This is a genomic window from Mycobacterium sp. NGS69 (assembly GCF_059812165.1).
The window spans coordinates 171,755-228,764 of record NZ_JCALCD010000008.1 but is presented as its reverse complement, the minus strand read 5'-3'; the positions used below and the strand labels follow the sequence as shown (position 1 = coordinate 228,764).

Sequence of the window (57,010 nt, the reverse complement as noted above, 5' to 3'; positions counted from 1 at the left end):
TAGTCGAAAGTAGGCGTTGTTCGGGAAGGGGTAAGCGGTGCGGATGGATGATTCCGTAGCGTTGGTCACCGGGGCCGCTTCCGGCCTGGGGCTTGCAGCCGCCGCAGCGTTGCGAGACAGTGGCGCGACAGTCGTCATCGCCGATCTGCCGTCTTCGGCCGGTCGAGCGGTTGCGGCCGACCTCGGCGATGACGTTCTGTTCGCGCCAACGGATGTATGCGACGAATCCACTGTCGAAGCGGCACTCGACCTTGCGCAGTCGGCCGGCGACTTGCGGATAGTCGTGAATTGCGCCGGGGTCGGTATCTCTCGTCGCGTGCTCGGCAGAGAAGGCGCACACCCGACGGCGGATTTCGCCAGGGTGATCGGCGTCAACTTGATCGGCACGTTCAATGTCATCCGGTCTGCGGTCGCCCGGATGACGACCACCCCGCTCGACGCCGAAGAGCGGGGTGTCATCGTGAATACCGCATCGATCGCCGCCTACGACGGGCAGATTGGCCAGGTCGCCTATTCTGCCTCGAAGGGAGGCGTCGCGGCGATGACGCTGCCGTTGGCCCGTGATCTGGCGAGTCATGCCATTCGCGTGATGGCTATCGCGCCGGGACTCTTCGAAACGCCATTACTCGGCGTCCTGCCCGACGAGGCACTCGGCGCGATGACCCGGGTAATACCCCATCCCAAACGTTTCGGAAGGCCGAGCGAATTCGGCCAGCTCGTCGTGCATATCACGCAGAACCCGATGCTCAACGGTGAAGTGGTGCGGCTCGACGCGGGCCTGCGAATGCCAGCCCGCTAGCGGTGACGAACCCGCGGGCCGCGCCCGGTTCGCCAACCCGTCGCCTGGACGCCGACCGTGGCGAAACATGGCTACCCTCGTTCGGTTGCAGGCCGGGCCGTCGGACCAACAGCCAAGGCGTCGAAGGCAATTGAGTCAGACGCATTTCGGAAGTCCAAGATGACGCTCCGCCACGATGTTGCGGTTGATCTCGGTAGTGCCCCCGCGGATCGTGCAAAGTGGTGCATGGCGGCCCTCGTACTCGATCCAACCATCCGCGGCTGCGCCAGCCTCGCCAAACCGAAGCAGACCCGCCGCTCCGGCGCGCTGTTGGAACCAATGGGCAGCCTTTTGATATGCCGTGGTCGCAAAGAGCTTGGTCATCGCACCTTCGACTACGGGCAACTCACCGCTCGCCGCCAGCCACGCCGACCGCTGTGTCAGCAGCTTCGCGACTTCATTGTCCATAGCGGTCTGGGCCATCTGCTGTCGTATGGCGGGGTCGCGCACCGCACCGGTGTCTTCGGCCCACTGCCGAAAATGCCGCAACAGCGCAACACCGCCGTTCGTCTCGCCGACGACACCGCGCTCGAACGACAACCCGACGCCCATCGCCGCCCAACCCTCGTTAACGCCTCCAAGGACCCATTCATCGCCCACGCGGACATCGTCGAAGAACGTCGCGTTGGTGCGCTCGGATCCGATCGTCCACACCGGTTCCACGGAAATGCCGGGAGTGTTCATGGGAAGCACGAACATGGTGAGACCGCGGTGCTTCGACACGGTCGGGTCCGTGCGCGTCAGAAGCAGGATCCAATCGGCTTCGTGGGCCATCGTCGTCCACATCTTGGATCCGTTGATCACCCACTGGCCGCCATCGCGTACTGCGCGCGTGGACACCGAGGCTACGTCACTTCCGCTGCCGGGCTCGCTGTAGCCAAGGCAGGCATAGGATTTCGCGGAAAGCAACGAGGAGAGGATGCGTTCTCGTTGGAAGTCGGACCCTAGCCGGTTGACCATCGCGGCAACAATCAGCATCACAGAAAGCGCGTCGTAGGGCACCGACGCCTTCTCCAGCTCGTTGACAAGGATCCAGAGTTCCATCGGATCACCCTTGCCCAGCCCCGGCACGGTACGTTCGAGCAGCCCTCGCCGTGCGAGCTCCTGATACAAGGCTGGGCAGGCGAACGTGCCGGTGCGGTGGTGTTCACCCCGGCGATCTGGTGTGTAAGTGAGGGCGATGACGTCCTTGATCTCCTGACGGAATGCCGCCGCCTCAGTGGAGAGATTGAAGTCCATTGGCGCTACCTCTCGCTCGACCTGTCGTCGATAGAAACTGCCCCGAACAACCGGTCCGCCAAGCGCCGGTACTGAGCAGCGGGGTCGCCGAGAACGAGCGGCCAGCCGCGCGCCCTCCGGTAGTACAAACCGATGTCGTACTCCTCGGCAAACCCGTACCCGCCGTGGTAGTGCAGCACACGGTCGGTGACCTGGGCCGCTACTTCGGTCGCGAACAGGTAGGCCATCAAAGCAAGCGATGTCGGATCGTTGACCTCGTTGTCGTCGACGTTGGTGATCCCCGGTGCGGTGGGATCCGAAGTGTCCATGGCCCACGCCGCCTTGAACGTGAGCAGCCGGGCGCCATCGATAAGCCCCGGCAAATCGGCCAATCCATGTTGCACCGCCTGGAACGTGCCGATCGGCCGGCCGAACTGCTCGCGCGACTTGACGTACTCGGCTCCGGTGTCGAGGCTCTTCGCGGCGATGCCGACGAGCGACGCGGCGGTGAGTATCTGCCACTCCGACAGCGCGCCTGACCACACTGACTTGTCGCCTAGGGTCGTTGCGGTGTCGTGGTCGAAGGTCCGGAAGGCCACGGGCATGCATGCGTGGTTTGCCGGCGCCACTCCGGGGGGCTCTGTGGACACGGCTACCGTGGCCTCGCCGCACGGGCCGACAACGGTGCGGGCGACCGCTCCGGCGGGAATGAGGCCCCAGTCGAGGCCGCGGGTTGGAAACTGCAGCGCGATCGTCGCAACCTCGTCTCCGGCGAGCAGCTCGGCGGACGGCTCCGGCAGGGCGCGCAAGGCGACGGTGTGTTCGATGATGGGAACGGGTGCCAGCGAACGCCCTACGCATTCGCCCACGACCACGAGGTCGGCGAGGGCGGCTCCGCCGCCCCCCTTCTCCGCCGCGACCCCCATGGCCGGGGCGTCCAGAGCGCACAGCTTCGACCACAGCTCCGAGTCGAAGCCGAGCGGCTCCGCTCGTCTGACGACCATCGATTCCGAAGTCTTTGCGAAGAACTCGGAAAACAGCTCTTCGACTGCCCGCTGATCGTCGCTGAGGTTGACCTTCAACGCGCCGAACCGCTCGCGGCGACAGCGGTGGTCGAGCTCCTCAGCGATCGCGTGCGGGGCAGAGCAGTGATCGTCGAGCGGTCGAAGGAGGAGGATCCTTCGATGACCATGGCCCGACGGAGTTGGAGTATCGGGAGAGAAGCCAAGGCTGACATTGCGCGTGCCCCGTTCGGAGCATCCTTCCACGAGGGTGAGGCCAACTCGAGTTCGGCCTCACCCACCTGCACGGAAGTGATCTGCGAACGCATCTGGCAACGAGTCACCTCGTCGACACCGGGGCTGTTCACGATAGGTGGGATGTAGCGAGAACAAAAGGCGTACCCGATGCTGCCCGCCTGCGCGATCTTGTCCAGCGCGACGTCGTCGACTGGCTTCGCGTTGCGTATTGTGCCGCGCGCCAACACCGTTCCGTACTCCGACATTTCCCACGATAGGTCGCCGGACTCGTCTCGTATCGGGCTGAAGTCTGCGCCCAGCTTGGCGAAGCCCGTGAACTCGCGGCCGACGGTGACCGGCCGAATCTGGTCGACCCACATCACGGGCCAGAAGTTCCCTCTGGTCGTCCCCTCCTCGCCGTTGTGGGTCACGCTGATACCGACGCACAGCTCTTCGTAGCCGTGACCTGCGAGGTAGTCCACCTGGTCGAATGAGCGCCTGCTGATGACGACCGTCGGCTGCTCCGGGAGGTCGAGCTCCGCCGGTACCAGTGGACGCACCGCGACCGGATCGGTGACGAAGGTGATGTCTAGCGCTCGGAGATATCCCCACTGTGATACCTGCGGAAGCTCCGTCGGCCCGAACACGATGGGCATCTCATAACGCTCGCCCGGGTGACACGTGAACCCCTGATCGGCTGACGACATCTCGAGTATTCCTTCCCTAGGTGGATCAAAATCTACCGAAAGTTCGATAATGCGACAAGAGGCGGTGGGAGTCCATTTCACCCTAGAATCTGTCGACAACTAGAATCTGCCAGTGCGGCGCTGGAAGCATCCCGCCGGTAACACCACCCCGCGATCAAGGAGAGTCATGGACGTCGACCTGGTTGCTCCGAATGACGTCGGTGCCCTGACCGCCGCGAAGAAAGCGGAAGCAGCCGGATATCGCGGAGTGTGGATGCCCGAGATGAAGCACGATCCGTTTCCGCTGCTGGCGATGTGCGCGCAGGACACAAGCACGGTTGCTCTGGGCACCAATATCGCCGTCGCGTTCGCTCGCAACCCTATGACCACAGCGCTGCTCGCGAACGACTTGCAGCTCTACTCCCGAGGTCGATTCATGCTGGGGCTGGGCTCGCAAGTGAAGGCTCATATCAGCCGCCGGTTCTGCATGCCCTGGTCAGCTCCGGCCGACCGGATGCGCGACTACGTCCTGGCCATCCGGGCGATCTGGGGGAGCTGGCGAACCGGCGAGCGACTTGACCATGAGGGGAAGTTCTACCGACATACGCTCATGACCTCGTTCTTCGATCCGGGGCCCAACCCACACGGCAATCCGCCGGTGCTTCTGGCAGGCGTTGGCCCCAAAATGTCGCGTGTTGCGGGGGAGGTCGCCGATGGCTTTCTCCTGCACAGCTTTACAACCGAGCGGTACCTCAGGTCCGTGACGTTGCCTGCGCTTATCGAGGGCCGGGCAGCCACGGGTCGAGACGATCTGGATGGTTTTCAGATCAGTGGAGCGGTGTTCGTCGTAACGGGTGAAACCGCGGCCGCTCGGGCTGCCGCCGATGCGGCGATGCGCAGCCGCATTGCTTTCTACGCGTCCACCCCCGCGTACCTTCCCGTCCTGCAGACCCACGGCTGGGAAGTGATCGGTGATGAGCTGCGGGCCATGATCAAGGCTGATCGCTGGAGCCAATTAGGCGAGGTTATCGATGACGAGATGCTCGACGCCTTCGCCGTTGTCGCCGATCCGCCGGATGTGGCGCGGGCGTTGACGGACAGATTCGGTTCCGTTTTGAGCCGGGTTGCCCTCGCTGCGCCATATGACACCTCGGAAGGGCTCTGGCAGCCGATTGTCGAGGAGTTGCGCGACTGGCGGCGTTCATGACTTGAAGCCCCTGACAGGGCTACAGGGAATTCTTTGAGCCCGCGTGTGCTTCAGGAACCTCAGTCATCGGCTCGCCGGCCGTTTCCTGCGGCCTCGTCCCTGGCATTGCTCAGCCGTCCCGATCAGTTCGTCTCCGAGCTGAGTGGTCTCTGCGAGCGTGGTCCGGGCGCGCAGACCGAGGTAGCCGTAGGCGATCTCGACGGCCCGCTCCCTGGCCGCTTCTCGTGACGGAAGTGCAGTGATCACGGGGGAGAGGTACCAGTCGATGTGCCGGGTGCCCATGAGTGCATTCGTGGCCGATTGCCAATGCTGGTCGCCGCCGTCGCAGGCAGTGCCGTCACATCCTCGCCGTATTCGCCTCGTCAGCGTGCAGTGTCGAACAGCTTGAGCCGCGAGCGCACCCGGCGCTCGAGGAAGTCGTCGAGCACGTTCTCGAAGACCGCGTTGTCGTCACCGGCCACCATGTGGTGCGCACCGGCAACCGACGCGAACTCGGCGTGCGGCACCAACTCTAGGAAGCGCACTGCGTCGCCGACGCTGAGCACATCGGACTCGCCGCCGCGCACCAGCAGAGTCGGCAGCCGCAGGTCCCGCGCCGCCGCACCCAGCCGGGCTGGGTCAATGAGCTGATCGCGCTGCACGGCCTGATCGTTCGGCGACGCCATAAACGCAGGGTCCCAATGCCAGTACCACCGGCCGTCCCGAAAGCGCAGGTTCTTTTTCAGGCCGTCGAGGTTGCGCGGCCGCGGTCGGTGAGGAACGTAGGCCGCGACGGCATCGGCGGCCTCCTCCAGCGTGCCGAAGCCGGCCTCGGCGTGCGACACCATGAATTCGCGGATCCGGCTCGTCCCCGCTGGTTGCAGGAACGGCGACACATCCACCAGGACCAAGCCGAGCGCGAGATCGGGCCGGACCCCGATCGCCGCCAACGAGGAATTGCCGCCTAGCGAGGCACCCACATAGACCGGTGGGCGGCCGAGGAAGTCGCCCACCCGGGTCACATCGTTGGCGAACCGGTCCAGCCCGTAGTAGCCGTCCGGGGACCAGCTGCTGTCGCCATGCCCACGCAGGTCGACCGTGATGGCATACCAGTTCTTGGCGCCAAGATCGGCAGCGGTCGAACCCCAGGAATGCCTGGTCTGGCCACCACCGTGCAGCAACACCACTGGCGGATCCGACGGATCACCATAGGCATCCCCGACCATGGTGACGTCACCCGCCGGAATCTTCAGCGCCGCGTGTGGTGGCCGGCGGCCGGTGTTGGTCATGTCGCTCCTCAACTAGTCGCTGGGTGTGAAGCCACCGCGTAAACCGTGCCAGGTTCTCGCAATACGCTCACACTGGGCACTCATCGTCATACGAGCTCACTCGCCTGGCCCCGAGCACGCCGACTCCGCCCTGGCTAGAGATGGCCGGTGCGACGGTCACCTGGCTGTTGCGGACTGGCTCTGCAGGTGGCTCCTGTTCCTAATCATGTTGCACTCCTGATGTTTTCGCCCAGGTCTCGGACATCTCGCGCCGCAGCACCTTGCCGGTCTCGGTGGCCGCAGATGATCGACGATTTCGATGCGATCCGGGATGGGCGACCCGGCCCGAGACTGCCATCTCGAGCAGCAGCGCAGTGCTCAGCTCCTAACCCTTCGCTAATCCGGCATATAGTTATATCCGTATCAAGGGCCACGAGTCCACTTCCGCTAAGGAGGCACGGAAACAGGCGTCGAGTCGCTCGGCATGGCCCATGGGGAGCAGCTCGTCCTGGCAATACGTGGACCCCTGGGTGCAGCCGCTCTGTTATCCGCAGTTGTCGACGAAATCTTGGGCGCTCTGGCCAAATTGAGCACTGGGATCTCCTCGATGACCGCGTGCTGCTGTCCAATAGTCAACATGACCAGGTGGTAGGGCACCGAGAACTGTCGATTGTCGAGTGCCGGATGGGTTCGAATGGAGTACATCCGGGCCGGCCGCTCCTCCGGGCTCAGCGGGACTGTCCGTTGACAGCGGCCACGGGTTCACCCCAAGGGTCGCGGCAGATGACTGTCAGATGGTGATTCACCGATCGGTATATCCCTGGAATTGAGCAGCTTCTACTGCGCAAGTGCAGGCCTTTTTGGCTGCTAATATGACAGTCCTATGTCATCAATCGCAGAAGAACGGTCCATGACGAAGGAAATCAGCGCAGGTGAGGCTCGACCGCCGGACGGCGACTGGCTGGGCACACCGTACCTGCGGTTCGAGCGCGAGGGTGCGCTAGCGATAGTCACACTGGATCGTCCGCACGCGCGCAACGCCATGACAGCGGCGATGTACTTCGGTATTCGCTACGCAGTCTCGCGAGTGGCTGCAGACGACAACTTGGCCGGTCTGCTGATCACGGGCACCGGCGACGTGTTCGCCCCCGGCGGCGATCTCGGGCACCGCGCCGAGGACAACTGGATGGAATTGGCTTTTGCCCTGGGAATGGACGTCACGCCTTTCGAGGCCTTGCGTCAGTCGCCCAAGCCGGTGGTATCCGCGGTCAACGGCCTGGCGCAGGGCGGCGGATTGCAGATTGCGATGTGCAGTGACATGGCGGTGGTGAGCGAGCGTGCGACTTTTCGCGTACCGGAGTTGTACCGCGGCATTGCTGATACCTACTACAGTCAGATGCTCGCACGGATCATTGGACCGGTTCGCACGCGGGACCTGATGTTCACCGGCCGGGTACTGTCGGCCGAGGAGGCGCTCGAATGGGGGATGATTTCCCGCGTCGTTCCTCACGCCGACTTGCTGACCACCGCGCGCGAGATACTCGCTCAATGCTGCCGAACCGCACCGCAGGCGCGCGCAGTGGTCAAGGGCAATCTCGACAACTACATGGGGCTGTACGACCGGATCAACATGTACCAAAGCGTCCTGGGGCCCGAGGCGCGAGAGGGCTTCACGGCGTTCAAGGAGAAACGGTCGCCGGAATGGGTCCATCCCGCGCTTCGCGTCGAAGGGCGGCTGTGACGACGATGGCGACGCACCACGGCGCCGCATCCCGCCTCAGGTGTTGGCCTCGGCCGTCACGCACCGGATCGAAATCACGCGGTGTATTCGATGGGCCTGAGTATGGCAGTTAACTGGCATCAGTCAATACGCTGCGATGCGATGGGCGTGATGGCATCGCGAGTGCAGGCGGTTGAGGAGTCCGCGATGAACGCGGCAGTTGCGTTAATCGCCAAGGACACCCACGACGTCTTCTCCCTCACCAAGCTGAATTGTCGGAATGCACCTACGTCGAGCGGTCTGGTCTGACGCGCTTCAGTGGGCGTTGACACTGTGACATGGGGCTGCCATAGTGCGTGAGGTGTCCACCTCGGAGCTGCCAAGGGGGAATCTCTTCCTCGTGATGACCAATCCCGTTGAAGGCCAAGACGACGCCTTCAACGAGTGGTACGACACTCGCCATGTGCCCGAGGTGCTCGCGCTGCCCGGAGTGGTAGCCGCACAGCGTTACGTCCTCTCGGAGGTGAAGGTGCGCGAGGAAGACTTGCCGGCTCCTTTGCCGCCGCCTGCGCACCGATATCTTGTGATATACGAGTTGGATCGCGAGCCCGACCAGGTCATGGCCGAGTGGCTCAAGGCCACCGCGGCCGGAACGCTGACGCTGGGAGAAACGCTGGACCTCAATACGGTGTCGGTGACGGGCTGGACTCCGCGCGGTGAGCGCAGGGAGGCTGACAGCTGATGCCGGATCTGGCGTCGACATCATAGGCGCAGCGCGTTTGCAGCCGATTCGATCCCGACCGCACCATCCCGCATGAGGACATCGACCAGATGCTGACCGCCGCGGCTCACGCGCCCAGCGCCGAGAACGCGCAACCGCGGACGTTCGACTAGCCGCGATGAGCGAATCCGCGGTTTCTCACCGGATGGATGACTGAGTTCGGTGCAGCGATTGCTCCGATAGTGGTCCCTTTTTACGACTACCTCGGTGACGGGTCCGCGCCGCGTGTCCGCAGGCGTCGCCGGAGGTCTGTTCTTAGTTTCGATCACAATTTAGATTTTGCTTTCCAAGCGTGCCGAACTCGTTATACATTTCACAGTAAGGTTTCATTGTTGAACTCGTCACGAGGAGGCGTGCGCATGGCGACGTTGGAAAGAGGGCCGCTGGCGAGTGCTGGCACTGACAAGCTGAAGCAGACGCCGCGGGTGCGGACCACGGTTCCGATCGTCGCTTGGGCGACGGTCGGTGCGGCGTTCATCGCCCTGGCGATCTACGTCGCGTCGAGTTGGATCCTCGGTGGTCGAGCAACGCCGACGCCGATCGGCGCCAACAACCCGACCCTGGGCAGGGATCTGGCCTGGAACATCGGCGCCCAGGTGCTGACGATCATTGCCGTCATCGGAACTCTGATCTACGTCGGCAGGCGATGCATACGGGAGCGGCGGGTCACCTTCGACGCCATCCTCGTAGTCGCCTACCTGCTGCTGATCCAATGGGATCCGATTCTGAACTACGTCACGCCGCAGTTCTCGTACTCGTCGCTGATGATGAACTTCGGGTCGTGGACGACCGACATGCCCGGCTGGGTGTCACCTCATGGCAACCTCATGCCCGAGCCGACCATCCTGATCGGCATCGGGTTCATCTGGAGCGCGTCGCTATGCATGATCGGTTGCGGTTTCCTGCGCAAGGTCGTCATGAGGCGCTGGCCACAGACGGGCAAGCTGGGCATCATTCTGTGGTCCTTGGGTTTTATGATGCTCGCCGACTTGGTCATCGAGACCGTGCTGTGCTACGGGCACATCATCTCCTATCCGAACACCGTGAGCTGGCTGACCCTCTTCGAAGGCACGTCGCACCAGTTCCCCCTCTATGAGGCGCTGGTGTGGGGGGGACTTGGCTGGGCGCCGCTGATGGTGCTCCGCTTCTATCTAGACGACCGTGGCCATTCCGTCGTCGAGCGCGGGGTCGACCGCGTCAATGTGTCCAACAAAGCGAAGGTCGGCCTGCAGGTCTTGGCGGTCGCCGCAGTCACCAACATCTGCTACCTGAGCTACAACATCGTGATGATCGGGATCGGCCTGCAGATCGACAACGACAGCCACGCGGTCTATCCGTCGCATCTGATCAATGGAATCTGCGGGCATGAAACATCCTATCCGTGCCCCGATCCCTCTGGGGGACGGCCCATTTCGACTGGCGGGCAACCCGGCTCGCCTAGTGATATCCCCGGTGACGGGCGCACTTGGGTCGATGTTTACCTCGGGCGCTGAGGAAACCTACGAAGCGGCCGAACGACGATTCAACTGCCCTACTTAACCTGAGCAAGGACGTATGACGATTCACTCCTCCCAACGTGGTCCCGTGATCAACAATCACAACCTCACACTCGGCGTCGTCGACGACTACCATCCCGTCGGGGATGAACTGGACATCCTGCTGGGAGCCTGGCGAGCGCGTCTGCCGGTGCTGCTGAAGGGTCCGACGGGCTGCGGTAAGACGAAGTTGGTGGAAAGTGCGGCACGTCGACTCGGACTGGACCTCGTCACGGTGTCGTGCCATGAGGACATGCTCGCCGCAGATCTGGTGGGGCGTTATCTGCTCGAGGGCGCGGATACCGTCTGGCAGGACGGACCGCTCACCACGGCGGTTCGTGGTGGTGCCATCTGTTATCTCGACGAGATCGTCGAAGCCCGCGTCGACGCAACGGTGGTGATTCACTCCCTTGCAGACCATCGGCGACAGTTGTTCATTGATCGACTCAATGAAACACTCGATGCCCCTGAATCATTCATGCTGATCGTGTCCTACAACCCTGGATATCAGACGTTGCTCAAGGACCTCAAGCCCTCAACGCGTCAACGCTTTGTGGCCGTGGAACTCGACTTCGCACCACCGGAACTCGAACACCAAATAGTGAAGGAGCAGTCGGGCGCCTCGGACGAGGCCGTCGCCACACTAGTGCGACTAGGTCAAGCAGTGCGACATCTGAACGAGCCGAGCATGTCGGAGATGGTGTCGACTCGGGCCTTGATCGCGGCGGCACGGCTGCACGCCAACGGACTTTCGCTCAATCGCGCGGCACGCAGCGCGATCGCGGCCATGCTGACCGACGACGCGACGGTCACGAGGTCGATCGCTGAACTGATCGATGCCTACATCGACTGATCAACCGACCGTCGCCGGCTTGCAAATGCTGGCCCGTGCGGTATCGGGACGCCTGGTGTGTGTCAAGGCCACGACCGGGCAAGACGAAGGCGTCCATATGTCGGGAAACACGATCGCAGTCGACGGCGGGCGACTCACCACGCTGACCCGGGCTCAAGTAGTCGTACAAGCCGCGATGTACGGTGCCGGATCATTTGATCCGCGGGTCCTGCGTCACCTCATCGGGCGGTCTGGCGCGTGCACGCGGTACTCCGCCATGGAAGGTCTGCGTGCGCTCTCGCTGACCTCGGATCGATTGCCGCCCTTTGTAGCAGCATTAGCGGCTGGGCTGACGGACATCCCCAGGACCAGTTCAGCCGAAGAGTCGATGCGGATAGCATTGGCGCGAACCCAGATTCCTCCTGCACCCGAATTCTTCGGTCAGCTCAGACCCGCGCGTGCGGTATTGGCGGCGACAGCGCGCACAGGCCGGGAGCACGACGGCGACGTGAAGATACGCAATGACTCAAACGCCGATGAGGCGGACGATCCCGACACCAACAGCGACGAGGCCAAGTCCCTTGATCTGCTGAGTAATCCGCTGACGCCGAACCACCCGATGGCCAAGCTGATCCAGAGTCTGTTCAAGCACTCTGGTGGCAAATCTGCAGATGCGGCATCCCAAGCCGGCGGCGGAAAGCCGGTGGCCAAACCGAGCAGGCGGCCCAGCGGGGGACGCCGAGTCAACATCGGCCGCCGCATCGCCTCGGCCGCTCACAGATTCATCGGCGGCAATTACAGCGGCGACGCCCGCTATCCGGAGTGGGACGAGAGTTCGAAGCAGTATCGCAAGGAATGGGTAACCGTGCACGAACTTGAGCCATGGAATCCAGATGGTTTCCGTGACCACACGGCACTCGCTCGCATCGACGTAATGCAGGCACCGACGGCCTTAACGCGCAGCCTCGCTCGTAGCGTGCTGGAAATTGCGCCACACGGGCGCAGCGAATTTGGTGAACAACTGCACACCGACGGCGTGGTCGACCTGGCATACTGGCGCCGAAACAGATCCGGCTCTGCGCCGCTGCCGTTCATCGGGAAGAAGCGACAACGACCGTGCGTCGCGGCGTTGGTACTTTTGGACGTCAGCAGTTCGACGCTGGACACGACGACGCGTGTGGACGGGGATACCGGATCGGTGTTCGACCAACACCTCAAGCTGTCCTATCGCATCACAACCGCGCTTGATGCGCTCGGGGTGCCTGTTGGCTTGTACGCGTTCCGTAGTTGGGGTCGCGAAGCCGTCCACGTAATGCCGATCAAGGGTCTACGAGAACGTTTGTCGGCCTTGACTATCGAGCGAATCGGCCACCTGAGTCCGGCGGGCTTCACGCGAATCGGCGGTGCCGTTCGTCATTGCATCGCCATCTTGGAACGTCAAACCGAGGGAATGAAGCGGGTGGTCATCCTCGTCTCGGACGGGCATCCCTACGATGACGGTTACGACGGCGCCCAGGCCTCGGGCGACACCCGCCACGCCATGAGCGAGGCTCGCTTGCGGGGCGTGGGCTTCGTATGTGTCGGGGTTACGGCGCCGAACAGCAATGAGTCTCACGCTCAACGCGACGTGCTTGATTCGGCCTCGGCTCTGCACATCGCTGACATCAGCGGGATCGAACGCCAGCTCGGAAAGCTCATAGGCCAAGCGCTGGCCGATACGCGTCGCCGTGGCGACCATAGTTCGTTCACCGTGCCGGCGTGACGTTTCTTCGGCTGAGCAGTGCACGGCCCTGAGCCCGACTGACGGTAAGCCGGACACTGCGATTGGGTGGATGTTCACAAGTGAGCTGCCTTGTCACACTTTCGACTGTGAGTTAGATTCTACAAGACACCCAGAGTGATGTACGGCACACTTCGACGGCAGATGAGGGACCATGACGACCGCAGACGCAATCCCCCAGATCGACACGGACGGCCTCCCCATGGACGTCGCACGCGACCAGGCGTGGAATGATACCCAGGTGGCCCCGCTGATCGCCATTGCCGATGGATATGCGGTGACCACCCGCCGCGGCGCTGAAGAAGTGCTGAAACACCCCGACCCGTTCTCGTCGGCGAAGGCGTTCGACATCCTGCAAAGCCCGGTGCCGCTCGTGCCGATCGCCTATGACCCGCCGACGCAGACGCGCTACCGTCATATCCTGCAGCCGTTCTTCAGTCCACGCGTCATCAAGCCGATGGAGGCCGAGCTGCGAAGTCAGTTCATCGCGCTCATCGAACCCATCGCGCGGCGCGGCCACTGCGATTTCGTCAGCGAGGTCGCCCAGGTCTTCCCAATCCAGGCATTCCTCACGTTCTTCGGATTGCCGCTCGAGATGCGCGACCAGTTTTGGGAATGGAAGAACGCAGTAATCGGCCTCACTGGCGCAGGTTTCGCCGCCGAGGGCGACGCGGCTCAAGAGGGCATCAGGAAGGCCCTCGAGATGTACACGTACTTCACTGAACTGATTCCCCAGCGCCGTGGTGCGGGCGGTGATGACGTCTTGAGTCAAATATTGGCCAAACAACCACCCGACGACCTTACCGACGCCGAAGCCGTCGGACTCTGCTTTTTATTCGTGCTCGCCGGGCTGGACACCGTGACCGACACGTTGGGGTGTGCGATGCAACGACTTGCGGAGAATGCCGACAAGCGGCAGGAGATCATCGACGACCCCGCTCTGATTCCCGCAGCGGTTGAAGAGCTACTTCGTCTGGACCCCCCAGCCCCGTTCATCCCGAGGGTGACCTCCGCCGATGCTCACATCGAGTCGGCGCGGCTCTCCGCCGAAACACGCGTGTCGACGTATCTCGGTGCCGTTAACCGGGATCCAGCCGTATTCGAAAACCCGAACGATATCGACTTCCACCGGCCGGAGAACCCGCACATCAGCTTCGGGATGGGACCGCACCGCTGTCTAGGTTCACATCTCGCCAGACTGGAATTGGGCATCGCGTATGAGGAATGGCACAAGCAGATTCCGCACTACCGGATCAAGCCCGGCACGACACCCAAAGTGCACTGGCCTCACGGCACCATCGGGCTCGAATCGCTTCATTTGGAGTTCGACAAGGCGGAGGGATGAAGCTCAACCTCGACAGCGCCGCCTGCACCGGCCACGGACTCTGCTACTCCTTGGCTCCGCATCTCTTCGAGGATGACGACCAAGGCTACGGACATGTCGTCGGCGACGGAGGCGTCCCTGACACTCAGCTCGCCGAGGCGCGTTCGGCGGTGGCGAACTGCCCGGAACGGGCCATCAGCTTCGTAGACGATTGATCGGCGGTCGAGTTGCTTGGTTCGATTACTGCGCGCCCTTCTGGCGGCCGAGATTTCTGGTGTTTGCCTCTGTGTTGACCGACCCGGTGAAAAGGGCTGATGGTCGTGTCGGTGCCGTCAGCTGCTGACGCCGCGAGGCCTTCGCCCGCTCAACGTGGTGGCGGCGTTCTGAGGCTCGGCCTGCAGATCCCCAATTTTTCCTACGGCACGCCTATTTCCGAGCTTTATCCAGCCGTCGTAGCCCAGGCGCAGGAGGCCGAAGCCGCTGGCTTCGACGCGGTGCTGCTGATGGATCACTTCTACCAACTTCCGCATCTGGGTGCGCTCGACGACCCGATGCTGGAGGCGTACACCGCGCTCGGGGGGCTGGCCACGACGACGCGGCGCGTGCGGTTGGGCACGCTCGTCACCGGGAACACCTACCGGAACCCCGCGCTGCTCGCGAAGGCGGTGACCACCCTTGACGTGATGAGTGGCGGCCGGGGAGTCTTGGGCATCGGCGCCGGCTGGTTCGAGCTTGAGCATAGGCAGCTTGGTTTCGAATTCGGTACCTTCGCCGACCGGTTCGAACGCCTCGAGGAAGCGTTGCAGATCATCACACCGATGCTCCGTGGAGAACGCCCCACCTTCAACGGCCGCTGGTATCAGGCTGAATCAGTGTTAAACAACCCTCGCGTTCGGGACGACATGCCTCTTCTGATCGGCGGCAGCGGTGAGCGAAAGACATTCGCATTGGCTGCGCGCTACGCCGACCACCTCAATGTCATTGCCCCGTTCAATCGGCTGCCGGGCAAGGTCGAAGCCGTCATGCGACGGTGCCATGAACAGGATCGCGATCCGACCACCCTTGAGACGAGTGCTCTGATACAGCTGGTCGTTACAGACGCCGCTGGCGCTTCCGACGCATTTGCGCTGAATTCTCGCGTCGCCGTGGGAACTCTCAACGACATCGCGGAGCAGGTTAAGCGATACGTGATCGACGCCGGCATTTCCGGAGTGGTCGTTAACCTTCCGTCACACGGCTATACCCCGGGACTGATCAGAAATGTGGGGGAAACACTTGCGCGTGTAGTCGGAATATGAGTAGCGCAAAAGTATCGCCGCTCGCTCGAGCAGCAACATGCGCATAGCCAGCGGCGGCAACAAGCTCATCGCAATCGCTCAGCTGCTTGGACTTCTCGCCGGCGCACCGAGGGTCGCGTTCGACGAGCTCGTGCCTCCATCCCGGGGGGCACCGTTTAGCGGCGGATGTCCATGCCTGCGTCGACTTTGAGGAGGCTGCCGGTGAACGTTCGTCCGAGGTCAGACAGTAGGAACAGGATGGCGTTGCTGACGTCTTTGGGCTCGATCAACGGGAAATCCGGTAACGCCGTTTGCATCGCCGTGGCCATGTGTGGCGTCTGCTCGATGACCTTGAACAGTGCCGGATTTTCCAGGACCATCGCCGTCGCGCAGTTTGTAGGCGCCACAGCATTTACCCGGATACGGTGCGCGGCAAGCAAATTAGCGTACGCTCGGACGAGTCCAATGATGGCAACCTTCGCCATCAGATAGGCGTCGGAGCCTCCACCGCCGTCGGTCATGTCCAATAGCGCAGCCATTGAGCTGGTGGCGATCAAGTGTCCGCCTTCGCCCCGGTCCTTCAGGTGGGGGATCGCCACCTGGAATGCGTTCCACACACCGATTTGCATGACGTCGATACCCAGCCGCAATGACTCCGAGGCGTCGTTCTCGTCGGGGTTGGTGAGGATGATCCCGGCATTGGCCAACACCGTGTCGATATGCCCGAACTGCCGCACACCTGCGTCAAAGGCGGCCTGCAGGGCGGCCTTATCGCGTACATCGGCCGACTGGAAGTGCATTCCTTGGCCCGTCTTCTCGACGAGCCGAGCTGTCTCTTCAAGGTCCTCCCACGTGCCTAACTTGTACGGCACCGCGTCGACGTCATGGCAGATATCGACCCCGACGATGTTGGCGCCTTCTTCTGCGAGAGTCACTGCATGCGAACGGCCCTGACCGCGCGCCGCGCCGGTAATGAAGACAACCCGCCCGTCGAGCAAACCCATGATCGGCGTTCCTTCCTGCTGGATGCGCATCGAGGCGCATGCCTCCCTCTGATGCACCAGCGCCGAAGCCTTACGACGCATGAGAAGCCTACCCCGAATATAAAGAAATGTTTATCTGTTTCTTCCCCGACGCCTATGAACCGGCACATCAGCACACGACGTCCTCGCTCTCGGACGAGTAGCAGGGAGTGCCTTGATGGCTGACAGCGACAAGATTTCTCAGTTCGATGGGACGCCGTTATCACTGAGGTGCGCACCAGGACACGGTGAGCACACCGCTGATGAACTGCCCCGAACTCGGCTACGACGAAGACGAGATCATCGATCTCAAGATCAAGCCGGTCGGCCTTTGAATTCCTGCTGGCGTCGTGCCGAAATTGCCTGCCATCGGCGATTCAATCACCTTGCCGTTCAGTTGCCTGATAGTCAGGGGAACATCGAGACCCGCCTTCTATTCGCCTACAGGGCCCGAGACGCCCGCTCCGAGTGAAGAAACCGTTGGGCGGCATCGGGGTTGCGGTCGGTCATGGCCCGCGCGCTTGGCGTGCCAACCGCACGTTACGCATCCAGTAGCGGGGTACGTCCAGCGGCCGCTTGCGGATGAAGAAGCTGTCCGATGATCCGCTCTTTGAGAACCAGAGTGGCCGAAATGCATGGCCCGCGATGGCTGTTTTGCTCTCTGAGAAGTTCAAGACTCGCAGTCGGGATGAGTGGATGAGTTTGTTCGAAGACCCGACACGACCGGATGTGTGCGTGCCTGCGCGAGCGGGTGGTTCGCCCCGATCCGCCACCACGGCGGTTTCGCCTAGCGTTGGAGTTTTCCGAAATCGAAACCCCAACGTCGCTCGATGCCGACACGAACGCTTCTGTCGACGAAGATCGGCTTGCCGTGCACTGTTACACCGCGAATCTCGTAATAGCTCGGATGCTCATCGGCGACACAGCACAGCTGTTGACTTGCAACGGCACCTAAGGCGACGGGATCAGTTGGATCCAACCGCAGCAGCAGTGCTCCGTTGCGGAACTCACAATGACTTAGGGTGGCCATCGGCCAGCCATCAGCGTCGACGGTGCCGACTGCCATCACTTTGCAGCGCGACAGCAAGTCGTCGATCTCCTTCGCGCCCATGCGGATATCACGCTTCGGCATCGGCGGCGGCCACCCTCCGCGGCGGTCGAGACCGGTCGACTTCGATTCGGAAAACTAACCGCTTACCGCTGTCCAATCGCTCGCGAACGGTGTCGATTATGCCATCGGGTGCGGCAATCGGGCCCGCGCCTGGGGTTGGGGGAATGAACCCGGCTGCATCGACAGGGCGACTGCGGCCCCACAAGGCAACGCCCGAGGCGGAATCGTCGTACTCGACGATGACAACGCAGACGCGATCGTCTTCGGCCAGGTAGCGCGCCTTCGCGGCCTTGCGGTAGGTCGTGAACTCGATGGCTCCGTCACGTGGAATGCCGGTCATGGGGTATCCGACCACCGTGTCATCGGGTCGCTTCAGGAAAAGAAACATCGACACTGGCCGGCCATTCACCCACCCGTCCGTGTCACCGAGAGTCATTTGGTCTCCTCAACGTTCTCCTCGTTGATCGGGAGCGCCGAATTACGGTGCGTTGCGATGCAGTCCGCTTTCGCGTGCGCTCGAGTCGTGATCCGCGGATATGAGCGGATTCGAAGGTATTCCGGGACTGGGAACGCAAATTCGCTGACGATGCGATCCTGTGCCACGAGTGTCGCTCACCGCATGCGCCGCTTTGTCCCTGACGTGACCGGTTCACAGCTTGCCGGTTCGAACCACTGTGCAGTTGCGTCGTCATCCTGCAGTGTTGCGATCGTTCGGGCGCTGGGCATCGGTTCGGGTGCCAGTGGTGTGCCGGCGCTGGACACCGTTGCTGCGCTGCGTGGCTCGTTCGCAGGCAGTGAAACGCGTGGGCGGTCGCCACACGACGCTATCCAGCAGGCGCTGTCTCGCCACACCATAGTCACGGGGGACGCCACCGGCCACCCCGCGTGGTTCAACTAGGCGACGATGCAATCGTGTGCCCCAGAGCTCGAATCGACAGTCGGATATGAATCCATTACAGGCGCAGCTTTCACGAATCGGTTATTGTGTGGATGTCAATCTTCAGGAGCGGCCGACCGACTGCTGCCAGGTCCAGCGCAGCTTCGATATAACTATTTGTTTATCTGATTATAGTAGAAGGCCCTTCCCGATCTCCGCAAGCACGGTGGATCGCGACGCTCATGCGCCACGCCAGCGCGCCGTGTATTCCCGGCTTCGCTTCGCGGCAATCGGGCAAGGAGCCGCACCGCATTGGGCACCTGAGGCGGCCAGTCGTTCCCGGCAGACGCTGCGCAGCAGCTCAGGTGAGGCGCTTTGAGCCTGTCGGCGGCCACGGCGATGGCGTGTACGCGTTTTGCTGAGTTCGCTGGCGCCGTGCTCGCCGACTGGGGCCCCGACGTCATCAAGATGCACACCCCGAGACCGTTCCGTTGTGCTGGAGCATGCGATACCTGTTTGACGCGCTGGACGGCATCGACGAGCTTTCCGACCAATTTAACGGGATCACAACCGATTTCGACTATCTGGATCTGTTGATGCCTCAGTTGCTCGCCGATTTACCAAAGACCATCGGTTCGATGAAGTCGATTCGTAACTTCATGCTGTCCACCCACACCTCCATGGCAGGCATTCAGCGCCGCATACAAGAGGGCGCCGCAGGCTCGACGATGATGGGGAACTATGTCGACGAGGCCAAAAACGACGACAGCTTCTATCTGCCGCCGGAAGTGTTCCAAAACCACGACTTCATACGCGGCCTGGAAATGTTCGTATCGCCCGACGGTCAGGCGGTCCGGTTCATCATCACCCAATCGGGGTACCCTTGACGGCCTCGGCGACGGCCTGCTTGATGCCGTGGACGTGCTCGATTCCCTCCACTGAGGCGGGGTCGCGCTGGTTGGAGTCCGTGAAGGCGTCGCTGGCCGGCACCGTCTCGATTTACAGCGACATGACACCGGCAGCACGTCCGACGACATCGAAGCCCTCATCGAGCGCGCGGAACGCAATGACAACAAGTTGATCACAAGCGACCTGGTGCTTCGCGTGGCCCTGGATGCGAGCCGCAACCGGCAGCCGGCCGCAGCTCTGGGGGAACTGATGATCCCAAAATCGTTGATCTGGTTGCGATTTCGCTACGAAGCGATGCGCGAAGATACCTCGTGCTGATCTGGCCGGTGAGCGTTGCGAATCGCGATCGGCTACTTGAGGATGCTAGGCAGCGCCGCGAATTCCTGGCGGATAAGGTCCTCGACGGCCTGTCCGCGCGTCTCCAGCCACCGGTTGATGGCCCGGGAGAGCAGCAGCATGCCCACCGACGCGAGTAGCTCGCATTCTTCGTCCGGCGCCGGAAGGCCACGACGCTGGGCGACGATTTTCGCGACCACGTCAACGTTGGCGGCGTGATTCTGTTGTTCGCGGCCCATCAGAACAGCCGATGATGCTATGGCGTCGTAGTACTGGCTGATTCGCCTCCGGATGCGTTTCAGTGCTGGGGCCAGGAGCGCGAACGAGTGCTCCATTGCTTCGAAGTCGGAGATCGAGTCTGGTTGGGCGAGATAGACACCGCCGAACGCGCGGATGAAGTCAAACTCTCCCGAGAAAAGCACCGATTCCTTGGTAGGGAAGTAGCGAAAGAAGGTCCGGGGGGATACACCTGCGGCCTCAGCGATCTCATCGGTACTCGTGGCGTCATATCCATACGCACCGAAGAGCTGCAATGCCGCGTCAAGCAGTGCGCTGCGCACGCGCTCCGCGTGCTCATCGCGCGGCGAGCGATCCCCACGGGGCAACTGTCATCCTCCTGCCATCAATATCAACTCAATGAAACTACAGCCACAGCGCTAACACAAAGCGGCCGCCACGGTAATATCCGTGAGGGCCCGCAGCGATATTGCGGCGCGCAGTCAGCAGACCCGAAGACTCGATGCGCTCTATGACACGCTGGAGCGACAGCAGGCAGAGCGGCTGCGCACATTGCGGGCCAGCAGCATCGACCGTTCGACGGTCGATACCGTCACACGCGCCGCGGCCACACTGCTGGGCACCGTGTCATCGGACCTGTCACCCGATGCTCACTTTGTCGATCTCGGTGGAGATTCGCTGTCCGCGTTGACATTTGCCAACCTGCTGCAAGCGATCTTCTCCATCACCGTTCCCGTCGGTGTGATTACCAGCCCGGCTACCGACTTGCAGGCGATCGCCAATTACATTGATTTAGAGCAGGCCGCGGGAGGTCAACAGCTAACTCCAACTCCGGCAGCGGTTCACGGTGTAGCAGCGACGGAAATTCGAGCAGACCAGCTCGCGCTCGATAAGTTCATCGACGAGGCCACCTTGCTGGCTGCCTCACGACTACCCAGATCGTCGTCGCATCCCCGGGCGGTTCTGATCACCGGCGCAACCGGGTTTCTCGGCCGCTATCTCATGCTTGACTGGTTGGAAAGGATGAGCTTCATCGGCGGCCAGGTAATCTGCCTGGCCCGGGCCAATAACGACGCTGAGGCGCGAATTCGACTCGACCGGATTCTCGCGGACGGCGATTCGGCGTTGGGTGCCAAGTTTCGAAGACTGGCCGCACGCCATCTCTATACCGTTGCCGCCGACAAGGCGGAGCCGAATCTAGGCCTGGACAACGATACGTGGCGCAGGCTGGCGGATACGGTCGATCTGATCGTCGACGCCGGTGCGCTTCGTCAATCATCTGCGGACACTGCACACCAACTATGCCAACGGTTACACTTACACAAACAGTAAATGGGCCGCGGAGATCCTGCTGCGCGAAGCGCATGAGCAGTGCGACTTGCCGGCATCGATCTTCCGTTGCGGGATGATTTTGGCCGAGCCGCGATATGCCGGTCAGCTCAACCTGCCCGACATGTTCACGCGGCTGATCTTGTCTGTCCTGTGCACCGGGATAGCGCCAAAGTCATTCTACGAGAACGATATCAATGGTAATCGACAACGCGCTCACTACGATGGACTGCCTGTCGATTTCGTCGCTGAGGCTATTTCGTCCTTGGGCTATAACGTGGCATTGAACCCCGAACCTACCTTTGAGACCTACCATGTCACCAACCCGCACGACGACGGCATCGGCCTCGACCAGTACATCGACTGGCTGATCGCCGCGGGTCACCGGATCACGTTGATCGACAGCTATTTAGACTGGTTGGCGCGCTTTGAAACCGCGCTGCGAGCACTGCCTGAGCAGCAACGCCAATCTTCGCTTCTACCAATGCTGGACTTCTACTCACAGCCTAGGCATCAACTGCAAAGTCCAGGACATGGCGTTGTCCCTCGAGGTTTGTGCGGAAAAGTGGCGTGGTGTCACGTAACCATGCACGTGCGTCGACGACGTAATAGAAGATATCCTCAACACCTTCCATGGCGGCGCGTAGCGCTGCATCGTCGAAAGAATCTCCATAGCAATGGTCGACGTTGAGGTGGGCGATGGCTTTCGTCAAACTGGTGCGTCGCAACATGACTCGGACTCTGTCGCCGCGCTCGTCTAACTGTCGTGTCACGTGCGAACCAAGGAATCCGTTGCGCCAATCACCAGTCTTCCCGAATCTGTCACGACACGAACCGTAGAGCAGGATTCTGCTGGTCAACCGAAAATTGCGGAGGAAAGGAGAGGTGCGGTCGTGGCCCTGGGGATGCGTGGATTCACATGCCCAAGAACCTTGATCGCACCCGCGGTCACTGGTAAAATTCGAAGTTGGTACAGAATCTGGCTGATAACAGATTTACAGATGGAGCCAACCGATCACAGTCACCTCGGCCAGGGGCGCAAAGGAGCGACGGATGCCGTTACAAGACACCCATCAGATCGTGTCGGTCGATGATCACCTCATCGAGCACCCGCGGGTTTGGCAAGACCGTCTGCCGGAGAAGTATCGGGAGGCCGGACCCAAGATCGTCGAGGTTGACGGCCAGCATCTGTGGTCCTACGACAACACGCTGTATCCGACGATCGGGCTGAACGCGGTAGCGGGGAAGCCGCCTAAAGAGTGGGGCACCGATCCGGTGCGCTACGAGGAGATGATTCCAGGCTGCTACGACCCCGCGGCCCGGGTCAAGGACATGGACCTGGACGGGGTGCAGGCGGCGTTGTGCTTTCCCTCGTTCCCGGGATTCGCGGCGGGTACGTTTCACCGCGGCAATGATCGCGAGCTGGCCTTGCTGTGCGTGAAGGCGTGGAACGACTTTTACATCGACGAGTGGTGCGCGACGGCGCCGGACCGGTTCATTCCCCTTGGTTTGCTGCCGATCTGGGATGTCGATGCCTGCGTGGTCGAGGCCCAGCGGTTGGCCTCGAAGGGGGCGCGTACCGTGTCATTCCCCGACAGCCCGGTGCCGCTAGGCCTGCCGTCGTTCCACTCGGACCATTGGGACAATCTGTGGCAGGTCTGTTCGGACGCAGGAATGCCCTTGTCACTGCATTTCGGGTCGGGCGGATACGTACCTGGATTCTCGTTCTCGGGGATCAGCGCCTCGCAGGCCGATTTGGCCAAACAGGAGGTCACGGCGCCCTTCGCGGTGGCTATTGCGCTGTTTGCGACCAATCTCATGTGGTCGACCGTCGACCTGCTGTTCTCCGGCAAGCTGCAGAAGTTTCCGAACCTTCAGATCTCGTTATCCGAGGGTGGTATCGGTTGGTTGCCTTACATTTTGGAGCGCACGGACTATGTGTGGGAGCGTCACCGCTACTATCAGCCGATCGATTTTGACGCACGACCTTCTGATCTCTTCCGTTCCCACTTCTGGGGCTGCTTTATCGATGATGAGCACGGATTGGCCAACCGCCATGCGATCGGCGTTGACCGCATCACCTTGGAGATCGACTTCCCGCACTCGGATTCGAACTGGCCCAACTCGCGCAAGCGTGCGGCCGAAGTGCTCGCCACGGTGCCCGATGACGAATGTGCGCTCATCGTCGAGGACAACGCGCGGCGCATGCTCAACTTCCCGAGGACGGCCCAGCAACAATGAGGGTCGAGGTGGACCCGCAGCGATGTCGAGGACATGCACGCTGCTTGACGATAGCGCCCAACGCCTTCGAATTCCTCGACCTCGAGGACCGAGCGGTCACAAGCCACGACGGAATCGCCGTAGAGAACGAAGATTTGATCCGAAGAGCCGAACAGGAATGTCCCGAGCGGGCGATCAAGATCGACGACCTCAAGGACGTGTGATGACGACTATCGACTCAGGCACCGAGAAGTCCTCGACCCACCTCGACCACCATTCGGAGTACTTCCGGGAGAACAATTTCGCGATCTACTCTGAGTTTCGCGATCGTTGCCCGGTTCTGCACTCGACCGCATGGGATGGGTTCTGGCTGTTTCTCGGGTACGACGCGATCGTCGACGCCGCGCAGGACGCCGAGTTGTTCGGCAACGGCGTGGAGAAAGCCGTCCCGCCGCTGTCCCCGGATCCGTTGATTCCCATCGACATTGATCCGCCGCTGCACGGCGCATGCCGCCGTATCGTCTTGTCGCGCTTCTCCCCGGGCGCTGCCCAGCATTGGAGGCCGCGAATTCGCCAGTTAGCGGTGGAGTTGGTCGACGACTTCATCGAGACCGGCCGAGCCGACATCGTCCAACAGCTGACCACCCCACTGCCAGCGCGCTGGATCCTGCAGATGTTGGGTTTGGACGACAGCCGTTGGCCGGAATGGGTGCACTGGATCCATTCCACCATTCACGACCGCTCGCACGACCCCGAGCGGGCCAGCAGCGGCGTCATGAATATTTACGGCGCCATCGTGACCGCGATGGAGGATCGGCGGACCAACGGTTTCTGCGACGACTTGATCAGTGTCATCCTGCAAGCCGAAGTCGACGGCGCGCCGCTCACCGAGGAGCAGCTGATCGGGTACATCTTCCTCCTGCTGCTTGCCGGCATGGACACGACGAGCGGACTGACCGGAAATGCGCTGGTTCGGCTCGACGAAGATCCGGCATTGCGTCAGCAGTTGATTGACGATCCCGAGCTTCTCGATGCTGCGACCGAGGAGTTCCTCCGGCACGACACTCCCACGCAGGGGCTCTATCGAATCGTCAAACGGGACTGCGAATTTCACGGTCAGAAGCTGCGTGCTGGAGACCGGGTCATGTTGATGTTCGCCTCGGGAAACCGCGATCCGAAGGTGTTCGACCACCCCGAGGAAATCGATCTGACCCGATCACCGAACCGCCACCTCGCGTTCAGCCTCGGCGTTCACCGTTGTCTGGGCTCCAACTTCGCCCGGGTGATGTTCCAGGAGATGATCTCCGAAATCCTCACCCGTCTACCCGATTTCGCGGTCGACGGCGAGATCGTGCGGTTCGAGGACGCTGGTGAGGTCTACGCTGTCCGCCATTTGCCCATCCGTTTCACGCCGGGTCGTCGTCTCGAATCCAATTCGGGGCCATGAGATGTCACGAGTCGGTTTCTTCGGCGTCGGCCAAATGGGTGCGCCGATGGTGTCGCGGCTGCTCGATCGCGGTCAGCACGAAGTCGTTCTCTTCGCGCGCCGACCCGAGGTGTGTGAACCCCATGTCGCGCGTGGGGCCCGTTTGGCCGGTTCCCTCAAGGAGCTCGCGCGAGCCAGTGACGTGTTGATTCTGTGTCTGTTTTCTGACCTGCAGCTGCGTGAAACGGCTTTTGGCGAGGAAGGTTTCCTTGCTCATCTGCCCGAGGGTGCGATCGTCGTTTCGCATACGACGGGTAGTCCGGCGCTCGTCGCCGACATCGCTCGGTCCGCACCGCAGCTTGGGGTGGTCGACGGGCCGATCAGCGGAGACTCGGAAGACATTCTCCAAGGTAGGCTAACTGTCCTCCTGGGCGGGGAGGACGGCGCGGTCGACACGGCGCGTGACGTGTTGAGCGCTTACGCCGACCCAATTATCCCGACCGGTGCGTTGGGAAGCGCGTTGCTGGTCAAGCTGCTCAATAACCTTTTGTTCGCTGCAAATTCGCAATTGCTGGCGGGTACTGCTGCGGCCGGGACAGCGCTGGGCTTGAACGAGCAGTCGTTACTCGCCGCGTTGAGCGCGTGTAGCGGTAGTAGCGCGGCCCTTCAGCGAGTGCGGCAGGTCGGCGGCGTTGCTCCTTTCGAGGGCCGCGTGACGCCATACCTACGCAAGGACGTCGCGACAGCGATCGCGCTGGCCGAAGAGATGGGTGTGTCGATCGACTTCGTGCGTGGCGTCGCGGAAGAAGGACCACTGGCCGTGACGTGATGTCGCTTCGGGTGTCGGCCCTTCACGTCGTCAGCTGCTTAGCAAGTTCACGCTTCGCCACCTTGCCCAAACCGGTGAGTGGAAACGCATCGAGTATGTACAACCGCTCGGGCCACTTCTGCTTCATCAAGCCCCGTTCATCAAGGAAACGGCATATCTCTTCGAGCGTGACATCGCGATGCCCGGGCGACCGTTGGACGACCGCGCAGACCAGCTCGCCACGTGCCTCGTCGGGAAGGCCGAGTACGGCGACGGTGTCGATGCGCGGATGCGCGAGCAGTTCGTTCTCGATCTCGGCGGGAGCAATGTTCTCACCCTTGCGAATGATCAGATCCTTCATCCGACCGGTGACCACCAGCCGGCCGTCGGTCCGCAGGTATCCCGTGTCCCCGGTTCGGAGCCAGCCGTCGGGCGTGAGAGATGCGGCCCATTCCCCATCGTCGACGTAGCCGGGTGTCAGGACATCGCCGCGCACTTCGACCTCTCCCGACTCCGCGATACGGACTTCGGCACCGGGAACCGCGCGGCCCGCGCTGTGCGACCGCTGCTCAAAGGTGTCCGACGCCGGGCTGGCGGTAACGGCGGGGGCCTCCGTCATGCCGTATCCATGCAGCACCGGCACCCCGAGTACGCGCCGGACCTTTTCGTGCAGCTCTGGCGGGCAGGGCGCACCGCCGCCGATCAGCATGCGAAGCGTTGGAATGACGGGTGCATCACTGCCCGAGGAGAGTTGTGCGGAGAGCAGCATCTGGTAAAACGCCGTACTCGAGCCAGTGAACGTCACTCGATTGGCTGCGAGCACTGCGGCGATGTCCGGTCCGATCCGCGGCAGCAACAGCACCGAGAACTTCCCGATAAGGGCGCACGAGACATAGAAGATGCCGCCGACGTGTGCGATGGGAAAGTTGATGGTGCCAACATCGTCGGGCGCGGATCCCAGCCCGAGATACCTCACGTAGCCGCGCGCCGCGGTCAAAATCGACTTGTCGCTGTGTCGCACCCCTTTCGGGCGCCCGCTCGTTCCGGACGTGAAGAAGACCCATCGCGGGCAGTCCGAACGGAAGTTCACTGCAGTCTCTGATGGCTGGTCATCGGGCATGGCCCGAAGGACGTCGAGGAAATTGGAGGGCAGGCAAATCACGGGTGTGTCCGGTGGTGCGTTGTGCTGCGTGGTCTCGTCAACGATCAGCACGTCGGCGCCGGCAATTTCGAGGGCGGCAGCTACCTCACGCTGTCGGAACAAATGCAGCACTGGGACCTGGACGGACACGCTTCGCGAGAGCGCCAGCATCAGAACTGCGGCAGCGCAGTGACTGGGTAGCTGCCAAGCGACGGTCATGGTGCTATTGATGCCGTGTACGGCCAGCCAGCGTGCGGCCGCAGCGGACAGGTAGGACACCTCAGCGATGGTCAGTGCTGCGCCGGTGGGTTCGAGCAGAAGGGGGCTGTCTGGGCGCTCCAGTGCACCAGATTCAAGCTGTTCGACGACCGTGCCTGGGGCCACGTGCGTCCCTCCGTAGGGCAAATCAACTTAGTGACAGAATCGGTACGTAGCTAGAATAGTAAGCCGGCATTCCCTACGAGACGATCCGGTGGCCGCAAATTAGCTAAACAGTTAGCTATTATGACGTACACTGATGCAGGATACCCCGGCCCCGCGAGAGGACATTCCATGACGACTTCGTCGGTTGCCACTCCGACCGTTCCGTTCAATGCCGAAACCCGCTTGTACATCGACGGCACGTTGCGGGACTCGTTGACCGGAAGGACTGCCGACAACATCAATCCAGCCACCGAAGAGGTGCTGGGCGTGGCGACCGACGCCGGCGCAGAGGATATGCAGTTGGCAATCGCTGCAGCGCGGCGTGCGCTCGGCACAACCGACTGGTCGACCAATCACGAGTTCCGTCAGCACTGCCTGATGCAACTCCACGAAGCCCTTCAGCAGGAAAAAGAGGACATCCGCGCCGAGCTCGTCGCCGAGGTGGGTGCGCCGCTGTCTTCAACATATATTCCGCAGCTGGAGTGGCCGATCGCTGACGCCGTTCGGTGGCCGGCCCAGTACATCTCGGAGTTTCCCTGGGAGCGGGCACTTCCCGACGGTGCACTGCTGGGCGCGCCGTATCACCGAAAGGTCGTCAAAGAAGCTGTCGGCGTCGTCGGGGCTATCACGCCGTGGAACTTTCCGTTCGAGATCATCAGCAACAAGGTGGCGCAGATCCTCGCGACCGGCAACACCATGGTGCTCAAACCGGCGATCGAGACGCCATGGAGCGGGCTGCGCTGGGGCCGCATCGTCGCGGAGAAGACCGACATCCCAGCGGGTGTGTTCAATGTCGTTCCAACGTCCGACAACGACGTCGCGCAGCTGCTCGCCACCGACCCGCGCGTGGACATGGTTTCCTTCACCGGCTCGACGGCGGTCGGCAAGTTGATTCAAAGACTGTCCGCCGAGACCATGAAGCGCACTCTGCTCGAACTAGGAGGCAAGTCGGCATACATGGTGCTCGACGACGCCGACATGGATACCGTCTTGCCGGGATGCATGGGTGCGCTAATCCATTCGGGTCAGGGCTGTGGGTTGACTACCAGAATGCTCGTTCCCCGCCGGGTGTACGACCAGGCCGTGGAAGTTGCCACTGCGACCTATGCGGCGGTTCCGGTCGGCGACCCTACCGATCCTGCCACCTTCTGCGGTCCGTTGGTGTCGGCCAAGCAACGTGACCGCGTGTTGAATTACATCGAGATCGGCAGGCAGCAAGGGGGGCGGGTGACAGTCGGCGGCGGCAAGCCGCAGGAACTCGATCGCGGCTACTTCGTAGCGCCGACCGTTTTCGCCGATGTGGACCCAAATCATCGTCTGTTCCAGGAGGAGATCTTTGGGCCGGTTATCACGATTACGCCTTATGACAATGGTGACGATGGCCTGGTCGAGCTGGCGAACAATTCGACCTACGGTCTGTCGGGGGCGGTAATGGGATCGCCCGACCGCGCCATGGCGGTGGCCCGCCGAATCCGCACCGGCACTTTGAATCTCAACGGCGCCATGTTCTACGGCGCCGACGCACCGTTCGGCGGCTACAAGATGAGCGGACTCGGCAGGCAAAACGGTCACGAAGGCTTCGAGCAGCATCTTCAAACCAAGACGATTGGATACACCAGCGCATGACCGATGTACTCAACGGTATTCGCATCGTCGAACTCGCCGCATGGACCTTCGTTCCGGCTGCTGGTGCCGTGCTGGCCGACTGGGGTGCCGACGTCATCAAGATCGAACACCCCGAAACCGGAGATCCGCAACGCGGACTAGTCAATTCGGGAGTTGTCGCCGGCGCGGGCGGCGTCAACCACTTCATCGAACAGCCGAACCGCGGCAAACGCAGCATCGGTCTGGACACCTCCAGTCCAGACGGCCTGGAGGTGTTGATGAAGTTGATCGAAACGGCCGACGTGTTCCTCACCAACCTGCTGCCGGATTCTCGGCAGCGCATGGGAATCGACGTCGGCCAGGTGCGTGCGCGGAACCCCAAGATCATTTATGCCCGCGGCCACGGCTACGGCACCAGGGGAGAAGCAGCAACGCATGGTGGCTTCGACCTTGCGGCGTATTGGGCTCGCGGAGGGATTGGCATGGGGTTCGCGGCCGGCGACGGATCCTATCCACCGCTTCAGCTGCCCGCGTTCGGTGACGTATATGGCGGCCTGTCAATCGCCGCAGGCATCGCCGGGGCCTTGGTGAAGCGCGAGCGAACAGGTGAACCGTCCATTGTCGACGTCTCGCTGCTCAGCGCCGCCGTGTGGCAACTCGGACCCGACATCGTCGGCGCGGGCATCACCGGTCAGGACCGTCCCAATTTCCAGCCAGATGAGATGCCCAACCCGGCTGTCAACATCTACAAGACGCGCGACGGCCGGTTCATCGCTTTTGTACTTCTTCAGGCTGATCGGTTCTGGTCTGATTTCTGTACACGCCTGGGTCGCCCGGACTTGATTTCAGACGAGCGATTCGCCACTGCGCCCGTGCGTTTCGAGAATCGCAAGGAGTGCATCGCCGAGTTACGGGCGGTCTTCGCAGCGCAAGATCTCGCGCATTGGGAAAAGTCATTCGCCGGGTTCGAGGGCGTGTGGGACGTGATGCGTACCGCGCGCGAGATCCACGACGACCCTCAGGTGATCGCAAACGGATACCTGCCCCGCACTACTGACACCAACGGCAACGAATTCGCCTTGGCCGGCAGTCCAGTTCAGTTCGACGAGACGCCGTTATCACTGAGGTGCGCACCAGGACACGGTGAGCACACCGATGAAGTAATGTCCGAACTCGGCTATGACGAAGACCAGGTTATCGATCTCAAGGTCAAGTCGGTCTTGCTGTAGGCGCCTACTCCGCGTCGCTGCCTCATCGACGGTATCGCGCCCAGCGCGGGGCCCTCCCAAGAAGGTGGATGTGTTCGGTAACGGTCGAAGCGAAGGGCGCGAACAAGGACTTGACGAAAGCCGTTCGCGTGCTTGGCGATTGTGCCAGGCCCGTGGTGCTGCGTGTGAAGTGTCACAGCAGCCTGCAGTGCCTCGGTCCTTGATTTAGAGCGCGCCGGCGTACTCGAATTTCTGCTCTATAGTAGATTTGTATCGCGAAATGGTCACCGGGAAGCGGACGGAAATTCTCGGGCAGTCACGGCCCAGAAGAATGGCCTAGATAGACAGGGATTGCCATGGCAGCTCTGCGTACCCAGACACGAGGCACGCCCAGCAAAAGCGCGGTCGCGTCCGTTCGCCGGGTCAAGAAGACACCGCTGTCGAACCTTTGCGGGGTCCTCGCCCTCATCCCAGCCGAACAAGCCGCCGCGGTATTGCGACTTGCACACGAGCGCAAGACATCGCGGACGCCGGTCGGAAGTCGCAGCCCGCTCCAAGAGGGCTGTTGATGGTCGCCAGTGTCGCATCCTTGATCGACCTGCTCGACGTCCGATTCGTCGCAAGCGACTTCTACCGAGGGACCACGCCCGATATCGGTATGCCCCGGGTCTTCGGCGGGCAGCTGGCAGGCCAGGCGCTGATGGCAGCGGCCAAGACCGTCGAGGAAAAACGCCTCCCACACTCTGTTCAGTCGCACTTTCTCTCCGCGGGGCTGATCGGGCCGCCGATCGACTTCCGCGTCGAACGCTTGCGCGACTCACGCTCGTTCTCCGACCGGCACGTCATAGCCGAGCAGCAGGGTCAGCAGCTCCTTTCCATGCAGGCCTCGTTCCACGCTCCGGAAACTGGGCCCGAGCATCAACTGGCTGCCGAAGCGGTCGACGGCCCGCCAAAGGCCGGCGCGGCCATGCGTCCCTTTCCCGATGATTGGGCGGAATTCTATCGACGATGGTCTTCTCTGGACGTCGACTGGTGCCCGGATTCGAAGGGGCGCAAGCCGCTTACGACAACGGGCAAGGGTACGCTGCCGCGCCTCTGGGTGCGAACGTCGACACCTTTCGAAGGTCCTCAAGCGGTCCACAGTGCCATCGCCATATGTGTCGCTGACCTGACTTTGTTGAGGAGCTCCTTCAGCCCCCACGAGATCGGGCCCCACAACGACGTTCAGACGTTCACCCTCGATCACTCTGTGTGGTTTCACCGCCCCTTCCGCATTGATCAGTGGTTGCGCTTCGATCATTTGTCGCCGAGTGCCTCGGAAGGCAGGGCGTTCTGCGTCGGCGGATTCTTCGACGAGCGCGGCAACCACGTTGCCTCTGCGACGCAAGTGGGTCTCATTCGAGAATGGTCAGGTCAACACAATTGGAGGAACAACAGATGATCATCGACGCAGACGGTCATCTGTGTGAGCCGCCGGATAATTGGACCTCGCGGATGCCGCCGAAGTGGGGTGAGCTTATTCCGCGGTACGTTACGTCGACGATCTGGAAATGGATGTCTGGTGTATCGGTGACGAGATCGTCAAGCCGTCTGACCCAAAGTGGCATTCATACGCTGAAGGGCCGTCGGCTGTCTCCTACATTCCGCGTCAGGCGTCGGGACTGCGCGCTGCGGTTCAACCTGAGGGCTGTGGCCTGCTCCATTGATGCAAATCGTCCCCGCGGAACGAAGTACGTCGGGTGGGGCAGGTCAACCGCGGCCGCCAGCACGAGTCAAAAGTCGGTGCTGCCAAGCCTGCGGGGCTCGATCTGAAGTACACGCGTTCACCCGACCGAGGCATCGTATCGGCGGCAGCGGTCGAGAAGGACCTGCGCTGTGCGATTCGGATGGCTGATCATCATGTCATGGCATGAGTCGACCTCGACGATGGTGTGGACCCCGCCCAGGGCGTCGATACTTCGCCGTTGGGACGCGATGGAAAGCGCGCGATCGCGGGTAGTGAGGATCCAGGTGCGGGATACGTTCGCCGGAAAGTCACTACGGTCCACCGGTTCAGTCGCGATCGATATCGTTTCGGGGTAGAGCCGTGCCATCATGAACCGGCGTTGCTTCTCGGTCATCTCATTGCAGAACGCATAGCGCGCAAGGAAAGCCGGTATTTTCATCGCTTTTCGCTTCCCCACGCCGCGTCGAGCGAACCATGCCATTGGACCGTCGAGCGTGTCCGTGATCGCTTCGCCCTGACGCGGCACGAACGCCGCCGCCAGAACCATCTCACGGACGCGCGCAGAGCCCAGCCTGGCCACCACCCCGGGTACCGTCACCCCCGCCATCGAGTGGCCAGCGATGACGATTTCGCCAAAACCCGCATCATCGATATCGGCGACCACGGAGTCCACCCAGGCGCCGATGGTGGCTGCGGTCAGGTCACCTGGCTTCGAGCCGCGACCGGGAAGGTCCACCGCGAGGATGCGGAGTTTTGGTTCCTGGCGGCGCAATTCCGAGACCGTCAGATCCCAGCAGTCGCCAGCATGCGCTCCACCATGGACGAGAACCAGATCGGGTAGCGGCATCTGAAGTCCTCAGCGGAACCGCATAGCGCGCCCGTTGGCGTCGAGCAGGCGCAGCACGACGGGCTCACCCGTCTGACCCGCTCCAATGAAGCCGACTGTGTTGATCATTACGTGTGAGCCTTGCTTATTGCGGTGGATTTCCAGGCGGCGGGTACACGCCCCTGAGAATCCAGGGGAACCAGTTGAAGCCAAATTCGAGCTCGTCGCTGGCGTCATAGTCGGGGCTGGGATCGGGCGGAATGTTCTCGCCTTCGGTGTTGACTGGCTGCGCTGGCTTGCCGTAAACGGCGACGACAACGGTACGACCTGGATTGTTTAGCGACCAAACTCCCATTTGGCTGTTGGCGCAGTTGGACATGATGGCCAGATCATCTGGGTTGTAATACCACCGGTTGATCAGATCGACGCCGCTGATTGCTATGGACTGATTGATGGCCACCGTTTCGCTCACCTGACCTTGGTAGCCGGCCGTATTGGCGCGATCTTGTGGGTTTGATCCGTCCGAGCCGGTATCACCATCGAGGGCGCGGTTGTTCAGCAGATCCTCGGCGTGACGCTGCGCTGCGAGTTGCAGTTGCTTGTTGGGCCTGACGTCATTGGTGCAGCCTGCATGGTGCTGCACTGTGAAAACGTTGGCGAGGACACCGTCGTTGAATCGTTTGTTGTTCGGTATGAGCGTGTTGTTGTCATTATCGGCGTGCGCGGTGGGGCTGGCCAGCAGGGTGGCGGCGATCAGAAGGACGGGCAAAGGCAACGGCCGATAGCGCGTGTACAGGCTCCTGCTTGTCTGAGCCGTCATCGCAGAACCCCCAGCTGAGCGCAACGCCGTGTACACGTCGCGGTTTGGAATGGTACTAGGAGAAATTAGATAGATATATTACGCTTTGACGGTCATGAAGCAAGGGAAAACTAGGGCTAAGCTCGCCGTCGCTACGTTCGTTGCTTCAAGCGTTGTCGCGGTGGCAACAGCCCCAGCTGCAGACGCGGACGCGGTCGCGTACCTGCTAAACGTAACTGTTCGGCCTGGGTACGGCTTCGCCAACGCCGATGCGGCCCTGGCCTACGGTCACGGAATCTGCGACAAGATCACCCGAGGTGACAGCTACGCCAGCATCGCGCGTGACGTCAAAGCCGACTTCAACAACTCCGGCGAGTATCAGGCGACGTATCTGATAGGCCAGGCCGCCCAGGAACTGTGCCCCAGCCTCATTTGGTCGCTGCGGAATTCCGCTGGGAACTACCTGCCACCGCCAGGCTGATGCCCGGTGTGCATCGCGGCACCTGCCGGACAAAACGGCGCCGCCCCCGAAACGTTGTGGCGGAAGGCATGTCTCGCAGGTACCAACGGGGTTTCAGATAGCCGCTAACAGGCGACTCTGATCGTGAAGGTGCCGGTTGTCCTCTGGCCGGGGTTATCTGTGTTGAACCCGTCCGCACTGCCACGGATCGTGTACGTCTGATCGTTCATGGTCACGTCGGCCCTGCCGCCGAGGCCGGCCTCATAACTGCCAGTGAATCCGCCCAAGTCGTTGATGCTGACGGAGTTAGCAGCGAGCGCATCCTTGTTGGAAACGAATGCGTTAACGCCCACGGCCGGGTTGCCGGTGGCGATCGTCGTTAGCGAACCGAGCAGAATGCACTGGACTGAGCGGGTCTCGGGGAGAGTCCGATTGTTGATCGTCACCTGCGCGGTTCCTGCCGGTAGTCGCCCTGACGAAGATGGATTGACGGGCGTCGACGAGCACGCCGCGAGGCCTGCCGCGATCACACCGGCAGCGGACGCGTGGATGAACGACTTCAACACAAGCCCACCTCAGTAGGTTTCGATCGGCAATGCCGCGTACCTCGCGCCAAACGACATGTGCCACCGTCACGGCCGCCCGACGGCCACTTGCTCGACAAACCGCGGTGATGGCTAAGCGAGACAAGGTTATCCGTACTCTGATGTTTTCGCCATAGCATCGCCGTCCTGTTTCCGACGGAGCTAGTGATCAGTCGACGATCTGGCTCCTTCGTCAACGGCGACAGCGGACGAGCATTCGGTGGGGCGTCCTCCCGTTCGGAGCGGCGAAACACGAGGGCACGAATCCCGCAGTGTCCTAGCCGATTTCGGCCCGGCACGAGCCGCGGAGAAAGGTCGGGACGATGGTGGCGAACGCTGACTGCCCAGCCGGCATAACACCGTTGGCCGCCTGACGGGGCTAGGGCCGAGGCTTCAACGAAGCACCAAGTAGATTCCGCAGCACGCCCTCATCACCACCGTCTTCAGGGTCGGCCGGTTCGGCAACAAGACTGAAGCTGACCCGGACAATCCAGCGGGCCAGGGTTTCCGCCGGAAGATCACGGCGAATCTCGCCAGCAACGGCGGCATCCTCGAGGCGCCGCACCAGCGCGTCAGCAAGCTTGGCTCGCCACAACTCAGAACCCTCGGCCGCGTGATAGGCAGCGCCGAGGGCTTGGTGGTCGTCGACCAGCGATCGCATTATCGGTGAGCTGCGAGCGATCTCTTGGCCCACCAGGCATGCCGCGACCAGCTGAGCCAAGAAGGGTTCGTCCGTTTGCCAGCATCGGTAAACGCGCTCCACCGTGACGCCAAGCACTCGCACAAACGAGGCTGCCAGCAGTGCGTCCTTGTTCGGGAAGTAGTAGTACACAGTAGAGCGGTGCACGCCGGCGCGCTGCGCAACGTCGCTCATCCGCGTGCGAACCGGGCCTTTCTCGGCGTAGCAAGCTTCCGCTGCGGCCAGCAACCGTTCGCGCGCCTCCTCCTCGTCTGCAGGAGTGTCGGCACGCCACGAACGTGCGCGGGATGCGTGGCCCTGAGCGGTCACAAGTGCACACTACGACGCCCGGCGCACCAGTGAGGCGATCAGGCCAAGACGGGGCAGTGGCGCGCGAAACCGGCCTTATCTCATGCGCTGGCCGAAGCCTTCTAGGGAGCACTTGACGGCGGCGTTGCCCGCCGCAGTAGAACGGACCTGCTGCGGATCAGGGATCGCTCCAGCTGCTATCCGGGGGGGTGGAAGTTGATTCCATACCGAGCTAACCGGGTAGCAACCGTTGGGCAGCAACCGTAATCCCGATGAGGTTGGGCGCCCGACAGATTGCTTCAGATTCGACGGCAATGCGTCTAGTCGTGCAAATTAGAAAACCAGATAAATAGATAGATATTTTGATGTCATAACGCAGCCGCAGGCGTCTTATGTTCGCATGTGGTCGTCGACCCGACGTGGCCAGCAATGATCCCCCGGTGGTTGGGAGCGATTAGTTACTGGTGTTGCATTTGGGGGATATTGGGACGGCATACGCGATGACGTTGATGACCGCGGATGCACCGCGGCCGTGCCCATCAACCATGATGGCGTCGTCGTCGTCTCGCGTAATTGCAGGTCATGGCCTCATTTGGAGCACGGGCTCCAGTCGGCTTCCTCTAGTCCCCGGCCGTTGGTCGTCCGATGTAACCGACGCGGCAATCGACCTCGCCACACGAGCGCTGCTTTTCGGCGGCGATGTGGAAGCATTTATCGCGATCTATTTGTCATGGTGGCGTTCTATTGTTGGACCGCTCTGCCGGCATTGTAAGACAGAATTGTCGACGCTCTCTAAAGTGTATGTCCGCCCAGATTAACCAAGGGCGCTCTAGTGGAAAATTCTGTATGGCAACGTTCGTTCAAAAAGTCTTCCGAATATGCGAAATATTTACCGGATAGCAAATTGTTCAGTCATAGTGACGGGTCGCCTTTAACTTCCGCCGAACCCTTCCAATCCGCTTGGAGGGCGGGGCGCCTCCGCGCTGGCCCGGGCCGCGAGACCTTGGCCTAGTGGGCGGCTCACATGCAAGAACGGCTAGCTGGGAGTCTTCGACCGGGGGGCGCTGGCCGACTATTTCGATAACGGTTGCCACATTCGGACTAAATTTGTCGGAACCGTCGCAGCAAATCGGCGGTTGTTTAACAGGCGTCGACCAATCCGGCATGGGCGCGAATAAGAGAGGTGTATGTTGCCCTCCGTGAAAGCCATGGTGTACCGTCCCGCTGTGCTACCTGTCACACTATTGGAAGGGGGCGGTTTGACTTTCCGCTGGGTGAGCATTGATCGGTCCAATGTCGGTGGCGATTAGATACCGACGAGGGCACTAATGGTTGTGAGAGACACGGCGAACACAGAGCCTTTGGCGGCGCCGGATCCGGCTCCCGTCAGATCTCCGATGGCGGTGTTGGCGTCCCTGGGGGTGCGGCCCACCCGGGACGTTGAAGCGAAGCCGCTGCGCGAGGTCGGCGCCTTCTTCGCGTTGTCGCTCGACATCCTCGTGCAGCTCGTGCGGCCGCCCTTCGCGTGGCGTGAGTTCATCCATCAGTCTTGGTTCGTGGCGCGGGTGTCGATGTTTCCCGCCGTCTTCTTGGCGATCCCGCTCAGCACGCTGCCGATCTTCATCATCAACGTCCTGCTGGTCGAGATCGGCGCCGCCGACGCATCCGGGACCGGGGCCGCGCTGGCCAGCGTCGTGTTCATCGGACCGATTGCGACGGTGCTGGTGATCGCCGGTACCGGCGCTACTGCGATGTGCGCCGAGCTGGGCGCTCGCACCATCCGCGAAGAAATTGACGCCATGCGGGTGATGGGGATTAGCCCGGTCCAACGTTTGCTGGTGCCAAGGGTTTTGGCGCTCGGGCTTAACGGGTTGGTGTTGAACAGTGTTGTGACCATCGTCAGCCTGGTCGCTGACTATCTGTTCTCCGTCTACTTCCAACACGTCAACCCTGGTACCTTCGCGGCCAGCCTCACGCTGCTTGTCGGGCTTACCGAGACGATCACGGCCTACGCAAAGGCGGCATTATTCGGGGTGGTGGCGGGCCTCATTGCGTGTTACAAGGGCATGACCGTTGGCGGCGGTCCGCAAGGTGTCGGCAATGCGGTGAACGAAACCGTGGTGTACACGTTCCTGGCACTGTTCATCATCAACGGGATCTTGCTCGCGATCACGACGAAGGCGACGATGTGACGGCCGCGCCAGCAGCACGTCGGCTGCCGCGGCTGAGCAACGCCGCGCGCGCCTTCGCCAACAGGTGGAACGAGCTCGGAAGCCAGACCGCGTTCTACGTCAGGGCTCTGGGCTCGGTCTGGGAAGCCATCGCCCGATACAAAGTGGAGATGATGCGCCTGATCGCCAGCATGAGCATGGGCATCGGCGCGCTGGCCGTCATCGGCGGCACCGTGGTGATCGTCGTCATCTTGACGATGGCCACCGGTTCGTATGTAGCCATCCAGCTCTTCCGATCGTTATCCGATGTCGGCGTGCAGGCGTTGTGCGGCTTCGCATCCGCCTACATCAATACGCGCATCGCCTCGCCGATCATCGCCGACATCGGCCTGGCGGCCACCGTCGGCGCCGGCGCCACCGCGCAGCTGGGCGCCATGCGGATCAACGAGGAGATTGATGCGCTCGAGACGATGAGCATCCGCGTCGTTCCCTACCTGGTCTCCACCCGGGTGGTCGCGGGCGTGCTCGTCGCGATTCCGCTGTGGTGTATGGCGGCGATGGCGGGATACTTTGCCACCCGCAGCCTCATCATCTTCGGGTACGGCCAGGCTCCCGGTGTCTACCAGCACTACTTCCACTCTTATCTGCAGCCACTCGACTTGATCTGGTCCTTGCTCCAGGTCATCGCCTCGGCCACAGCGATCATGCTGGTGCACACCTACTACGGTTTCTACGCTTCGGGCGGTCCGGCCGGCGTCGGTGAGGCGGTCGGTCGCGCGGTGCGCGCCTCACTGACCGTGGCGATGGCGGTGACGCTGGCGGTGGCGCTCGCCGCCTATGGAGTGTCCGGCAACTTCCACCTGTCCGGGTAGCGGCTATGGAAAAGAATAAGAAGCGCCGCGAAGCCGGCCTGCACCCCGCGATCTGGACCTTCGTTCTCCTCGGCGTCATCATCGGATCGGTCGCGCTGACCATCGCGCAGTTCAACAGGGACTTGCGGCCCTATAGCCGAGTGACCTTGATGTCGGATCGTGCGGGCCTGGTGATGGAACCTGGCGCGGCGGTGAAATTGCGCGGCGTCCAGGTTGGCCGGGTCTCGTCGATTCAGCCAGGTGATCCGGTGAGACTTCAGCTGGAGCTCTACCCGGAGCAGCTCAAGTACATCCCGGCCAACGTGGGCGCCAAAATCACCGCCACCACAGCCTTCGGTGCCAAGTATGTCGACCTGACCACGCCCGCCCACCCGACCTCCAAACGGCTCGCATCCGGCGCGGTGGTCGAAGCAAGCAACGTGACCGTCGAGGTGAACACCGTCTTTCAGAACCTCGTGGGCGTACTCAACCAGGTCGACGTCCCCAAACTGAACGCCGTGCTCACCGCGGTGGCCGACGGATTTCGCGGGAAGGGCGAGGCGATTGGCGAAGCCACCACCGGCCTCAACCAGGTCCTGCTGACGATCAATCCGCGCAGCGAGACCATCCGGGCCGACTACCGCGCCCTGAAGGGATTCAGCGACGCCTACAGCGCGGCCGCACACGACATCCTCACGACGCTGGACGCTGCCAGCACGACCGGCACCACGGTCACCAAGAACGCCAAGGAACTTGACGCACTGTTGCTCAACGTCAGCGGACTCTCCCGCGCGGGCACCAACCTGATCGGCCCGAACAAGGACAACCTCGTGCACGGCATCAACCTGCTGGAGTCCACAACGCGGCTGCTGATGAAGTACAACCCAGAGCTCACCTGCACGCTGGTTGGCGGGAAGACCGCCGTCGACAGGTTCATCGGGCCGACCGGCGGCGACAACGGATATTCGGTGATCCTGGACGCCGGTTTACTCTTCGGGGAAGACGCATACAAGTTCCCCGACAACCTGCCGATCAACGGCGCCAAGGGTGGCCCCGGTGGCCAGCCCGGGTGCGGATCGTTGCCCGACGTCGCCAAGAATTTCCCGCAGCGCTACCTCGTCACCAACACCGGGTGGGGCACCGGACTAGACATGCGGCCCAACCCCGGCATCGGCTTCCCGGGGTATGTCGACTATCTCCCCGTCACTCGGGGGACACCGCAACCGCCTAGCATTCGGCACCCCGGCGGCCCGGCGCCCGGCCCCGTCCAAGGAACGGATGGATACGACAGTCCGGCACCCTATGGGGCGCCGCGATACGCCCCGGACGGCACCCCGCTGTATCCCGGTCTGCCGCCGGCTCCGCCGCCGGGCAGGCCACGCGAACCTGGTCCCCCGCCGGCGGGTTCGGAACCGTTCGTGCCGCCGGTGCGCTCCGGGCAGCAACAAACCTGCGGCCTGGTCAACAACGACTGCGCACCGTTGCCACCGCCGCCTTACAGCCCGGCGCCGTGACCACCGAATGAGACACCAGCAGCGATAGAGGAAGGCAGACATGCGAGAGAATTTGGTCGGTGCCCTGTGGCGCCTGTCCATCTACTTGGTCGTGTGCATGCTCGGCGCGTTTGCGCTCATCGCGGTCTTCGCCCAGTTGCGCTTCCAGTCGGAGAAGACCTACAAGGCCCAGTTCGCGAACGTGTCCGGCCTGCAGGAGGGAAACTTCATCCGCGTCGCCGGGGTCGAGGTCGGCAAGGTCAAAAGCATCACCGTCCAGCCCGACTCCACCGTGCTCGTCGAGTTCGCCACGGCCGACTCGGTTGTGCTCACCGAGGGCACCAGGGCCGCCATCCGCTTCGCGGACCTTATCGGCGGCAGGTACATGGCCCTGGAGGAGGGCGCCGGGGGAGTCAAGCGGCTTAATCCGGGCACGACCATCCCGCTGGCGCGGACCGAGCCGGCGCTGGACCTCGACGCATTGATCGGCGGCTTCCGGCCGCTGTTCCGCGCGCTGGACCCGGACCAGGTCAACAAGCTCACCGGCCAACTCGTCGCGGCGTTCCAGGGACAGGGAGGCACGATCGGCTCGTTTCTCACCCAGGCCGCGGCCCTGACCAACACCCTGGCCGACCGCGATCAACTGATCGGTCAGGTCATCACCAACCTGAATACCCTGCTCGGTTCACTGAGCGGCCAGAGCAAGCAGTTCGCCACGGCGGTCGACTCTCTGGCCGAACTGGTGCAAGGGCTCAAGGGCCGCAAGCAAGACATCAGCAACGGGGTTGCGTACGCCAACGCGGCCGCCGGGTCAATCGCCGATCTCTTGTCACAGGCCCGTCCGCCGGCCAGGAAGGTGGTCCACGAACTCGACCGGACCGCCGCAAACGTGCTGGCCGACCACGACTATTTCGACAACTTCCTCAACACGTGGCCCGACGCGACGCAAATACTCAACAGGCAGGGCATGTACGGAGACTTCTTCAGCTTCTATCTGTGCGACATTCTGATCAAGGTCAACGGCAAGGGCGGCCAGCCGGTGTACATCAAGCTGGCCGGCCAGGCCACCGGCAGGTGCACGCCGCGATGAAACCCTTCTCCGAACGCAATCCGTTGATCGTCGGCCTCATCGGCATCGGCGTCACCCTGGCTCTCGTGTTGATCTCCCTGAACTATGACAAGCTGCCGTTCTTCAGCAGGGGCAAGACCTATTCGGCGTACTTCGCCGAGGCCGGCGGCTTGGTACCGGGTGACCACGTCCAGGTGTCGGGTTACCGCGTCGGGCAGGTCTTGGGCGTTGACCTGGACGGACCGCGGGTGCTGGTCAAGTTCAGCGTCGCCAACGACGTCCGCCTCGGTGAGCGCACCGAGGCGGCGATCAAGCTGAAGAGCCTTCTCGGCAGCAAACTCTTGGAGGTAACCCCGCGCGGCGATGGGCAGCTGAGCCGCCCGATACCGCTCGACCGAACCAGGCCGGCCTATCAACTGCCAGACGCGCTGAGCGATCTCAGCAATACCATCAGCGGGTTGGACACCCAGCAGTTGTCCACCTCGCTGGCCGTGCTGTCCGACACCTTCGCCGACACACCGCCCGACTTGAAGCAGGCGGTGCAGGGGGTCGCGCGCTTCTCTCAGACACTGAACGAGCGCGATGCGCAGCTGCGAAACCTGTTGAGCAGCGCCAACAAAGCAACCAAGGTGTTGGCCGACCGCAGCGACGAAGTGGTCAAGCTCGTCGCCAATACCAACGCGCTACTGGTTCAACTGAGAAGCCAAAGCAGTGCGCTGAGCCAGATCTCGAACAACCTGTCCGCCGTGGCGCAGCAGATCAAGGGCTTCATCGCCGAGAACCGCAACACGCTCAAGCCGGCACTGGACAAGCTCAACGGGGTGTTGGCCATCCTGGACAACCGCAAGGAACGCGTCCAGAAAGCGATCGTCGGCCTAGGCAGATACGCCTTAGGGCTCGGTGAATCCGTCGGCTCGGGACCGTTCTACAAAGCGTATCTGGTCAACCTACTGCCCGGGCAGTTCGTGCAGCCCTTCATCGACGCGGCCTTCTCCGACTTGGGCCTGGACCCCAATGTGCTGCTGCCCTCACAGCGCACCGACCCGCAGCGCGGGCAGCCGGGCACGCCGCCGCTGCCGATACCGTTCCCGCGCACCGGCCAAGGCGGGGAACCACGCATGACCATCCCGGATGCCATCACCGGCAACCCGAGCGACCATCCATGCGGTGTGCCCGGCGTGGCGTTGCCCGGCCCCGGCTGCTATCCGTATCGGCAGCCGCTGCCCGCGCCGCCACCCGGCGGCCCCCCGCCGGGACCTCCCGCGCCGCCGGGTCCGGGCGAAGGACAGTCCATCCCGCCAGGGGGGCCCGTCGAACTACCAGCACCTGGTCAGATACCGCCGAGCCAACCGCCCGTGCTGAACGGACCCGGACCCATCGGCCCATCCCAGCCGGCTGGAGGTGGTGGCCAGTGAGGAACTGTTACGTCAAGCTCGGCGTGGCCATCGCACTTGCGGTCGTCCTTGTCGGCGGCATTGTCACCGTCGTCGGATTGGCGACCGGCATCGGCCATACGCAAGTCGTCGGCTATTTTGCGGACAGCACCGGCCTCTACGCCGGGGACGACGTCGTCATCCTCGGCGTGCGCGTGGGCAGGGTCGAGAAGATCGAACCGCAACCCAGCCGCGTCAAGATCACCTTCTGGTATGACGACAAATACAAGGTGCCCGCCGACGCCAAAGCCGTGATCATCGCGCCGTCACTGGTGACACCGCGAGCCATCCAGCTGACGCCCGCCTACACGGGCGGCCCGACGATGGCCGATCACGCGACAATCCCGCAGGACCGCACCGCCGTTCCGGTCGAATACGACGATTTTCGCCAGCAGCTACAAAAACTGACTGAGACACTCCAGCCCGCCAAGCCAGGCGGAACCAGCACCTTGGGGGCGTTCGTCAACACCGCAGCCGACAACCTGCGCGGCCAGGGGCCGGATATCCGTAGCACGCTCATCAAGCTGTCGCAGGCGATTTCCGCGCTCGGCGATCACAGCGACGACCTGTTCAGCACCTTCAAAAACCTGTCCATCCTGGTCTCCGCCCTGCACGACAGCAGCGACCTGCTGCGGCAACTGAACCAAAACCTGGCCGCGGTGACCGGCTTGTTGGCCAGCGACCCCGATGCCGTCGGCAACGCGGTCCGCGACCTCAACGACGTGGCCGGCGACGTCAGAGACTTCGTCGCCGACAACCGAGAGACGCTGGGCACCACGTCGGACAAGCTGGCGTCGGTGACCACGGCGGTGAACCAGAGTCTCGACGACATCAAACAGGTGTTGCATGTCGCCCCGACCGCGTTCCAGAACTTCCTGAACATCTACAACCCCGCGCAGGGCTCGTTGACCGGCATCCTGGGCGTCAACCAATTCGCCAACACGATCCAATTCCTGTGCGCCGCGGTCGAAGCCGCGTCGCGCAAAAACTCCAAGGAGTCGGCCAAGCTGTGCGTGCAGTACCTGGCGCCCATCATCAAAAACCGCCAGATCAACTTCCTCCCGCTGGGGGAAAACCTCTTCGTCGGCGCAACCGCGCGGCCGAACGAAATCACCTACAGCGAGGACTGGCTGCGGCCCGACTACGTTCCCCCGCCACCTCCGGGAGCGCCCGCACCGGCCGCCGCGCCGCCGCAGGAAAGCGCGACGGCGCCAGACGCGCCGGCCGCGCCACCGCCGGCCGCGCCGGTGCAGACCCCAGATCCGGCCGCCGGCTTGCGCGGAATGATGGTGCCGTCCGGGGGTGGACAATGAGCCGGGCACCACGCTGGTATCGCATGGCCGCGGGCCTGGTGACGGCACTTGCGCTGGTGCTATCGGGCTGCGGCTTCCACGGGGCGAACTCGTTCAAGCTGCCGGGAACCAAGGGCGGCGGGCCCGGTTCGTACACCGTTAAAGCAGAGATGTCCGACATTCAAAACCTGCAGCGGAACTCCCGCGTCCGGGTCAATGACGTCACCGTCGGCACCGTGACCGACATCGAACTGCAGGGCTGGCACGCGTTGGTCACGATGAGCATCGAAGGCGGCGTGGACCTCCCGGCCAACGCGACGGCCACGATCGGCCAGACCAGCCTGCTGGGCTCGGTACACCTCGAATTGGCGCCACCCAGTGGGGTGCCGCCCCTGGGCAAGCTCAAAAATGGGTCGTTTATACCGCTGTCCTCGGCGGGCGGATATCCGTCAACCGAACGCACGCTGGCGGCGCTTTCCCTGGTGCTCAACGGCGGCGGCCTAGGGCAGGTCCAGGACATCACCAAGGCGCTGAGCACCGCGTTCACCGGTCGTGAGCAGGACCTGAGAAGCCTGCTCGGCCAGCTCGACAAGTTCGTCGGCTACCTCAACGACCAAAAGGACGATATCATCGCCGCGACGGACAGCCTGAACAACCTGGCCGGTCAATTCGCCGACGAAAAACCGGTGATCGACAAGGCGCTGAAGACGATCCCGGACGCGTTGACGGCGCTGAAGGACGATCGGGAGGACCTTGCCAACGCGCTGGGTGACCTGAGCCGATTCGGTGCGCTTGCCGCCGACTCGGTCAACAAGACCAAGCAAAGCCTCGTGCAGGAACTTAACGACCTCGGCCCGGTGCTGCAGTCACTGGGCGACGCGGGGGTGTCCTTGACCCGTTCGCTGGGCCTCTTCGGCACCTTCCCGTTCCCCAAGGACACGCTGAGCAAATGGCTGCGCGGTGACTACGCAAACCTGACCGGCATCTTCGACTTGACCCTGAGCCGGTTGGACTCGGGGTTGTTCACCGGCACCCGGTTTGAGTGCAACCTGAGCGAGCTGGAGCTTCAGTGGGGCCGCACCATCGGCCAGCTGCCCAGCCCCTGCATGGCGGGAAGCCAGTACAACCCCGGTAACCCGTTGGTCGTGCCTTACCACTTCAACCAGGGGCCGTGACATCATGCTGAACCGACTCCCCCGACGCGTCAAACTCCAGCTGGCGGTTTTCGCGACGGTCAGCACCGCCGCGGCCGCCATCATGTTTTTCGCCTACATGCAGATACCGACCTTCTTTTTCGGGATCGATCGGTATGAGGTCACGGTCAAACTGCCGCAGGCGGGTGGCCTGTATGCCGGCGGGAATGTCACCTACCACGGGGTCGAAGTCGGTCGGGTGCAGGCCGTGCGCCTGACCGATAGCGGCGCCGAGGCGGTGCTGCGGATGGACTCGGATTTCCATATCCCGGCCGATTCCGGCGCCCAGGTGCATAGCGTGTCGGCGATCGGCGAGCAGTACGTCGAACTGCTGCCCCGCAGCACGGCCGGGCCGCCACTGAAAGACGGTGACGTGATACCGGTCGACCGCACGTATGTCCCGCCGGACATCAATTCGCTGTTGGCGGCCACCAACCGCGGACTGACCGCGATCCCACGGGACAACCTGAAAACGGTGGTCGACGAGTCGTATGTCGCAGTCGGCGGGCTCGGGCCGGAACTTTCCCGGCTGGTGAAAGGGACGACTGCGCTGTCGATCGACGCCCGAAAGAACCTGGACGCACTGGTCAACCTGATCGACAACTCCAAGCCGCTGCTCGACAGTCAGATCGACTCATCGGACGGAATCCAGGCGTGGGCCTCACACCTGGCGGCGATCACCTCGCAGTTGCGCAACAACGACTCCTCGGTTGCGGGCCTGCTGCATAAGGGTGGCCCAGCCGCCGCCGAGGCACGCGATTTGTTCGACCGGCTGAACCCCACCTTGCCGATCGTCCTGGCCAACCTGGTCAGTGTCGGGCAGGTAGGCGTCACCTACCGCGACAATCTGGAATCCCTTCTGGTGGAGCTGCCACAGGGGACCGCCGACATCCAAGCAATCGGCGTGGCCAACAAAGACACCAAACAGCCCTACCACGCCCCCTACCTGAGCTTCAAGCTAAACCAAAACTGGCCGCCGCCGTGCACGACGGGATTCCTGCCGGCCCAGCAGCAGCGGGCCCCCAGCTACGAGGACTACCCGGATGTTCCGAAGGGGGACTTCTACTGCCGGGTGCCACAAGACTCGCAGCTCAACGTGCGCGGCGCGCACAATCTGCCGTGTGAGACCCGCCCCGGCAAGCGGGCGCCGACCGTCAAGATGTGCGAGAGCGACGAGACGTACGTTCCGCTGAACGACGGCTGGAACTGGAAGGGCGATCCGAACGCAACATTATCCGGTCAAGGTGTCCCGCAGTTCAGGCCGGGGGAGGAGCCAGCGGGGCAGGTCCCCGCACCGTCGCCGCCCGGTCCGGAACCACCGCCGATCGCGGCCGTCCAGTACGACCCAGCCACGGGCATGTATGTGGGTCCCGACGGGCGTATGTACACACAACGAGACCTGGCCCGTGGTGCCACAAAGGAGCAAACATGGCAAAGCATGCTGATGCCGCCCAAGACGAACTGAGCGCGGCAGGCCGTCCGTCTACGTCCGCGGCGGCGCCGGGGCAGAGCGACGGCGATTCAACGCAATTGCCCAACAGGATCACCTCGAAAGACGAGAACGCCGAGGCGGTACCCGCGGACGAGTCCGATGCGGCCGACGACTATGACACTGCCGTCGATGAAGACGCCGACGACGCTTCCAAAGACGCCGCGCCGCCCAAAAAGAGGGTCACGCCGGTGCGGCTGGCAGCGGCGTTGGGTTTGGTGACGGTCGTTGCCTTGGCCGCGGTCGCCGGATGGTTCGGGTACCGGGGATATCAGTCACGCCAGGCCCAACAGCAACGCGAGCTGCTGGTTCAGGTCGGGCGGCAAGGCGCGCTGAACCTGACCACAATCGACTGGCACCACGCCGACGCTGACGTCCAGCGCATCCTGGACTCCGCGACGGGTCAGTTCTACGACGATTTCTCCCAGCGATCAAAACCTTTCGTTGATGTGGTCAAGAAGGCGCAGTCCACGTCGGTGGGGACAATCACCGACGCGGGTCTCGAGTCGCAATCGGGCGACGAAGCCCAGGTTCTGGTGGCTGTATCCGTTAAGACCTCGAATGCCGGTGCGGCCGAACAGGATCCGCGGCATTGGCGAATGCGGATAACGGTGCAGAAGGTCGGCGGTGGCGCAAAAGTCTCCAATGTCGGATTTGTACCGTGAGCAGGCCGTTGTCCGGCAACCGCCGACACCGGGCTCTGCCAACCAGAAAAGGAACTATCGCAGTGCGGCTCAAAACCGATCGCAAGACCGATCCGGACGCAACCGAGGTCTCCGAGGAGAAGGCTGGGCAGGTCGCCAGCCAGACGAGCGAACCCGAGGCGATCGGCGACGCGGAGACCATCACCAATGACGCCGAAGACCGGGCCGAACCTGCCGAGGACACGAGCGACGGGGACGCGGAAGACGTTGCCGAATCGGGCGACACGTCCTCTGATGATGCTGAAGCCGATGATGTTGAAACCGAAGAAGATGTCAAAGACGTTGAGCCGCCGGAACGTAAACGCCGAATCAGCCGGATCAAATGGTCGCGGGTGCTTGTCTTCTGGATGCTTCCAGCGGTCGCAATGATGATCGCGGCGGCCGCGGGTTATTTGAAGTGGCAAGACGCGTGGGTCCGGGATTCGGCGGTCGCCGGTATCGAGTCGGTCGCGGCCGCTAAGGATTCCACCGTGGCAATACTGTCTTACCAGCCCGACACCGTCGATAAAGACCTAACTGCCGCGCGGGACCGGTTGACCGGCAAGTTCAAGGACTCCTACACACAGTTGGTCCATGACGTCGTGATGCCTGGCGCCAGAAAGGACCACATTTCGGCGATCGCCACCGTTCCCGCGGCGGCGTCGGTGTCGGCGACTCCCAACCACGCGGTTGTCCTGGTGTTCGTCAACCAGACCGTGACTGTTGGCAATGATGCGCCCACTGACACCGCATCCACTGTCCGGGTGACGTTGGACAAGAGCGGCAGCCGTTGGCTGATCTCCTCTTTCGACCCCATCTAGTCGGAAAGCGCGGTGGCCCAAGGGATATGCGCGGCAGCATTACAGGGTCGTCTGTGTCGGGCCGAAATTCTGGCACAACGTGTACGGCGGCGTGATGGAGTCTGCACATCCTTGGGCCTTCACCACGTATGTCGCCCCAGGCCGGTAGAAGTAGTACATGCGCACCGTCTCCTGACCGGACTTATATGCGCAATGCCCAGGCGAACCGTCGCCCGCTATAGATACACACACCACCTGCGAGTTGGGGACGGCAGCTGTGGTGCACGGCCCCGGATGCATCGTGACCAACACCTTGCTCTCTCCGGATACCTGTACAACTTCAGGCTGTGTGAGCACAAAGGAGCACTGTCCGGATGCATCTTCCCCCGACGGCGATGCGTGCGAGACGCCGGCCGATCCGACGGGAACGAGCGCCATCCCGATAACTAGTCGAAAAGCCGTGAGACAGCGAGACATCTTTGAATAATACAAGTCAGCGCCCCGGCTAGGTAGGGTTTGAAGCGCACGCTTGCGAGTCGAACTACGCTGGCCCCACAACAGATTTCGAGCCCAGCGCGGTATCAATACCCCGTGGAGACTCGGTGAGCTTCCCATTTTGCTGGCACGGCCACAGATCATTCACACGTGAGTGTTCTCGTATAGCGAGGTCATGGTCGCTGGACCAACCAGATAGATGTTCTCGGCCGCTTATGCTCACGGTTTATCGCTAGGGTTGATGAATTCGGGGCGGCCATCGGCAAGGTTCGGCAATGAATTTTGGCGAGGCGTTTGACTATATCTCGGCGAGATGCGCCAGGGGCTTTTGGCGCAAGCCGCTACGCCACCGGCCAGCTCGCTCGTCCTGTGAGAACCTCCAAGCGGACGAGTCCCGCGGGTGTCGGCTCCGGTCGAATCCTGCGCAGTTTCTTCCGGTGGAAAAGTGAGCAGGTTTACGGGGTTGAGTCTCCAATCGTTGAAGGGTGCTCACTTTTCGACCGGAACTACCTGCTCAATTTTCGACCGGAACCGACACGCGGGGTCGAAGCGCCTCTGGCCCCGCCATATTGGGCCATCTGACGCTACATCGCGCCACGGCGTGTCCCAGATTCACCGACCAAACACCGACCACGGATCAGCGTTGACGGAGGGTCGGCAGGACCAGAGCCGCCCTTGGCAGAGAAGCCGACTTGTCTCACGGTGATTGCCGCGACGCATTAGCACCTCTAACGTCGTCCCGAGCGACGTAGGGCGACATATCGGCGCCCCATCCGGTTGGCACGTCTGCGAGCGGCGGGCGAACGTGTAGCCGGAACCTGATGGATCAATAGCGGTTATCCATAATGTGGCAGTACTCGGAAGAAGTGCCTCGCGGCGAAGTGACATCCTTTCCCAATCCTGGCCAATCCCAACGCCGCGGCTGCGGTTCGCGAGCTACTCAACACTGTTTGTGCGGTGAGCGAGCCAGGCGGCTGCGCGTTGGGAGGCTCTCCCAAAGCGTTCGGGTACGGTCGCGAGGCGCGTTGCGATCACTTGCGGGTCAACAAGATCAGCAGTGATCAGTGCGTCGACGAAGTTCAAGTCCTTCTCTCGGAGAGCACACAATTTCGCAACACACAGGTCTTCCTTGTCGAGGCACCATCCGATGAATTGAGGTTCGCCCGATGGGGCGGCGGTGTTCTCGTTCTGGACCTTGACCAGTCGATCGCGCCATCCGCCGGGCAGTGTCGAGGTCTGCAGGTCTACGGCGTCGATACTGAAGCCGTGAAGCTGCTCAAATGGGGAGAATTCGCCCGCTGCTCCTTCGATTTCGTCTGCGAGACGGGTGATTTCACCGGTGTTGTCGGCGATCGGGAGAACGTCGATTTCCGCCGATCTGGTGGCGTAGAAGGGCAGCTGATCTTCGGTGTAGGTGCCGAGGATCGCTTGGGAGCCGACGATGATCACTTCAGTCAGGCCCGCGATTTGGCAGGCAGTCCGGATAGCGTGCTCAAGCTGGTCGCGCCGCATCAGCGCACCGTGCGCAAAACGCGGATGCGCTCCTCATCGCGGAGCAGTCCACCCATCGGTGAGACTTCGCGCATCTCGATGCAATCGCGGCTGAGTCCAGTAAGGACGCGATGAAGGCCGGGTACGTCGCCGCTTCTCATGAGTGATTCCCAGCGGTCGAGGTTTCTCATGTGTGGCTGGCCGGTGACGCCGGACCGCAATCGTCGCAGGTTGTGCTCGATCGCGGGTTGCCATTGTGTGAGAGTCGACCGCCTCAGGTGTCTGGCCAGCTCGCGGTGCAGTTTCCACGAGCGGCGTTCGGAACGTGTCAGCTTGGGAGTGACCGGCTGGCGGGTGATTTCGAGTCGGTACCCCATACAGGACAGCAGTCGGTCGAGCTGCTCATCGCTGAGTTCAACCTTGTCGGAGAGGAACTGGCTGATGCTCGGCTGGTGCACACCGCTGAGCCGAGACAACTCGGACTGGGTGGTGCCTGTTTCGTGCATCACCGTCCGCAATACGTCACTCCGACCGCTCATGCCCAACTATAGCATTTTCTACTATAGATAGCGGGGGCCGTTTTGTGCGCGTGCCGCACGATGAGGTCCGCACGTTCTACGCCAACTTCGAGTTTTGGGCGTCTTCGACCGATCCGCTGCATTTGATGCTGTTGATGAAGGACGCCCGCGCGCTCATCGTCGGCTGATGCAACGCGATTGACTATCGCGGGCCAGGCTGCGCCAGCTGACGCCAACCAATCACCGACCACAGCACCGACCAGAACCAGCCGAGGCCAGTCGGCAGACATCTGAAAACCATCGCTGAACTGCGCAAACACCAAGTGCCCCCGGCAGGATTCGAACCTGCGACACCGGCTTTAGGAGAGCCGTGCTCTATCCCCTGAGCTACGAGGGCGAGGAACGTCTTCGAATGCCTGACCAAACCTCGCGGGGCGGCGGTGTGAGTCTAGCGGGCTCGACCGCCGCCATGCGACGCGTCGGCGCGGATCGCATTTGCAAGGGCCTTTCGCGCGTGATGGAGGCGGCGCAATCATCACTGCCATCTGAGATCTTCGTCGAGCTGTTGGGCTGGTTCGTCTCGCTCGCCCGGGGGGCGGGTGTCGATCGTGACCTCTTGCCAGTACGCCGGACTGTAGAGGTGAATGTCGTTGCCGTTGCTGACCTTTAGCACGCCGCCCGTGAGTACTTCATAGGCCGCGCCGTCGGGATATGCATCATCGTCATCGCGGCCGGCGATTTGGATCCACATCTTCATGCTGAAGATAATCCTCCGCGACGGCAAACTGCCGGAACCCGGCGCTCAACTCACCACTCTTCGCCGTCGATGACGGGAGCGTCATCTTCGATGATGTGAACCGCCGCTTCCTCGGCAGACGCTGCACCTCCGGAGATCCCGACGTCCTCGGCGACTAACTCCGCCTCCGAGTCTTCGCCAAATCCCAGGTCCGGCGCCACAAGTCGACCCGCTCGCGCGCGGCCGACTTCGCTTCGCTCCGGGAATTCGGCCTCGCGCTCGGATTCGTCGGATCGCTCCTGCTCAGTTTCATCGAGCAAGACATCGATTCGCGACGCCGGATCCGGCTCTTCCTCGGCAAGCATCTGGTCCAGAGTCTCGGACGGGCCGAAGGCCCCGGGTCCGTACGGTCGCTCGGGCGGCGAATAGCCTTCGTCGAGGACGTCATCCATGCCGCGGTCGATGAGGGTGTCCTCAGGCTGAAGCTGGTCCTCGTCGTCTGCGCTGTATTCGCCGGGTGCCGGTCCGGTGCCATAGTGAGTGCTCACGACCTGCTCCGACGGTCGTTTCGGCAGCCGGTCATTGTGTATTTCAGGTGGTGGCGGTCCACGGGCATCATGCACTCCTAAATCGTGACGGTGCAGCGATATTCGCCTTGCCGGCAGACCAACCATAGATAGGCAGACGGTGTCGGCGTAAGGGTCATTCGTCCCCTCCGCGGAGCGCACCACCTGGTCGTCCGCCGCGGTCAGCGCAGCTCGGCGATGACCTTCGCGAACGTGTCGAGGTTGTTGTCCTGCACGGTGAAGGACGTCAGCCCGTACTTTTCGCGCAGGCCGCGCAATGTGTCGGCCATCTCGCGCGGCGACCCGCTGAGCACCGACGGCATGGACAGCAACTGCTCATCGGACAGCTCAGGTGCGTACTGGCGGGTCATCCGCAAATCCGGTGCGCTCTCACCTTCGCGCGGCATCGCGGTGATCACCATGTTCAGCTCCAGCGCGTCGAACCGCTCACCCGCGGCGTTGCGCACGAACTCGATGCGTTCGGCCAGCGGGTCGTCGACGTCGCGCACCCGGGCGCCGGTCAGCCCGATGATGTCGGCGTGCCGGGCGGCGATCGTCAGCACCCGGTCGCCGTTGCCGGCGATGAGGATGGGCGTGTTCGGCTGATGTTCCTTGAGGTAGGTCGTCATGTGTTCGAGGTAGTCGACGCGGGCCCCGGCGCTGGGATACGGCAGCTCGGCGGCCTCGAATTCCTCCCGGACATAGCCGGTGCCGAGCCCGATCTCGAGGCGGCCCTCGCTCAGCACGTCGAGTGCCTGCAGGTCCCTGCTGAGCAGGGCCGGCTTGTAGAACGCGGCGTTGAGCACGTACATGCTGAGCTTGATCTTGGTCGTCACCATCGCGACCGCGGTCAACGTCGGCGACGGTGCCGCCGCGCCGAGATGGTCGGGCACGCACAAGATGTCGTAGCCGAGATCTTCCGCGCGCTTCACCTTGTCGACCAACGCGGAGCGCGACTTGAAGAACCGCATGCTCAGCCCGAAGCGAAAATCCTTGCCCACCAACAACCTCCGTTCAACGACCAAAACACTTACCAGGAACGCGCCGCAGCCGCTAGCCCCCGCACCAGGGCGGAGGTGACCGGCGACAAGCCGTCGGCGCCCGGCAGCGGGCTGCGTGGGCTAAGACCCCTCACACGGACCGAAAGTTCCAGCTGCGTCCCGCCACCGCGCACCCGGTTCACCGGGTTGTCGGGATGCAGGCCCCGCAGCTCGCGCGGGATGTCGTCGATGTCGATGACGACCTGATAACCGGTCAGCCGGATGTGCCGCGCGAGGTGGGCCGCCAACGCGCGGTTGCGGCCCCCGGCGAGCAGCTGGGTGCCGCGCCCGATGCGCCCGTAGCCGTGCAGCGAGACGGCGACGTCGACATGATCGAGAAACTCGGCCAGCCGCGGCGACTCGTCCGGGTCGTAGAGGGCCGACGCGAGGTGGTGCGGGTAGCGGTCGGGGTGGCGCACCAGGTACACCGACGCCTCGGCGGCCTCAGCGGCGCGTTCGGCGATGACGTCGGTCATCTCTTCCAGGCCACCGCCGTGGATGGCGAGGAAACCGAAACGCGATCGCAGCCGACTCTCCTCGGTAACGCCGGGCTCGCTCAACAGCGCCGAAAGTGATTGCGGTGCAGGGGTTGTCGCGGCCACGGGTCGGGGCCAGCGGGACGGATCCCAGCGACGCAGAAAGTCGATCCATCGTTGCGGCAGCCCGTGCTGGGCGGCGCCGTCGATGATCCTCGCCAGATAACCCGGTCGGGGCGCGCCCGGGATCACCCGATGATCGATGTAGACCCAGGCCGGTGACGGCCCGTCGCCGGTGTGGACGGTCAGCCGGTCGCGCCGGTACCGCACCGGCACGCCCTCGGCGCTGTCCAACGTCGCCAGGTCGTCGTCGGAGACTTGCCACAACACCCCGTGGACCTCGTTGCCGGCGAACGGTTCGACGGTGGCCACGCCGCGCTGGTTGATCAACCAGTCATGATCGGCCAGCACCGCCGGCCGCGGGTCCGCGGCGTCGGGGCAGCGCAGCGCCATCTGCCTGACGCACAGATTCGACCCGTATGCGAAATAGGGGTGCCGGCGGGCCGGCATCTAGGCAGTCACCGTCTGGGCGCTGAGAACTTGGACCAAGCTAACTCCCGCGAGCCTCTCCACGGACGACGACGTCCCCATCCTGCCGCACCGGGTGACCTGCGCGCTACGTGCCGGTCACCTGAGGATCGGGGCGGGCGCACTCGACGGCGGAGGCGGCGGTGGCGGGTTCGGCCGCGGCGGCGGGAGCCCCCGACTTGGCGGCGGCGTCCCGGATGGGGGCGGTGCCTTCGGGGGCGACGGTGGCGGATACCTCGGGGGCGACGGATGTACGCCCGAGGGCGGTGGCGGCAACACCACCGGCGGGGGCAGTATCACCGGCGGCAGCACGACGACGGGCGGCGGTGGCAGCACTACCGGCGGGGGCGGCGCGACCGGTGGCGGGGGCGCCACCGGCGGCGGTGCGACCGGCGGCGCGACCACCGGCGGGGCGGGGGCGACCGGCACCTGAACGGGCGGGGGCGAATAGATGGGGGCAACGGGATTCGCGGGCGGCGCGGGTGGGATCTGGTTGGCGGCCGGCGGTGGGGGCGGTTTCATCATCGGCGCGGGTGCGATGCGACTCAGCTCGGTTGGCGTGATGGCCGTCTTGTGGTGGTACAGCAGGCTGTACATGAGCCCCAGCGCAAGGATGAAGGTGCCCGCGAACAGCGCGATCCACGGGATCAACCGGCGCGACCGGTGCGGTCGCGCGGCGTCGAGATAGTCCCCCTCGGACTGGTCCGCGGGGGCGGCCCAGGAAGCCGCGGTCGGCGGGTAGTCGTCGTGCGACGGGGCGTGGCCGTCTCCGCTGTCGTCCGTGGTGAGGTCGCTGTCGGCCGAGGTCAGCCGAATCTGTCCCAGCGTTTGATCCCGCAGCCAGCCGGGTGCGGGGATGAACACCGGCGCCGCACCGAGCAGCGCGACCGGGTTGACCAGGCGGCGGCGTTCCTCTTCGCAGATGGAGCAGGACTCGATGTGGCGGGTGATGCGCTTGCGCATGAGCACGCTGAAGCGCCCGTCCCAGCCCGCCAGGATGGTGCCCAGCTCGGCGCATTTGTCGGCGGTGTGCTGCGCGCGGCGGGCCACCAGCAGCGCACCCAACGACGATTCGATGGTGTTGCGCAGCCGCGACACCATCTTGTTGGCGGTGCCCGGGCTGACCTCCAACGCGTTGGCCAGCTCGGGCCCGTCCAGCCCGTGGCGGTAGGCCAGCTCCAGCACCGCGCGGTCCCGGTCGCCGAGCCCGCCTGCGGCCTCGGCGACAAGGGCGGCCAGCTCGTTGCGCGCGGCCAGGGTGTCTGGGCCCGCGTCGTGCGAGGCGGCCTCCGGCAGCTCGTCGGAAACCTGTTCGCGACGGCGGTCGCGGATGCAGCGCAGGGCCTCGTTGCGGGCGATCGCATACAGCCAGGGGCGCAGCCGCTCGGGGTCGCGCAGCTTGGGCAGTTGGGTCGCGGCGGAGCAGAAGACGTCCTGCACGCAGTCGGCCGCGGTGTCGCGGTCGCGGACCATGCCGATGCAGAAGTCGTGCAGCCGGTCGGCGTAACGGTCGTAAATCATGGCAAAGGCGCGTCGATCACCCGTCGCCGCTGCGCGGGCCAGCTCCCCGTCGCTGACGATGTCGAAGTTGGATAGTGCGGTCGTCACATCGTTTCCCCAGCCGATGAGGCGTCGGTGCCCCTCGAGCGAGAACCGACGCTGCGAATAAGTGTGCGCGCACAGCGGTGAAATAGCACGAGAAATTCCAGCTCCGTGGTGGGCGCGTGGGAGGTCAGGAGCCGTATCAGCCTGGCTCGGGCCCGCGGGCTCACTTGCAGACGCCCTGCACGAGGTGGTGCGGCGGCAGGCACAGCACCGGCGGTGGCGGGGGCGGCGGCAGCTTCGGCGGAGCGGGCAGCGGGGGCAGCTTTGGCGGCATGGGCAGCGGCGGCAGCGAAGGCGGCGGTGGTAGCTGCGGCGGGGGAGCGGGGACCCAGACAGGTACTGGCGCAGGCGCGTTCACCATGACCACCGGGCCCTGGGGAGCGGCGGCGGGCGGGGCGCCCGGGTCGGGTGGCGGCGCGGGGTTGTCCGGCGGGGGCGCGACCACTGCGACGGGGGCCGGGCCGCCGGGCGTAGCGTCGACCGGGACCGGGCCTGGGCCGTTGTCCGGCGGGGGCACGACCGCGGCGGCGGGCACCGGCGCTGCGGAGGCGGGAACGGCCGTTGAGCCCGAAGTCACGGCCACGGACCGCGGTTGGGGCGAGCTGCTGAGGAAGGTTATGCCCAGTGCGACGCCCGCACCGATCAGGCCGACGACGCCCGCGGTGACCCACAGCTTGTCGTTGAACCTCGGCTTGGCCGGGGTGATGGGGTTCGGCGAAAACTGGTGGCCGGACGGACGATCGCCGGACTCGTCGGTCGGGTCGCCGAGCGGACTCGATGCCCAGGCCCAGGCCTCGGTGACGTCGTCGACGCGCGGTGCGAGGGCGGTTCGATCCATGTCGTCCCAGGTGCTCATGAGGTGCTTCTTTCGGTGCGGGTCGCGGCCCGGGTTGGGCCGCCGTCACAGGTAAGAGGACGCACCCGGCGTGAGTCGGACACTTTTTTGAAGACTTTTTCTGGCGGTGCCGCGGCGGGCATCATCAGGCTGGCCCGCGCCGCTTGCCAGGTCTTGGTGAAGTTCTTGCGATTTTCTTGCGACGGCTTCAAACAGCTTTGAAGGCAATAGCTTTGACGTCGAGATTTACGCTAGCGCGAAGAATCGCGAGTGAGCTGCGCGCCAACGTCGATTTCGGTGCGCACTCCGGTGGCTAGCCCGCCACGGTCAGGTAGATCAGCACCACGTTGAGCGCGCTGACCATGACGGCGACGCCCCAGCCGATGGCCGTGGTGACGGGATGGTTGGCGTTGGTACCCATGAGGTCGCGGTTGCTGGTGAGCCTGACCAGCGGAAGGACCGCGAACG

Annotated in this window: 51 protein-coding genes, 1 tRNA gene and 5 pseudogenes (1 of these 57 only partly in view); 32 read left to right on the top strand and 25 right to left on the bottom strand. The window is 63.0% G+C overall.

Annotated features, from left to right (window positions below; genetic code table 11):
- Positions 1-37: 37 nt before the first annotated feature.
- Complete coding sequence (locus AC5Y2S_RS23710; protein ID WP_067923837.1) at positions 38-799, top strand: SDR family NAD(P)-dependent oxidoreductase; 762 nt, start codon at positions 38-40, stop codon at positions 797-799.
- Between the two features lie 135 nt (positions 800-934).
- Here AC5Y2S_RS23710 and AC5Y2S_RS23705 read toward each other — a convergent pair whose 3' ends face one another.
- Genes AC5Y2S_RS23705 through AC5Y2S_RS23695 form a run of 3 tightly spaced genes read right to left on the bottom strand, consistent with a single transcriptional unit; the run spans position 935 to position 3,950 of the window.
- Positions 935-2,077, bottom strand: a complete 1,143-nt coding sequence (locus AC5Y2S_RS23705; protein ID WP_499882129.1) for an acyl-CoA dehydrogenase family protein — start codon at positions 2,075-2,077, stop codon at positions 935-937.
- Positions 2,078-2,082: 5 nt separating this feature from the next.
- Positions 2,083-3,138, bottom strand: a complete 1,056-nt coding sequence (locus AC5Y2S_RS23700) for an acyl-CoA dehydrogenase family protein (RefSeq protein ID WP_499882128.1) — start codon at positions 3,136-3,138, stop codon at positions 2,083-2,085.
- The gene (locus AC5Y2S_RS23695; protein WP_499882127.1) at positions 3,135-3,950 is read right to left on the bottom strand and encodes an acetoacetate decarboxylase family protein; all 816 of its coding nucleotides are present in this window, start codon (positions 3,948-3,950) and stop codon (positions 3,135-3,137) included. Before AC5Y2S_RS23695 ends, AC5Y2S_RS23700 begins: the two co-directional genes overlap by 4 nt.
- A gap of 217 nt (positions 3,951-4,167) precedes the next feature.
- Here AC5Y2S_RS23695 and AC5Y2S_RS23690 point away from each other — a divergent pair, with 217 nt between their 5' ends.
- Positions 4,168-5,187: a TIGR03617 family F420-dependent LLM class oxidoreductase gene (locus AC5Y2S_RS23690; RefSeq protein ID WP_499882126.1), complete on the top strand. Its 1,020-nt coding sequence runs from the start codon at positions 4,168-4,170 to the stop codon at positions 5,185-5,187.
- Positions 5,188-5,549: 362 nt separating this feature from the next.
- Here AC5Y2S_RS23690 and AC5Y2S_RS23685 read toward each other — a convergent pair whose 3' ends face one another.
- Entirely contained in the window at positions 5,550-6,455 is a 906-nt protein-coding gene (locus AC5Y2S_RS23685) for an alpha/beta fold hydrolase (RefSeq protein ID WP_499882125.1), read from the bottom strand.
- A gap of 889 nt (positions 6,456-7,344) precedes the next feature.
- Here AC5Y2S_RS23685 and AC5Y2S_RS23680 point away from each other — a divergent pair.
- The 9 genes and pseudogenes from AC5Y2S_RS23680 to AC5Y2S_RS23640 all read left to right on the top strand — a co-directional run bounded on the left by AC5Y2S_RS23680 (position 7,345) and on the right by AC5Y2S_RS23640 (position 15,704).
- Positions 7,345-8,175, top strand: a complete 831-nt coding sequence (locus AC5Y2S_RS23680) for an enoyl-CoA hydratase/isomerase family protein (protein ID WP_197514468.1) — start codon at positions 7,345-7,347, stop codon at positions 8,173-8,175.
- Between the two features lie 340 nt (positions 8,176-8,515).
- Complete coding sequence (locus AC5Y2S_RS23675; RefSeq protein WP_499882124.1) at positions 8,516-8,896, top strand: hypothetical protein; 381 nt, start codon at positions 8,516-8,518, stop codon at positions 8,894-8,896.
- Positions 8,897-8,943: 47 nt separating this feature from the next.
- Positions 8,944-9,048 (top strand): annotated as a pseudogene (locus AC5Y2S_RS23670) (nitroreductase family protein); the annotation flags it as partial.
- Between the two features lie 246 nt (positions 9,049-9,294).
- Complete coding sequence (locus AC5Y2S_RS23665) at positions 9,295-10,428, top strand: spirocyclase AveC family protein (RefSeq protein ID WP_499958707.1); 1,134 nt, start codon at positions 9,295-9,297, stop codon at positions 10,426-10,428.
- A gap of 94 nt (positions 10,429-10,522) precedes the next feature.
- The gene (locus AC5Y2S_RS23660) at positions 10,523-11,323 is read left to right on the top strand and encodes a CbbQ/NirQ/NorQ/GpvN family protein (RefSeq protein ID WP_067923969.1); all 801 of its coding nucleotides are present in this window, start codon (positions 10,523-10,525) and stop codon (positions 11,321-11,323) included.
- Positions 11,324-11,579: 256 nt separating this feature from the next.
- A complete protein-coding gene (locus tag AC5Y2S_RS23655; RefSeq protein WP_499958705.1) occupies positions 11,580-13,064 on the top strand; it encodes a VWA domain-containing protein in 1,485 nt (494 codons plus the stop codon).
- Between the two features lie 172 nt (positions 13,065-13,236).
- A complete protein-coding gene (locus AC5Y2S_RS23650; protein WP_499882120.1) occupies positions 13,237-14,427 on the top strand; it encodes a cytochrome P450 in 1,191 nt (396 codons plus the stop codon).
- On the top strand, positions 14,424-14,621 hold the full coding sequence (locus AC5Y2S_RS23645; RefSeq protein ID WP_499882119.1) for a ferredoxin: 198 nt from the start codon (positions 14,424-14,426) through the stop codon (positions 14,619-14,621). The genes AC5Y2S_RS23650 and AC5Y2S_RS23645 overlap by 4 nt, the downstream gene beginning before the upstream one ends.
- A gap of 99 nt (positions 14,622-14,720) precedes the next feature.
- The gene (locus AC5Y2S_RS23640; RefSeq protein WP_499882118.1) at positions 14,721-15,704 is read left to right on the top strand and encodes an LLM class F420-dependent oxidoreductase; all 984 of its coding nucleotides are present in this window, start codon (positions 14,721-14,723) and stop codon (positions 15,702-15,704) included.
- 155 nt (positions 15,705-15,859) lie between these two features.
- Here AC5Y2S_RS23640 and AC5Y2S_RS23635 read toward each other — a convergent pair whose 3' ends face one another.
- The 3 genes from AC5Y2S_RS23635 to AC5Y2S_RS23625 form a co-directional block, all read right to left on the bottom strand.
- The gene (locus AC5Y2S_RS23635) at positions 15,860-16,687 is read right to left on the bottom strand and encodes a mycofactocin-coupled SDR family oxidoreductase (protein ID WP_499882209.1); all 828 of its coding nucleotides are present in this window, start codon (positions 16,685-16,687) and stop codon (positions 15,860-15,862) included.
- A gap of 805 nt (positions 16,688-17,492) precedes the next feature.
- Positions 17,493-17,837, bottom strand: coding sequence for a pyridoxamine 5'-phosphate oxidase family protein (locus AC5Y2S_RS23630; RefSeq protein ID WP_499882117.1), 345 nt, complete (start codon positions 17,835-17,837; stop codon positions 17,493-17,495).
- Positions 17,824-18,252: a hypothetical protein gene (locus tag AC5Y2S_RS23625; protein ID WP_499882116.1), complete on the bottom strand. Its 429-nt coding sequence runs from the start codon at positions 18,250-18,252 to the stop codon at positions 17,824-17,826. Before AC5Y2S_RS23625 ends, AC5Y2S_RS23630 begins: the two co-directional genes overlap by 14 nt.
- 929 nt (positions 18,253-19,181) lie before the next feature.
- Here AC5Y2S_RS23625 and AC5Y2S_RS23620 point away from each other — a divergent pair.
- Positions 19,182-19,571: pseudogene (locus tag AC5Y2S_RS23620) on the top strand (MMPL family transporter); the annotation flags it as partial.
- Here AC5Y2S_RS23620 and AC5Y2S_RS23615 read toward each other — a convergent pair.
- Positions 19,558-19,683, bottom strand: coding sequence for a hypothetical protein (locus tag AC5Y2S_RS23615; RefSeq protein ID WP_499958703.1), 126 nt, complete (start codon positions 19,681-19,683; stop codon positions 19,558-19,560). The pseudogene AC5Y2S_RS23620 and the gene AC5Y2S_RS23615 sit on opposite strands and share 14 nt — an antisense overlap.
- Before the next feature lie 269 nt (positions 19,684-19,952).
- Complete coding sequence (locus tag AC5Y2S_RS23610) at positions 19,953-20,498, bottom strand: TetR family transcriptional regulator (RefSeq protein WP_499958702.1); 546 nt, start codon at positions 20,496-20,498, stop codon at positions 19,953-19,955.
- A gap of 172 nt (positions 20,499-20,670) precedes the next feature.
- Here AC5Y2S_RS23610 and AC5Y2S_RS23605 point away from each other — a divergent pair.
- Positions 20,671-22,012: pseudogene (locus tag AC5Y2S_RS23605) on the top strand (SDR family oxidoreductase); the annotation flags it as partial.
- 1 nt (position 22,013) lies between these two features.
- Here AC5Y2S_RS23605 and AC5Y2S_RS23600 read toward each other — a convergent pair.
- A pseudogene (locus AC5Y2S_RS23600) lies at positions 22,014-22,330 on the bottom strand (NAD-dependent epimerase/dehydratase family protein); the annotation flags it as partial.
- A gap of 227 nt (positions 22,331-22,557) precedes the next feature.
- On the opposite strand from AC5Y2S_RS23600, the gene AC5Y2S_RS23595 reads away from it, so the two are divergent.
- From AC5Y2S_RS23595 to AC5Y2S_RS23580, 4 genes are read left to right on the top strand one after another with little or no spacing between them, the layout of a single operon-like run.
- The gene (locus AC5Y2S_RS23595; protein ID WP_499882114.1) at positions 22,558-23,745 is read left to right on the top strand and encodes an amidohydrolase family protein; all 1,188 of its coding nucleotides are present in this window, start codon (positions 22,558-22,560) and stop codon (positions 23,743-23,745) included.
- Complete coding sequence (locus AC5Y2S_RS23590) at positions 23,676-23,948, top strand: ferredoxin (protein WP_499882113.1); 273 nt, start codon at positions 23,676-23,678, stop codon at positions 23,946-23,948. The genes AC5Y2S_RS23595 and AC5Y2S_RS23590 overlap by 70 nt, the downstream gene beginning before the upstream one ends.
- Entirely contained in the window at positions 23,948-25,171 is a 1,224-nt protein-coding gene (locus AC5Y2S_RS23585) for a cytochrome P450 (RefSeq protein WP_499882112.1), read from the top strand. The genes AC5Y2S_RS23590 and AC5Y2S_RS23585 overlap by 1 nt, the downstream gene beginning before the upstream one ends.
- A 1-nt stretch (position 25,172) precedes the next feature.
- A complete protein-coding gene (locus tag AC5Y2S_RS23580) occupies positions 25,173-25,979 on the top strand; it encodes an NAD(P)-dependent oxidoreductase (RefSeq protein ID WP_499882111.1) in 807 nt (268 codons plus the stop codon).
- Positions 25,980-26,001: 22 nt separating this feature from the next.
- On the opposite strand, the gene AC5Y2S_RS23575 is transcribed toward AC5Y2S_RS23580, so the two are convergent.
- On the bottom strand, positions 26,002-27,483 hold the full coding sequence (locus AC5Y2S_RS23575; RefSeq protein WP_499882110.1) for a class I adenylate-forming enzyme family protein: 1,482 nt from the start codon (positions 27,481-27,483) through the stop codon (positions 26,002-26,004).
- 168 nt (positions 27,484-27,651) lie between these two features.
- On the opposite strand from AC5Y2S_RS23575, the gene AC5Y2S_RS23570 reads away from it, so the two are divergent.
- The 3 genes from AC5Y2S_RS23570 to AC5Y2S_RS23560 all read left to right on the top strand — a co-directional run bounded on the left by AC5Y2S_RS23570 (position 27,652) and on the right by AC5Y2S_RS23560 (position 31,776).
- Positions 27,652-29,148: an aldehyde dehydrogenase family protein gene (locus AC5Y2S_RS23570; RefSeq protein ID WP_499882109.1), complete on the top strand. Its 1,497-nt coding sequence runs from the start codon at positions 27,652-27,654 to the stop codon at positions 29,146-29,148.
- Positions 29,145-30,356: a CaiB/BaiF CoA transferase family protein gene (locus AC5Y2S_RS23565; protein ID WP_499882108.1), complete on the top strand. Its 1,212-nt coding sequence runs from the start codon at positions 29,145-29,147 to the stop codon at positions 30,354-30,356. The genes AC5Y2S_RS23570 and AC5Y2S_RS23565 overlap by 4 nt, the downstream gene beginning before the upstream one ends.
- 568 nt (positions 30,357-30,924) lie before the next feature.
- Positions 30,925-31,776 (top strand): acyl-CoA thioesterase, encoded by an 852-nt coding sequence (locus AC5Y2S_RS23560; protein WP_499882107.1) that lies wholly within the window; start codon positions 30,925-30,927, stop codon positions 31,774-31,776.
- A gap of 382 nt (positions 31,777-32,158) precedes the next feature.
- On the opposite strand, the gene AC5Y2S_RS23555 is transcribed toward AC5Y2S_RS23560, so the two are convergent.
- Together AC5Y2S_RS23555 and AC5Y2S_RS23550 are read right to left on the bottom strand one after the other, a co-directional pair.
- The gene (locus AC5Y2S_RS23555) at positions 32,159-32,908 is read right to left on the bottom strand and encodes an alpha/beta fold hydrolase (RefSeq protein ID WP_067919772.1); all 750 of its coding nucleotides are present in this window, start codon (positions 32,906-32,908) and stop codon (positions 32,159-32,161) included.
- A 124-nt stretch (positions 32,909-33,032) separates the two neighbouring features.
- Positions 33,033-33,626 carry a CAP domain-containing protein gene (locus AC5Y2S_RS23550; RefSeq protein WP_499882208.1) on the bottom strand — a complete coding sequence of 198 codons (594 nt, stop codon included), beginning with the start codon at positions 33,624-33,626 and terminating at the stop codon, positions 33,033-33,035.
- Positions 33,627-33,801: 175 nt separating this feature from the next.
- On the opposite strand from AC5Y2S_RS23550, the gene AC5Y2S_RS23545 reads away from it, so the two are divergent.
- Complete coding sequence (locus AC5Y2S_RS23545; protein WP_499882106.1) at positions 33,802-34,167, top strand: DUF732 domain-containing protein; 366 nt, start codon at positions 33,802-33,804, stop codon at positions 34,165-34,167.
- A gap of 104 nt (positions 34,168-34,271) precedes the next feature.
- On the opposite strand, the gene AC5Y2S_RS23540 is transcribed toward AC5Y2S_RS23545, so the two are convergent.
- Entirely contained in the window at positions 34,272-34,709 is a 438-nt protein-coding gene (locus tag AC5Y2S_RS23540; protein WP_499882105.1) for a lipoprotein LpqH, read from the bottom strand.
- Between the two features lie 400 nt (positions 34,710-35,109).
- Positions 35,110-35,739 (bottom strand): TetR/AcrR family transcriptional regulator, encoded by a 630-nt coding sequence (locus AC5Y2S_RS23535; RefSeq protein ID WP_499882104.1) that lies wholly within the window; start codon positions 35,737-35,739, stop codon positions 35,110-35,112.
- A 1,376-nt stretch (positions 35,740-37,115) separates the two neighbouring features.
- Between AC5Y2S_RS23535 and AC5Y2S_RS23530 the strand changes: the two genes are divergently transcribed.
- From AC5Y2S_RS23530 to AC5Y2S_RS23485, 10 genes are all read left to right on the top strand, one after another.
- Complete coding sequence (locus AC5Y2S_RS23530; RefSeq protein WP_499958701.1) at positions 37,116-37,910, top strand: MlaE family ABC transporter permease; 795 nt, start codon at positions 37,116-37,118, stop codon at positions 37,908-37,910.
- Complete coding sequence (locus tag AC5Y2S_RS23525) at positions 37,907-38,761, top strand: ABC transporter permease (protein ID WP_499882103.1); 855 nt, start codon at positions 37,907-37,909, stop codon at positions 38,759-38,761. The genes AC5Y2S_RS23530 and AC5Y2S_RS23525 overlap by 4 nt, the downstream gene beginning before the upstream one ends.
- Positions 38,762-38,766: 5 nt before the next feature.
- Entirely contained in the window at positions 38,767-40,254 is a 1,488-nt protein-coding gene (locus tag AC5Y2S_RS23520) for an MCE family protein (RefSeq protein WP_499882102.1), read from the top strand.
- A gap of 40 nt (positions 40,255-40,294) precedes the next feature.
- Complete coding sequence (locus tag AC5Y2S_RS23515; RefSeq protein WP_499882101.1) at positions 40,295-41,323, top strand: MCE family protein; 1,029 nt, start codon at positions 40,295-40,297, stop codon at positions 41,321-41,323.
- Entirely contained in the window at positions 41,320-42,717 is a 1,398-nt protein-coding gene (locus AC5Y2S_RS23510) for an MCE family protein (RefSeq protein WP_499882100.1), read from the top strand. Before AC5Y2S_RS23515 ends, AC5Y2S_RS23510 begins: the two co-directional genes overlap by 4 nt.
- A complete protein-coding gene (locus tag AC5Y2S_RS23505) occupies positions 42,714-44,048 on the top strand; it encodes a virulence factor Mce family protein (protein WP_499882099.1) in 1,335 nt (444 codons plus the stop codon). Before AC5Y2S_RS23510 ends, AC5Y2S_RS23505 begins: the two co-directional genes overlap by 4 nt.
- Positions 44,045-45,202 carry a virulence factor Mce family protein gene (locus tag AC5Y2S_RS23500; protein ID WP_499882098.1) on the top strand — a complete coding sequence of 386 codons (1,158 nt, stop codon included), beginning with the start codon at positions 44,045-44,047 and terminating at the stop codon, positions 45,200-45,202. The genes AC5Y2S_RS23505 and AC5Y2S_RS23500 overlap by 4 nt, the downstream gene beginning before the upstream one ends.
- Before the next feature lie 4 nt (positions 45,203-45,206).
- Entirely contained in the window at positions 45,207-46,685 is a 1,479-nt protein-coding gene (locus AC5Y2S_RS23495; protein WP_499882097.1) for an MCE family protein, read from the top strand.
- Positions 46,649-47,374: an Rv1363c family protein gene (locus AC5Y2S_RS23490; RefSeq protein ID WP_499882096.1), complete on the top strand. Its 726-nt coding sequence runs from the start codon at positions 46,649-46,651 to the stop codon at positions 47,372-47,374. The genes AC5Y2S_RS23495 and AC5Y2S_RS23490 overlap by 37 nt, the downstream gene beginning before the upstream one ends.
- Before the next feature lie 62 nt (positions 47,375-47,436).
- Positions 47,437-48,213 carry an Rv1363c family protein gene (locus AC5Y2S_RS23485; RefSeq protein ID WP_499958700.1) on the top strand — a complete coding sequence of 259 codons (777 nt, stop codon included), beginning with the start codon at positions 47,437-47,439 and terminating at the stop codon, positions 48,211-48,213.
- A gap of 1,410 nt (positions 48,214-49,623) precedes the next feature.
- Here the strand turns inward: AC5Y2S_RS23485 and AC5Y2S_RS23480 are convergent.
- The gene (locus AC5Y2S_RS23480) at positions 49,624-50,199 is read right to left on the bottom strand and encodes a DUF6036 family nucleotidyltransferase (RefSeq protein WP_102419696.1); all 576 of its coding nucleotides are present in this window, start codon (positions 50,197-50,199) and stop codon (positions 49,624-49,626) included.
- A complete protein-coding gene (locus AC5Y2S_RS23475; protein ID WP_232075540.1) occupies positions 50,199-50,717 on the bottom strand; it encodes a helix-turn-helix domain-containing protein in 519 nt (172 codons plus the stop codon). Before AC5Y2S_RS23475 ends, AC5Y2S_RS23480 begins: the two co-directional genes overlap by 1 nt.
- 44 nt (positions 50,718-50,761) lie before the next feature.
- Here AC5Y2S_RS23475 and AC5Y2S_RS23470 point away from each other — a divergent pair.
- A pseudogene (locus AC5Y2S_RS23470) lies at positions 50,762-50,884 on the top strand (GNAT family N-acetyltransferase); the annotation flags it as partial.
- 136 nt (positions 50,885-51,020) lie between these two features.
- Here AC5Y2S_RS23470 and AC5Y2S_RS23465 read toward each other — a convergent pair.
- The 8 genes from AC5Y2S_RS23465 to AC5Y2S_RS23430 form a co-directional block, all read right to left on the bottom strand.
- Positions 51,021-51,093: transfer RNA gene (locus AC5Y2S_RS23465), tRNA-Arg, on the bottom strand.
- Positions 51,094-51,231: 138 nt separating this feature from the next.
- Complete coding sequence (locus AC5Y2S_RS23460) at positions 51,232-51,453, bottom strand: hypothetical protein (RefSeq protein WP_499958699.1); 222 nt, start codon at positions 51,451-51,453, stop codon at positions 51,232-51,234.
- Between the two features lie 50 nt (positions 51,454-51,503).
- A complete protein-coding gene (locus tag AC5Y2S_RS23455; RefSeq protein ID WP_499958733.1) occupies positions 51,504-51,980 on the bottom strand; it encodes a DUF5709 domain-containing protein in 477 nt (158 codons plus the stop codon).
- A gap of 200 nt (positions 51,981-52,180) precedes the next feature.
- Positions 52,181-53,005 carry an LLM class F420-dependent oxidoreductase gene (locus AC5Y2S_RS23450; protein ID WP_499958732.1) on the bottom strand — a complete coding sequence of 275 codons (825 nt, stop codon included), beginning with the start codon at positions 53,003-53,005 and terminating at the stop codon, positions 52,181-52,183.
- A gap of 23 nt (positions 53,006-53,028) precedes the next feature.
- Complete coding sequence (locus tag AC5Y2S_RS23445) at positions 53,029-54,084, bottom strand: poly-gamma-glutamate hydrolase family protein (protein WP_499958697.1); 1,056 nt, start codon at positions 54,082-54,084, stop codon at positions 53,029-53,031.
- Positions 54,085-54,201: 117 nt separating this feature from the next.
- A complete protein-coding gene (locus AC5Y2S_RS23440; protein ID WP_499958696.1) occupies positions 54,202-55,710 on the bottom strand; it encodes an RNA polymerase sigma factor in 1,509 nt (502 codons plus the stop codon).
- A gap of 160 nt (positions 55,711-55,870) precedes the next feature.
- Positions 55,871-56,563 (bottom strand): hypothetical protein, encoded by a 693-nt coding sequence (locus AC5Y2S_RS23435; RefSeq protein WP_499958695.1) that lies wholly within the window; start codon positions 56,561-56,563, stop codon positions 55,871-55,873.
- Positions 56,564-56,855: 292 nt separating this feature from the next.
- Positions 56,856-57,010 carry the 3' portion of an Nramp family divalent metal transporter gene (locus AC5Y2S_RS23430; protein ID WP_499958731.1) on the bottom strand. It continues 1,102 nt past the right edge of the window, so 155 of the gene's 1,257 nt are visible here — the last part of the coding sequence; the start codon falls outside the window, past its right edge; the stop codon is at positions 56,856-56,858.

Excerpts from the sequence above, each read along its gene's own strand:
- AC5Y2S_RS23500 (WP_499882098.1), top strand. The coding sequence starts at position 44,045 with ATGAGCCGGGCACCACGCTGGTATCGCATGGCCGCGGGCCTGGTGACG.
- AC5Y2S_RS23460 (WP_499958699.1), bottom strand. The coding sequence starts at position 51,453 with ATGAAGATGTGGATCCAAATCGCCGGCCGCGATGACGATGATGCATAT.
- AC5Y2S_RS23515 (WP_499882101.1), top strand. The coding sequence starts at position 40,295 with ATGCGAGAGAATTTGGTCGGTGCCCTGTGGCGCCTGTCCATCTACTTG.
- AC5Y2S_RS23510 (WP_499882100.1), top strand. The coding sequence starts at position 41,320 with ATGAAACCCTTCTCCGAACGCAATCCGTTGATCGTCGGCCTCATCGGC.
- AC5Y2S_RS23520 (WP_499882102.1), top strand. The coding sequence starts at position 38,767 with ATGGAAAAGAATAAGAAGCGCCGCGAAGCCGGCCTGCACCCCGCGATC.
- AC5Y2S_RS23695 (WP_499882127.1), bottom strand. The coding sequence starts at position 3,950 with ATGCCCATCGTGTTCGGGCCGACGGAGCTTCCGCAGGTATCACAGTGG.
- AC5Y2S_RS23685 (WP_499882125.1), bottom strand. The coding sequence starts at position 6,455 with ATGACCAACACCGGCCGCCGGCCACCACACGCGGCGCTGAAGATTCCG.
- AC5Y2S_RS23585 (WP_499882112.1), top strand. The coding sequence starts at position 23,948 with ATGACGACTATCGACTCAGGCACCGAGAAGTCCTCGACCCACCTCGAC.
- AC5Y2S_RS23635 (WP_499882209.1), bottom strand. The coding sequence starts at position 16,687 with ATGGGTTTGCTCGACGGGCGGGTTGTCTTCATTACCGGCGCGGCGCGC.
- AC5Y2S_RS23435 (WP_499958695.1), bottom strand. The coding sequence starts at position 56,563 with ATGAGCACCTGGGACGACATGGATCGAACCGCCCTCGCACCGCGCGTC.
- AC5Y2S_RS23625 (WP_499882116.1), bottom strand. The coding sequence starts at position 18,252 with ATGACTCTCGGTGACACGGACGGGTGGGTGAATGGCCGGCCAGTGTCG.
- AC5Y2S_RS23690 (WP_499882126.1), top strand. The coding sequence starts at position 4,168 with ATGGACGTCGACCTGGTTGCTCCGAATGACGTCGGTGCCCTGACCGCC.
- AC5Y2S_RS23565 (WP_499882108.1), top strand. The coding sequence starts at position 29,145 with ATGACCGATGTACTCAACGGTATTCGCATCGTCGAACTCGCCGCATGG.
- AC5Y2S_RS23570 (WP_499882109.1), top strand. The coding sequence starts at position 27,652 with ATGACGACTTCGTCGGTTGCCACTCCGACCGTTCCGTTCAATGCCGAA.
- AC5Y2S_RS23475 (WP_232075540.1), bottom strand. The coding sequence starts at position 50,717 with ATGAGCGGTCGGAGTGACGTATTGCGGACGGTGATGCACGAAACAGGC.
- AC5Y2S_RS23445 (WP_499958697.1), bottom strand. The coding sequence starts at position 54,084 with ATGCCGGCCCGCCGGCACCCCTATTTCGCATACGGGTCGAATCTGTGC.
- AC5Y2S_RS23630 (WP_499882117.1), bottom strand. The coding sequence starts at position 17,837 with ATGCCGAAGCGTGATATCCGCATGGGCGCGAAGGAGATCGACGACTTG.
- AC5Y2S_RS23480 (WP_102419696.1), bottom strand. The coding sequence starts at position 50,199 with ATGCGGCGCGACCAGCTTGAGCACGCTATCCGGACTGCCTGCCAAATC.
- AC5Y2S_RS23665 (WP_499958707.1), top strand. The coding sequence starts at position 9,295 with ATGGCGACGTTGGAAAGAGGGCCGCTGGCGAGTGCTGGCACTGACAAG.
- AC5Y2S_RS23495 (WP_499882097.1), top strand. The coding sequence starts at position 45,207 with ATGCTGAACCGACTCCCCCGACGCGTCAAACTCCAGCTGGCGGTTTTC.
- AC5Y2S_RS23680 (WP_197514468.1), top strand. The coding sequence starts at position 7,345 with ATGACGAAGGAAATCAGCGCAGGTGAGGCTCGACCGCCGGACGGCGAC.
- AC5Y2S_RS23545 (WP_499882106.1), top strand. The coding sequence starts at position 33,802 with ATGAAGCAAGGGAAAACTAGGGCTAAGCTCGCCGTCGCTACGTTCGTT.
- AC5Y2S_RS23655 (WP_499958705.1), top strand. The coding sequence starts at position 11,580 with ATGGAAGGTCTGCGTGCGCTCTCGCTGACCTCGGATCGATTGCCGCCC.
- AC5Y2S_RS23645 (WP_499882119.1), top strand. The coding sequence starts at position 14,424 with ATGAAGCTCAACCTCGACAGCGCCGCCTGCACCGGCCACGGACTCTGC.
- AC5Y2S_RS23580 (WP_499882111.1), top strand. The coding sequence starts at position 25,173 with ATGTCACGAGTCGGTTTCTTCGGCGTCGGCCAAATGGGTGCGCCGATG.
- AC5Y2S_RS23490 (WP_499882096.1), top strand. The coding sequence starts at position 46,649 with ATGGCAAAGCATGCTGATGCCGCCCAAGACGAACTGAGCGCGGCAGGC.
- AC5Y2S_RS23705 (WP_499882129.1), bottom strand. The coding sequence starts at position 2,077 with ATGGACTTCAATCTCTCCACTGAGGCGGCGGCATTCCGTCAGGAGATC.
- AC5Y2S_RS23590 (WP_499882113.1), top strand. The coding sequence starts at position 23,676 with ATGTGCGCTCATCGTCGAGGACAACGCGCGGCGCATGCTCAACTTCCC.
- AC5Y2S_RS23650 (WP_499882120.1), top strand. The coding sequence starts at position 13,237 with ATGACGACCGCAGACGCAATCCCCCAGATCGACACGGACGGCCTCCCC.
- AC5Y2S_RS23555 (WP_067919772.1), bottom strand. The coding sequence starts at position 32,908 with ATGCCGCTACCCGATCTGGTTCTCGTCCATGGTGGAGCGCATGCTGGC.
- AC5Y2S_RS23640 (WP_499882118.1), top strand. The coding sequence starts at position 14,721 with ATGGTCGTGTCGGTGCCGTCAGCTGCTGACGCCGCGAGGCCTTCGCCC.
- AC5Y2S_RS23595 (WP_499882114.1), top strand. The coding sequence starts at position 22,558 with ATGCCGTTACAAGACACCCATCAGATCGTGTCGGTCGATGATCACCTC.
- AC5Y2S_RS23530 (WP_499958701.1), top strand. The coding sequence starts at position 37,116 with ATGGCGGTGTTGGCGTCCCTGGGGGTGCGGCCCACCCGGGACGTTGAA.